53 protein-coding genes, 4 tRNA genes and 1 pseudogene (2 of these 58 cut by a window edge) are annotated in these 56952 nt (G+C 70.8%); 30 read left to right on the top strand and 28 right to left on the bottom strand.

The genetic code is table 11. The annotated features are described in order from the left end of the window. A protein-coding gene (gene hrpA / locus LX14_RS15895; RefSeq protein WP_253648308.1) for an ATP-dependent RNA helicase HrpA crosses the window boundary here: on the bottom strand, positions 1 to 3542 show its 5' portion. Its footprint begins 502 nt before the window's first position; 3542 of the gene's 4044 nt are visible here — the first part of the coding sequence; the start codon lies at positions 3540 to 3542; its stop codon lies beyond the left edge, outside the window. Positions 3543 to 3617: 75 nt separating this feature from the next. Here hrpA and LX14_RS15890 point away from each other — a divergent pair, with 75 nt between their 5' ends. After that, a complete protein-coding gene (locus LX14_RS15890; protein WP_253648307.1) occupies positions 3618 to 4853 on the top strand; it encodes an aminotransferase family protein in 1236 nt (411 codons plus the stop codon). An 18-nt stretch (positions 4854 to 4871) separates the two neighbouring features. Here the strand turns inward: LX14_RS15890 and LX14_RS15885 are convergent, their stop codons facing one another. Beyond that, complete coding sequence (locus tag LX14_RS15885) at positions 4872 to 7364, bottom strand: DEAD/DEAH box helicase (RefSeq protein WP_372505408.1); 2493 nt, start codon at positions 7362 to 7364, stop codon at positions 4872 to 4874. Continuing rightward, positions 7365 to 8357: a proteasome assembly chaperone family protein gene (locus tag LX14_RS15880; protein WP_253648306.1), complete on the bottom strand. Its 993-nt coding sequence runs from the start codon at positions 8355 to 8357 to the stop codon at positions 7365 to 7367. Between the two features lie 178 nt (positions 8358 to 8535). Here LX14_RS15880 and LX14_RS15875 point away from each other — a divergent pair, with 178 nt between their 5' ends. The 4 genes from LX14_RS15875 (at position 8536) to LX14_RS15860 (ending at position 12183) form a co-directional block, all read left to right on the top strand. Continuing rightward, a complete protein-coding gene (locus LX14_RS15875; protein WP_253648305.1) occupies positions 8536 to 9624 on the top strand; it encodes an S-(hydroxymethyl)mycothiol dehydrogenase in 1089 nt (362 codons plus the stop codon). Further along, positions 9621 to 10247 carry an MBL fold metallo-hydrolase gene (locus LX14_RS15870; protein WP_253648304.1) on the top strand — a complete coding sequence of 209 codons (627 nt, stop codon included), beginning with the start codon at positions 9621 to 9623 and terminating at the stop codon, positions 10245 to 10247. The genes LX14_RS15875 and LX14_RS15870 overlap by 4 nt, the downstream gene beginning before the upstream one ends. A gap of 65 nt (positions 10248 to 10312) precedes the next feature. Further along, entirely contained in the window at positions 10313 to 10993 is a 681-nt protein-coding gene (locus LX14_RS15865) for a DUF5642 family protein (protein ID WP_253648303.1), read from the top strand. Between the two features lie 131 nt (positions 10994 to 11124). After that, the gene (locus LX14_RS15860; protein ID WP_253648302.1) at positions 11125 to 12183 is read left to right on the top strand and encodes a DUF4192 domain-containing protein; all 1059 of its coding nucleotides are present in this window, start codon (positions 11125 to 11127) and stop codon (positions 12181 to 12183) included. Between the two features lie 27 nt (positions 12184 to 12210). Here the strand turns inward: LX14_RS15860 and galE are convergent, their stop codons facing one another. Next, on the bottom strand, positions 12211 to 13194 hold the full coding sequence (galE, locus tag LX14_RS15855) for a UDP-glucose 4-epimerase GalE (protein WP_253648301.1): 984 nt from the start codon (positions 13192 to 13194) through the stop codon (positions 12211 to 12213). Positions 13195 to 13198: 4 nt separating this feature from the next. Next, complete coding sequence (locus LX14_RS15850) at positions 13199 to 13882, bottom strand: iron-dependent transcriptional repressor DtxR (RefSeq protein WP_253648300.1); 684 nt, start codon at positions 13880 to 13882, stop codon at positions 13199 to 13201. 130 nt (positions 13883 to 14012) lie between these two features. Here LX14_RS15850 and LX14_RS15845 point away from each other — a divergent pair, with 130 nt between their 5' ends. Continuing rightward, on the top strand, positions 14013 to 15320 hold the full coding sequence (locus LX14_RS15845; protein WP_253648299.1) for an acetoin utilization protein AcuC: 1308 nt from the start codon (positions 14013 to 14015) through the stop codon (positions 15318 to 15320). Further along, positions 15280 to 18027, top strand: a pseudogene (locus LX14_RS15840) (bifunctional acetate--CoA ligase family protein/GNAT family N-acetyltransferase); the annotation flags it as partial. The gene LX14_RS15845 and the pseudogene LX14_RS15840, both read left to right, overlap by 41 nt. 10 nt (positions 18028 to 18037) lie before the next feature. Here the strand turns inward: LX14_RS15840 and LX14_RS15835 are convergent. From LX14_RS15835 to LX14_RS15825, 3 genes are all read right to left on the bottom strand, one after another. Continuing rightward, a complete protein-coding gene (locus tag LX14_RS15835) occupies positions 18038 to 19030 on the bottom strand; it encodes a sigma-70 family RNA polymerase sigma factor (RefSeq protein ID WP_253648298.1) in 993 nt (330 codons plus the stop codon). A gap of 162 nt (positions 19031 to 19192) precedes the next feature. Beyond that, positions 19193 to 20689 (bottom strand): DUF7782 domain-containing protein, encoded by a 1497-nt coding sequence (locus LX14_RS15830; RefSeq protein WP_253648297.1) that lies wholly within the window; start codon positions 20687 to 20689, stop codon positions 19193 to 19195. After that, positions 20686 to 21048 (bottom strand): DUF3099 domain-containing protein, encoded by a 363-nt coding sequence (locus tag LX14_RS15825; RefSeq protein WP_308214130.1) that lies wholly within the window; start codon positions 21046 to 21048, stop codon positions 20686 to 20688. The genes LX14_RS15830 and LX14_RS15825 overlap by 4 nt, the downstream gene beginning before the upstream one ends. 126 nt (positions 21049 to 21174) lie before the next feature. Between LX14_RS15825 and LX14_RS15820 the strand changes: the two genes are divergently transcribed. Continuing rightward, positions 21175 to 21408 carry a DUF3039 domain-containing protein gene (locus tag LX14_RS15820; protein WP_253648295.1) on the top strand — a complete coding sequence of 78 codons (234 nt, stop codon included), beginning with the start codon at positions 21175 to 21177 and terminating at the stop codon, positions 21406 to 21408. Between the two features lie 37 nt (positions 21409 to 21445). Here LX14_RS15820 and LX14_RS15815 read toward each other — a convergent pair whose 3' ends face one another. Then, positions 21446 to 22432 carry a YihY/virulence factor BrkB family protein gene (locus LX14_RS15815; protein ID WP_372505406.1) on the bottom strand — a complete coding sequence of 329 codons (987 nt, stop codon included), beginning with the start codon at positions 22430 to 22432 and terminating at the stop codon, positions 21446 to 21448. On the opposite strand from LX14_RS15815, the gene LX14_RS15810 reads away from it, so the two are divergent. Continuing rightward, entirely contained in the window at positions 22422 to 24371 is a 1950-nt protein-coding gene (locus LX14_RS15810; RefSeq protein WP_253648294.1) for a DEAD/DEAH box helicase, read from the top strand. The genes LX14_RS15815 and LX14_RS15810 overlap by 11 nt on opposite strands. Positions 24372 to 24418: 47 nt before the next feature. Here LX14_RS15810 and LX14_RS15805 read toward each other — a convergent pair whose 3' ends face one another. Continuing rightward, the gene (locus tag LX14_RS15805; protein ID WP_253648293.1) at positions 24419 to 24625 is read right to left on the bottom strand and encodes a DUF7455 domain-containing protein; all 207 of its coding nucleotides are present in this window, start codon (positions 24623 to 24625) and stop codon (positions 24419 to 24421) included. Positions 24626 to 24820: 195 nt separating this feature from the next. Here LX14_RS15805 and LX14_RS20995 point away from each other — a divergent pair, with 195 nt between their 5' ends. After that, positions 24821 to 26134 (top strand): DUF952 domain-containing protein, encoded by a 1314-nt coding sequence (locus LX14_RS20995; protein WP_308214129.1) that lies wholly within the window; start codon positions 24821 to 24823, stop codon positions 26132 to 26134. Positions 26135 to 26216: 82 nt separating this feature from the next. Continuing rightward, complete coding sequence (locus LX14_RS15790; protein WP_253648292.1) at positions 26217 to 26768, top strand: hypothetical protein; 552 nt, start codon at positions 26217 to 26219, stop codon at positions 26766 to 26768. 63 nt (positions 26769 to 26831) lie between these two features. On the opposite strand, the gene LX14_RS15785 is transcribed toward LX14_RS15790, so the two are convergent. Continuing rightward, complete coding sequence (locus LX14_RS15785; RefSeq protein ID WP_253648291.1) at positions 26832 to 28214, bottom strand: RNA polymerase sigma factor; 1383 nt, start codon at positions 28212 to 28214, stop codon at positions 26832 to 26834. Between the two features lie 155 nt (positions 28215 to 28369). After that, a complete protein-coding gene (ppgK, locus tag LX14_RS15780) occupies positions 28370 to 29149 on the bottom strand; it encodes a polyphosphate--glucose phosphotransferase (RefSeq protein WP_253648290.1) in 780 nt (259 codons plus the stop codon). A 135-nt stretch (positions 29150 to 29284) separates the two neighbouring features. On the opposite strand from ppgK, the gene LX14_RS15775 reads away from it, so the two are divergent. Then, entirely contained in the window at positions 29285 to 30142 is an 858-nt protein-coding gene (locus LX14_RS15775; RefSeq protein ID WP_253648289.1) for an inositol monophosphatase family protein, read from the top strand. Positions 30143 to 30172: 30 nt separating this feature from the next. Here LX14_RS15775 and cei read toward each other — a convergent pair whose 3' ends face one another. Next, the gene (gene cei / locus LX14_RS15770; protein WP_253648288.1) at positions 30173 to 30877 is read right to left on the bottom strand and encodes an envelope integrity protein Cei; all 705 of its coding nucleotides are present in this window, start codon (positions 30875 to 30877) and stop codon (positions 30173 to 30175) included. A 372-nt stretch (positions 30878 to 31249) separates the two neighbouring features. Here cei and LX14_RS15765 point away from each other — a divergent pair, with 372 nt between their 5' ends. Then, the gene (locus LX14_RS15765; protein ID WP_253648287.1) at positions 31250 to 31549 is read left to right on the top strand and encodes a DUF4193 domain-containing protein; all 300 of its coding nucleotides are present in this window, start codon (positions 31250 to 31252) and stop codon (positions 31547 to 31549) included. A 119-nt stretch (positions 31550 to 31668) separates the two neighbouring features. On the opposite strand, the gene LX14_RS15760 is transcribed toward LX14_RS15765, so the two are convergent. Then, positions 31669 to 32208 carry a DUF3093 domain-containing protein gene (locus LX14_RS15760; RefSeq protein ID WP_253648286.1) on the bottom strand — a complete coding sequence of 180 codons (540 nt, stop codon included), beginning with the start codon at positions 32206 to 32208 and terminating at the stop codon, positions 31669 to 31671. 116 nt (positions 32209 to 32324) lie between these two features. Here LX14_RS15760 and dut point away from each other — a divergent pair, with 116 nt between their 5' ends. Together dut and LX14_RS15750 are read left to right on the top strand one after the other, a co-directional pair. Beyond that, positions 32325 to 32819 carry a dUTP diphosphatase gene (gene dut, locus LX14_RS15755; RefSeq protein ID WP_253648285.1) on the top strand — a complete coding sequence of 165 codons (495 nt, stop codon included), beginning with the start codon at positions 32325 to 32327 and terminating at the stop codon, positions 32817 to 32819. Further along, entirely contained in the window at positions 32816 to 33673 is an 858-nt protein-coding gene (locus LX14_RS15750; protein WP_372505404.1) for a DUF3710 domain-containing protein, read from the top strand. Before dut ends, LX14_RS15750 begins: the two co-directional genes overlap by 4 nt. Here the strand turns inward: LX14_RS15750 and LX14_RS15745 are convergent. After that, positions 33661 to 34437, bottom strand: a complete 777-nt coding sequence (locus LX14_RS15745) for an alpha/beta hydrolase (protein ID WP_253648284.1) — start codon at positions 34435 to 34437, stop codon at positions 33661 to 33663. The two genes, LX14_RS15750 and LX14_RS15745, sit on opposite strands and share 13 nt — an antisense overlap. 186 nt (positions 34438 to 34623) lie before the next feature. On the opposite strand from LX14_RS15745, the gene LX14_RS15740 reads away from it, so the two are divergent. Both LX14_RS15740 and LX14_RS15735 read left to right on the top strand, forming a co-directional pair. After that, complete coding sequence (locus tag LX14_RS15740; protein ID WP_253648283.1) at positions 34624 to 34995, top strand: OB-fold nucleic acid binding domain-containing protein; 372 nt, start codon at positions 34624 to 34626, stop codon at positions 34993 to 34995. A 79-nt stretch (positions 34996 to 35074) separates the two neighbouring features. Then, on the top strand, positions 35075 to 35728 hold the full coding sequence (locus LX14_RS15735) for a DUF3159 domain-containing protein (RefSeq protein ID WP_253648568.1): 654 nt from the start codon (positions 35075 to 35077) through the stop codon (positions 35726 to 35728). Between the two features lie 22 nt (positions 35729 to 35750). Here the strand turns inward: LX14_RS15735 and LX14_RS15730 are convergent, their stop codons facing one another. Together LX14_RS15730 and LX14_RS15725 are read right to left on the bottom strand one after the other, a co-directional pair. Continuing rightward, entirely contained in the window at positions 35751 to 36407 is a 657-nt protein-coding gene (locus LX14_RS15730; RefSeq protein ID WP_253648282.1) for a potassium channel family protein, read from the bottom strand. Then, the gene (locus tag LX14_RS15725; RefSeq protein WP_253648281.1) at positions 36404 to 37069 is read right to left on the bottom strand and encodes a potassium channel family protein; all 666 of its coding nucleotides are present in this window, start codon (positions 37067 to 37069) and stop codon (positions 36404 to 36406) included. The genes LX14_RS15730 and LX14_RS15725 overlap by 4 nt, the downstream gene beginning before the upstream one ends. 124 nt (positions 37070 to 37193) lie before the next feature. On the opposite strand from LX14_RS15725, the gene LX14_RS15720 reads away from it, so the two are divergent. The 3 genes from LX14_RS15720 (at position 37194) to dxs (ending at position 42491) form a co-directional block, all read left to right on the top strand. Next, positions 37194 to 39248 carry an APC family permease gene (locus LX14_RS15720; RefSeq protein WP_253648280.1) on the top strand — a complete coding sequence of 685 codons (2055 nt, stop codon included), beginning with the start codon at positions 37194 to 37196 and terminating at the stop codon, positions 39246 to 39248. After that, positions 39245 to 40516 carry a class I SAM-dependent RNA methyltransferase gene (locus LX14_RS15715; protein WP_253648279.1) on the top strand — a complete coding sequence of 424 codons (1272 nt, stop codon included), beginning with the start codon at positions 39245 to 39247 and terminating at the stop codon, positions 40514 to 40516. Before LX14_RS15720 ends, LX14_RS15715 begins: the two co-directional genes overlap by 4 nt. A 61-nt stretch (positions 40517 to 40577) precedes the next feature. After that, a complete protein-coding gene (gene dxs, locus LX14_RS15710; protein ID WP_253648278.1) occupies positions 40578 to 42491 on the top strand; it encodes a 1-deoxy-D-xylulose-5-phosphate synthase in 1914 nt (637 codons plus the stop codon). Here the strand turns inward: dxs and LX14_RS15705 are convergent. Continuing rightward, positions 42478 to 42705: a VOC family protein gene (locus LX14_RS15705; protein WP_253648277.1), complete on the bottom strand. Its 228-nt coding sequence runs from the start codon at positions 42703 to 42705 to the stop codon at positions 42478 to 42480. The genes dxs and LX14_RS15705 overlap by 14 nt on opposite strands. A gap of 378 nt (positions 42706 to 43083) precedes the next feature. Between LX14_RS15705 and LX14_RS15700 the strand changes: the two genes are divergently transcribed. Further along, complete coding sequence (locus LX14_RS15700) at positions 43084 to 43551, top strand: SDR family NAD(P)-dependent oxidoreductase (RefSeq protein ID WP_253648276.1); 468 nt, start codon at positions 43084 to 43086, stop codon at positions 43549 to 43551. Then, entirely contained in the window at positions 43548 to 43823 is a 276-nt protein-coding gene (locus tag LX14_RS15695) for an SDR family oxidoreductase (protein ID WP_253648275.1), read from the top strand. Before LX14_RS15700 ends, LX14_RS15695 begins: the two co-directional genes overlap by 4 nt. On the opposite strand, the gene LX14_RS15690 is transcribed toward LX14_RS15695, so the two are convergent. Next, positions 43817 to 45157: an HRDC domain-containing protein gene (locus LX14_RS15690; RefSeq protein ID WP_253648274.1), complete on the bottom strand. Its 1341-nt coding sequence runs from the start codon at positions 45155 to 45157 to the stop codon at positions 43817 to 43819. The two genes, LX14_RS15695 and LX14_RS15690, sit on opposite strands and share 7 nt — an antisense overlap. A 7-nt stretch (positions 45158 to 45164) precedes the next feature. Beyond that, the gene (locus LX14_RS15685; RefSeq protein ID WP_253648273.1) at positions 45165 to 45776 is read right to left on the bottom strand and encodes a DUF3000 domain-containing protein; all 612 of its coding nucleotides are present in this window, start codon (positions 45774 to 45776) and stop codon (positions 45165 to 45167) included. 93 nt (positions 45777 to 45869) lie between these two features. On the opposite strand from LX14_RS15685, the gene hemE reads away from it, so the two are divergent. From hemE to hemQ, 3 genes are read left to right on the top strand one after another with little or no spacing between them, the layout of a single operon-like run. Continuing rightward, on the top strand, positions 45870 to 46928 hold the full coding sequence (gene hemE, locus LX14_RS15680; protein ID WP_253648272.1) for a uroporphyrinogen decarboxylase: 1059 nt from the start codon (positions 45870 to 45872) through the stop codon (positions 46926 to 46928). Then, positions 46925 to 48358 (top strand): protoporphyrinogen oxidase, encoded by a 1434-nt coding sequence (gene hemG / locus LX14_RS15675; protein ID WP_253648271.1) that lies wholly within the window; start codon positions 46925 to 46927, stop codon positions 48356 to 48358. Before hemE ends, hemG begins: the two co-directional genes overlap by 4 nt. After that, positions 48355 to 49050, top strand: coding sequence for a hydrogen peroxide-dependent heme synthase (gene hemQ / locus LX14_RS15670; RefSeq protein ID WP_253648270.1), 696 nt, complete (start codon positions 48355 to 48357; stop codon positions 49048 to 49050). The genes hemG and hemQ overlap by 4 nt, the downstream gene beginning before the upstream one ends. Before the next feature lie 13 nt (positions 49051 to 49063). Here hemQ and msrB read toward each other — a convergent pair whose 3' ends face one another. From msrB to LX14_RS15650, 4 genes are all read right to left on the bottom strand, one after another. Next, entirely contained in the window at positions 49064 to 49489 is a 426-nt protein-coding gene (msrB, locus tag LX14_RS15665) for a peptide-methionine (R)-S-oxide reductase MsrB (protein ID WP_253648269.1), read from the bottom strand. Beyond that, on the bottom strand, positions 49486 to 50673 hold the full coding sequence (locus LX14_RS15660) for a glycosyltransferase family 87 protein (protein WP_253648567.1): 1188 nt from the start codon (positions 50671 to 50673) through the stop codon (positions 49486 to 49488). Before LX14_RS15660 ends, msrB begins: the two co-directional genes overlap by 4 nt. A gap of 107 nt (positions 50674 to 50780) precedes the next feature. Further along, entirely contained in the window at positions 50781 to 52370 is a 1590-nt protein-coding gene (locus tag LX14_RS15655) for an alpha/beta hydrolase (protein WP_253648268.1), read from the bottom strand. 61 nt (positions 52371 to 52431) lie between these two features. Beyond that, positions 52432 to 53181, bottom strand: a complete 750-nt coding sequence (locus LX14_RS15650; RefSeq protein ID WP_253648267.1) for a pyrimidine reductase family protein — start codon at positions 53179 to 53181, stop codon at positions 52432 to 52434. Positions 53182 to 53201: 20 nt separating this feature from the next. Here LX14_RS15650 and zapE point away from each other — a divergent pair, with 20 nt between their 5' ends. Further along, positions 53202 to 54215, top strand: a complete 1014-nt coding sequence (zapE, locus tag LX14_RS15645; protein ID WP_253648266.1) for a cell division protein ZapE — start codon at positions 53202 to 53204, stop codon at positions 54213 to 54215. A 1-nt stretch (position 54216) separates the two neighbouring features. Here zapE and LX14_RS15640 read toward each other — a convergent pair whose 3' ends face one another. After that, a complete protein-coding gene (locus tag LX14_RS15640; protein WP_253648265.1) occupies positions 54217 to 54771 on the bottom strand; it encodes a GNAT family N-acetyltransferase in 555 nt (184 codons plus the stop codon). A gap of 204 nt (positions 54772 to 54975) precedes the next feature. On the opposite strand from LX14_RS15640, the gene LX14_RS20740 reads away from it, so the two are divergent. Next, positions 54976 to 55098, top strand: a complete 123-nt coding sequence (locus LX14_RS20740; protein ID WP_301283724.1) for a hypothetical protein — start codon at positions 54976 to 54978, stop codon at positions 55096 to 55098. A 359-nt stretch (positions 55099 to 55457) separates the two neighbouring features. Here the strand turns inward: LX14_RS20740 and LX14_RS15635 are convergent. The 3 genes from LX14_RS15635 to LX14_RS15625 all read right to left on the bottom strand — a co-directional run bounded on the left by LX14_RS15635 (position 55458) and on the right by LX14_RS15625 (position 55719). After that, positions 55458 to 55532 (bottom strand) — tRNA-Val (locus tag LX14_RS15635). 19 nt (positions 55533 to 55551) lie between these two features. After that, positions 55552 to 55625 (bottom strand) — tRNA-Cys (locus LX14_RS15630). Positions 55626 to 55646: 21 nt separating this feature from the next. After that, a tRNA-Gly gene (locus LX14_RS15625) sits at positions 55647 to 55719 on the bottom strand. A 200-nt stretch (positions 55720 to 55919) separates the two neighbouring features. On the opposite strand from LX14_RS15625, the gene LX14_RS15620 reads away from it, so the two are divergent. The 3 genes from LX14_RS15620 to thrS all read left to right on the top strand — a co-directional run. Next, a tRNA-Val gene (locus LX14_RS15620) sits at positions 55920 to 55994 on the top strand. A 95-nt stretch (positions 55995 to 56089) separates the two neighbouring features. After that, positions 56090 to 56557, top strand: coding sequence for a TIGR02611 family protein (locus tag LX14_RS15615; RefSeq protein WP_301283723.1), 468 nt, complete (start codon positions 56090 to 56092; stop codon positions 56555 to 56557). A 111-nt stretch (positions 56558 to 56668) separates the two neighbouring features. Beyond that, positions 56669 to 56952 carry the 5' portion of a threonine--tRNA ligase gene (gene thrS / locus LX14_RS15610; protein ID WP_253648263.1) on the top strand. 1771 nt of this gene lie beyond the right edge of the window, so the window shows 284 of its 2055 coding nt (coding positions 1-284); it begins with the start codon at positions 56669 to 56671; the stop codon falls past the right edge of the window.

The following is a 56952-nucleotide window of genomic DNA, read 5'->3' as shown; positions in this document are numbered from 1 at the left end:
TCACGCACACCGTCGACATCCCCGGCCAGTTCGGCGATCGCGGCGGCGGTGCAGTCGGCGAGCAGCGCGTCGGTGGTCGGGTAGGGGCTCTGCGACAACGCGAGTCGGGACGCGACGGGGAGCGCCGAGGTGGCGGACTGTTTGAGCGGTGGGATCGACAGCTGCAGCAACCGCAGGATCGCCCGACGCGTCACGGCCCGCGCCTGCGTTGCTGTGGTCTCCAGTCCCACCGACACCCCGCCGTCCACGACGCGCAGTGCCGGGTGACTGGTGACCCGCTGGCCGGCGACGACCTCGCTCACCTCGTCGGCGAGAGTCCCGATGGTCGAGGCCGTCCAGGTGGTGACGGCCGCAGTGGTGGGCGCGGACGTACGCCTCGACGGAGCGCCACCGCCGGCCGGCGCTCGGTTCGACGGTGGTCCGGCGAGCGCCGCGGTGAGACCGGCCAGCGAGTCGGCCTCCGCGACGATCTCGTCGGAGTCGTCGACGGCCGCATAGCGGACGACGAGGTGCGGGGGGAGTGCGGACGGGTCGAAGTCGTCGGAACCCACCGGGACACCGGTCAGGCGGGTGATCTCGCGGGCGAGACCCACGACCACGGGTTCGCGGCGCGGTGTCAGTGCCGACATCGCTCGGGGCCCGACGTCGGCGGCGGGGCCGAGTTGCCGCCGGATGCTCTTGGGCAGGGTGCGTACGAGCGCGACCGCGAGGTCGTCGCGCAGTCCCGGTACGAGCCAGTCGAACCCCGCCGGCCGGATACGCGGGAGCAGCGCGCGGGGGACGAGGACGGTGATGCCGTCGTGGGTGCTCCCCGGGGAGAAGCGGTAGACCAGCCGCAGCCGTGCCTCGCCCTGCTGCCACACGTCGGGGAACTCCGACGCGGACACCGTCGTGGTGTCGGCGACGTCCTCGGGGGTGAGGTCGAGCAGGGTGGGGTCGGTGCGACGCGCCTTCTTCCACCAGGTGTCGAAATGGGCACCCGAGACGACCTCGGCGGGGATGCGTGCGTCGTAGAAGTCGTACAACTGGTCGTCGGTGATGACGAGATCGCCTCGCCGCGCGCGGTCCTCGAGTTCGCGGGCCTCGTCGAGCAGGGCGCGGTTGCGCAGGAAGAACGGGTGGTTCGTCCGCCACTCGCCCTCGACGAGGGCATGCCGGAGGAACAACTCCCGTGACGCCACGGGATCGATGGCGCCGAAGGCGACGGCGCGACGGGCCACCAGGGGGACGCCGTAGAGCGTGACCCGCTCCCACGCCATCGCCGAACCCCGCTTGATCGACCAATGCGGTTCGCTGTACTGCCGTTTGACCAGATCCCCGGCGAGTCGCTCGGCCCACTCGGGTTCGATGCCGGCGACCGTCCGGGCGAACAGGCGGGAGGTCTCGACGACCTCGGCCGCCATCACGAACCGCGGCGGCTTGCGGGCCAGTCCCGACCCCGGGAAGACCACGAACTTCGTGCCGCGGGCCCCGGCGAACTCGCGGGTGTCGCCCTCGCGCACACCGATCTGCCCGAGCAGTCCAGCGAGCACCGACTGGTGGATCGCCGCGGGCGACGAGCCCTCCTGGTCGGCGGACATGCGCGTGACCGGCCACCCCTTGTCGGTGACGATCCGCTCGAGCTGGCCCACGAGGTCGCGCCATTCCCGGATCCGCAGGTAGTGCAGGAACTCGCGGGCGCATTCGCGGCGGAACCGGTTGCCCGACAGGGTCTGTCGTTGTTCCTCGATGTGGCGCCACAGTGCGAGGATCGAGAGGAAGTCCGACCCCGCGACGGTGAAGCGGGCGTGCATCTCGTCGGCGGCCTGGCGGTGCTCGGCGGGACGTTCGCGGACATCCGGGAGCGAGAGCGCCGCGACGATGACGAGCACCTCGGCCAGCGCTCCCTGCTCGTGTGCGGCGACCACCATCCGGGCCCATCGGGGTTCGATCGGGAGGTCGGCGATGTCGCGTCCGACCCGGGTCAGGGTGCGCGACTGCGCACCGCCGGCCAGTGCGCCGAGCTCCTCGAGAAGGCCCACGCCGTCCCGGATGGCGCGGGGATCCGGGGGGTCGACGAACGGGAAGCGTGCGACGTCGCCGAGGTCGAGGGCGGCCATGGTGAGGATGACCGAGGCGAGGTTGGTCCGCAGGATCTCCGGGTCGGTGAACGCCGGTCGGGCGTCGAAGTCCTCCTCGGAGTAGAGCCTGATGCAGATGCCGTCGGCGACGCGGCCGCATCGGCCGGCGCGCTGACGGGCCGATGCCTGCGAGATCGGTTCGACGGGGAGTCGTTGCACCTTGGTTCGGGTGGAGTACCGCGAGATGCGGGCGGTACCCGCGTCGATGACATAGCGGATGCCGGGGACCGTCAGCGAGGTCTCGGCGACGTTGGTGGACAACACGACCCGGCGACCCGAACTCGTCGAGAACACCCGGTTCTGTTCCGCCGTCGACAGGCGCGAGAACAGGGGGAGGATCTCCTCGTCGGGATGACTGCGGCGTAATGCGTCCGCGGTGTCCCGGATCTCGCGTTCGGTGGCGAGGAAGATCAGGACGTCGCCGGGTCCCTCCCGACGCAACTCGCTCAGCGCCGCGGCGATGCCCTGGATCTGGTCGAGGTCGACGTGATCGCCCTCGGGGTCGTCCGACGCGACGGACAGCGGCCGGTGGCGGATCTCGACCGGATAGGTGCGGCCGGACACCGAGATCACCGGGACCGGGGCGTCCGGCGTCGCGAAGTGGTCGGCGAAGCGTCCCGGATCGATCGTCGCCGAGGTGATGATGACCTTGAGGTCCGGTCGGCGGGGGAGCAGCTGCTTGAGGAAGCCCAGGATGAAGTCGATGTTGAGGCTCCGCTCGTGCGCCTCGTCGACGATGATCGTGTCGTAGGCGCGCAGGAGCCGGTCGCGCGACAGCTCGGCCAGCAGGATGCCGTCGGTCATGACCTTGACGAGCGTGTCCCGACCGGATCTGTCGTCGAAGCGGACGGCGAAACCGACCGCGCCGCCGAGCTCGGTCCCGGTCTCGTCGGCGATCCGTGCGGCGACCGAGCGCGCAGCGATGCGGCGCGGCTGCGTGTGACCGATGGCGCCGCGGACGCCGCGCCCGAGTTCGAGGCAGATCTTGGGCAGCTGTGTCGTCTTGCCCGACCCGGTCTCGCCCGCCACCACGACGACCTGATGGTCGGCGATGGCGGCCTTGATCTCGTCGCGGGCCGCGGACACCGGTAGCTCCGGCGGATACGACAGCGTCGGTACGGCGGCCCGCCGGGACTCGAGTCGCCCCCGGGCGCGGGCGATCTCCTGGCCCAGCCGATCACGGTCGGCATCAGTGCGGAGACGCTGCGCCCGGCGCTGGAGCCGATGGGCGTCGGCGATGGTCACCTCGTCGTCGGTGATCACGACGTCGTCGACCGAGACGGTCTCGCCGGCGACGGCGACGGCTCCCGGATCCCGGGCGGCCGCGGGGTCCCTCGCGACACCGTCGGGCCGGCGATTCCCCCCGGATCGTCTCCGACCGCGGCGGGGTCGCCGGGCGGGACGCGGGGACTCTTCGGGCATGGTGCGTCCAGGATATTCGGCCACCCCCCAGGTCCGACCGCACCGGGTCGTCGGGCTGCCGGGCATGATGGGCGCATGACGTCGACCCTCTGGCATGGTTTCGCCGACATGGGCGCGGTGAGCGAACACGGCCCGTTCGCCATCGCGAGCGGGTCGGGGGTGCACATCGTCGACACCGACGGTGTCGAGTACCTCGACGCGACCGCCGGTCTGTGGTTCACCAACGTCGGCCACGGACGCGCTGCCATCGCCGATGCCGTTGCGGCACAGCTCCGCACGCTTGCCCACGTGTCCGGTTTCGGTGACGTGATGCCCGCGGTGACCATCAATCTGGCCGACCGCCTCGGGGAGCTCGCACCCATCGCCGGCAGCAAGGTGTTCTTCACCTCGGGCGGCAGCGACTCCGTCGACTCGGCGGCGAAGCTGGCCCGTCGCTACTGGCACGAGATGGGCCGACCGGAGAAGACGGTGATCGTCGGCCGCACCAAGGCGTACCACGGCATGCACGTCGCCGGGACGGCGCTGTCGGGCCTGCCGCCGAACCGTGAGGGCTACGGGACGCTCATGTCCGACGCCGCCACGGTCGACTGGGACGACGCGAAGAGTCTGCTCGGTCTGATCGAGCGGGTGGGCGCCGATTCGATCGCAGCGTTCTTCTGCGAGCCGGTGATCGGGGCCGGTGGCATCTACCCGCCGCCCGAGGGGTACCTGCGTGAGGTGCGGGACATCTGCCGCGAGCACGACGTGCTGTTCGTCGCCGACGAGGTGGTGACCGGGTTCGGTCGGATCGGCGGATCGTGGTTCGCCTCGAGCCGTTTCGACCTGCAACCGGACATGATGACCACCGCGAAGGGGCTGACCTCGGGGTACGTGCCGATGGGCGCGCTGTTCGTCGCCCCGCACGTCGCGGAGCCGTTCTACAGCGGTGGCGTCTGGTGGCGCCACGGATACACCTACGGCGGGCACGCGGGTGCTGCGGCCGCCGCGATGGCCAACCTCGACATCGTCGAGTCGGAGGACCTCCTGGGTGCGGCGCTGCGCCTCCAGGACGACCTGCACACGGCGTTGGCGCCGTTGGCGGATCTGCCGGTGGTGACCGAGGTCCGCAGCGGTGTCGGCGCGGTGGCCGGGATCCAACTCGCCGACCCGGGCGCGGGCCCCGCGGCGGTCACCGCACTCCGACGCCACCGGGTCTCGACGCGCGTCGCGGGTGGTGGCGCGCTGCAGATCTCGCCTGCGCTCATCATGACCACCGAGCAGGTGGGGGAGATGAGTTCGCGCATCCACGCGGCGCTGTCGCAGATGGGCTGACCGCCCGCGACGGCGGGCTCAGCCCTCGACGACCTCGAGGTCGACCACGCGGGGCATGGCATCGGGCTCGTCGGCCGGGGGAGCCTCGACGTGGCCGACGAAGGCCCACCCGTGGTCGCCGGCGGGGTCGGCGAGTGTCTGACGGACCGTCCACGGGGTGGTGGACTCGTCGAGCGAGAACAACCGGGGGCTGCGGGCGTCGCCGGCCGTCCCGAGGTCGTCGTATTCGTCGAAGTAGTCGTCGAGGGCCGCGGGCCAGTCGACGTCGGGGTGGAGTCGACGCAGTGTGTCCTCGTCCTCGCGGGCGAACGCGGTGACGAGCGCGAACATCTGGTTGCGGATGTGCACGCGCCAGGCGCGCCGGTCCGGCCCCGGCGGTGACGGAGGGACCGCCGTCGGCGAGGTGGGGTCCGCCGACGTCAGCTGCTCCCACTCGTCGATCAGGCTGGAGTCGGTGCCGCGGACGACCTGCCCGAGCCACGAGACGATGTCGTCGAACTCCTCGGTGTGCCGGTCGGGCGGGACGCCGTGCCGCGCGATGCGGTAGACGTCGGTGAGGTATCGCAGCAGCACGCCCTCGCTGCGGGCGATCTTGAGGCGGGCCACGACGTCACCGAATCCGTCGGCGTGCTCGAGCATCTCGCGGACCACCGATTTGGGTGACGGCGGTGTACCGCCCACCCAGGGGTGGCCACGGAGGTAGATCTCGAAGGCGCCCTCGACGAGATCGGCCAGGGGTCTCGGCCAGGTGATCTCCTCGACCCGCTCCACGCGTTCCTCGTAGTCGAGTCCGTCGGCCTTCATCTGCGCGACCGCGGCACCCCGCGCCAGGTCCCGCTGCGCGCGCAGGACGGGGCGCGGGTCCTCGACGATGGACTCGACCACCGACAGCGCGTCGCGCGCGTAGTCGGGGTCGTCGACGTCGAGCAACTCGAGCGCGGCGATCGCGAACGACGACAACGGGTTCGACAGGGCGAAGTCCGGGGGGAGCTCCGTCGTCAGACGGACGGTCGCGCCCGTCTCGTCGGGGTCGGTCAGCTCGACGAGTCCGGCGGTGCGCAGACCCCGGTAGATGTCGATGGCGCGCAGGATGTGACGACGCTGGCGGACCCGGGGTTCGTGGTTGTCCTCCAGCAGATGTCGCATGGCGGGGAAACACGGGCCGGGTCGGGCGATGACGTCGACGACCATCGCCGTGCTGACCCGGAAATGCGACCGCAACGGCTCGGGCTGCGCGCCGATGAGGCGCTCGAACGTCGGTTCCCCCCAGGAGACGAATCCGTCGGGGGCCTTCTTGCGCTGGATCTTCTTGAGCTTCTTCGGGTCGTCGCCGGCCCGGGCGACGAGTCGCGCGTTCTCCACGTCGTGCTCGGGTGCCTGCGCGACGACGTATCCGCGGTCGTCGTATCCCGCGCGTCCCGCGCGGCCGGCGATCTGGTGGAACTCACGCGCCTGCAGGTGCCGCGTGCGGGTGCCGTCGTACTTGGTGAGGCCGGTGAACAGGACGGTGCGGATCGGCACGTTGATCCCGACGCCGAGCGTGTCGGTGCCGGCCACGACACGCAGGAGTCCCTGCTGGGCGAGTCGTTCGACAAGGCGCCGGTACCGGGGCAGCATCCCGGCGTGGTGGACCCCGATGCCCGCGCGCACCAGCTTCGACAACGTCGTCCCGAACCCCGAGGCGAACCGGAAGTCCCCGATCGCCGCGGCGATCGCATCCCGCCCGGCGCGGTCGACGAGTGTGGCGCTGAGCAGCGACTGGGCCCGCTCCACCGCCGACGCCTGCGTGAAGTGGACGACGTACACCGGCGCCCGGCCCGCCTCGATGAGGCCCTCGATGGTGTCGTGCACCGGCGTCGTCACATAGGAGAACTCCAGCGGCACAGGCCGTTGCGTGCCGGTGACCGCGGCCGTCCGGCGACCGGTCCGCCGCGTGATGTCGTCGACGAAGAAGTCGATCTCGCCGAGCGTGGCCGACATCAGCAGGAACTGCGCATGCGGCAGCTCGACGATCGGCACCTGCCACGCCCATCCCCGTTCGGGGTCGCCGTAGTAGTGGAACTCGTCCATCACCACGAGCCCGATGTCGGCGTCGGCGCCGTACCGCAGCGCCAGGTTCGCGACGATCTCGGCGGTCGCGCAGATGATCGGGGCCGACGAGTTCACCGTCGCGTCGCCGGTCATCATCCCGACGTTCTCGGCGCCGAACACGGCGCAGAGATCGAAGAACTTCTCGCTGACGAGCGCCTTGATGGGGGCGGTGTAGAACGTCCGCACCCCACGGCTCCGGGCGAAATGTGCTGCGCCGGTGGCCACCAACGACTTGCCCGACCCCGTCGGTGTGGACAGGATCACGTTCGATCCCGACACCAGCTCGAGCAGGGCCTCCTCCTGCGCGGGATACAGCGACAGCCCACGCCCCGACACCCAGTCGGCGAAGGTGTCGAAGGCGTGGTCGGGATCGTCCGACGGGCGCGTCAGGACGGCGGTGTCACCGGTCGGGGTCGTCACCTACTGCCGGTCGTCACCCGGGGAGTCGCCGTCGTCGGAGGGGTCCTCGGGACCGTTGTCGACGGGGTCGGTGCCCTCACCGGTCGCGGCGGCCTGGGCGAGGAACTTCTCGACCTCGGCACCCAACTCCTCACCGCTGGGCAGCGCCTCGTCGGAGGCGAGCAACGACGGGGCCTCCTCGGCCCGGGTCACCGCGTCGTACTGGGTCTCCAGGGCCGCGACCACGGCCTCCACCTCGGCGTTGCCGGACACCTCGGTGTCGATCTGGGTCCGCACCGTCGACGCCGCGTTCTCGAGGGCGCCGATCGGGAGGTCGAGGCCGGTGACGGTCGCGAGCGACTCGATCAGGGTCGCCGACGCAGCCGGGTACTTGGCCTGCGACAGGTAGTGCGGCACGTGCACCGACAGGCCGGCGGTCGTGTAGCCGTGCTGCGCCATCCGCAGCTCGACCAACATCGACGCGCTGCCGGGGATCTTCAGGGGACTGCCCCAGCGGGGGAGGTCACCCAGCATCTCCGGCGACGAACCGTGCGCGGTCACCGTCGGCGGCCGGGTGTGGGGGATGGCCATCGGGATGGCGTTGAGACCCACCACGGAGGACACGTTGAAGTGGTCGGACAGACGGCGGATGGCCTCGACGAAGTGGTTCCACCGCAGGTCGGGTTCCGCGCCTGCGAGGAGGAGGAACGGCCGCCCGGCGTTGTCGCGGACCGCGTGGATCGTCAGCGACGGCATCTCGACGTCGGTGAACTCCTGTCCCGAGAACGTCATCGTCGGCCGCCGCGAGCGGTAGTCGATGAGGTCGTCGGCGGAGAAGGTGGCGACCAACTCCGACTCGAGGCTGTCCCGGAGGTGTTCGGCCGCCAGGGCCACCGCGTGTCCGGCGTCGGCGAATCCCTCCAGGGCGTGCACCAGCACCGGCCCGTCGCCCTCGTCACCGCTCACGTGCGGCACCGGGAACTCCAACTCGTAGAGAGTCGACTCGTCGTCCATCAGCACACCTCCGTCGTCATCAGCGGTACAACGATCCCACCCGGGCTCCGTGTTCCTGGTGGGAGGTCGTCGCGTCGTCACGGGGCGTGACACGCCTCACCCGGGTCACGCACAGGCGTGGAAGGATCGTCGCATGCGCATGTTCGGTGCGTGACCCACGAGAGAGGACACACGGAGAATGCCGCAGCAGGTACGAGGTGTCGTGTCGATGTCGACGAAGGAGCCGACGCAGGTCGTCACCATCGTGATCCCGGATCCGGGACCGCGTGACGTCGTCGTCGCGGTGCAGGCATGCGGTGTCTGCCACACCGATCTGGCCTACCGCGACGGGGGCATCAACGACGAGTACCCGTTCCTGCTGGGCCACGAGGCGGCCGGCGTCGTCGAGGCGATCGGCGACGAGGTGACCCATGTCGACGTCGGCGATTTCGTGGTGCTCAACTGGCGTGCGGTGTGCGGTCAGTGTCGGGCGTGCAAGCGGGGGCGCCCCTGGTACTGCTTCGACACCCACAACGCGAGCGTCCCGATGACCCTGGAGGACGGGACCGCACTGACCCCCGCCCTGGGGATCGGTGCCTTCGCCGACAAGACCCTCGTCCACGAGGGCCAGTGCACCAAGGTCGCCCCGGATGCCGATCCCGCCGTGGCGGGTCTGCTGGGTTGCGGCGTGATGGCCGGGCTCGGGGCTGCGATGAACACCGGCGAGGTCGGGCGGGGTGACAGCGTCGCCGTCATCGGATGCGGTGGCGTGGGCGACGCGGCCATCGCCGGTGCTCGTCTCGCCGGCGCGTCCACGATCATCGCCGTCGACCGCGACGCCCGGAAGCTGGCGTGGGCGACCGACCTCGGCGCGACCCACACGATCGACGGGTCGCAGGTCGACGACGTCGTCGCCGCGATCCAGGAACTCACCGACGGCAACGGTGCCGACGTCGTGATCGACGCCGTCGGACGCCCGGAGACCTACGAGACGGCGTTCTACGCCCGCGACCTGGCGGGCACGGTCGTCCTCGTCGGCGTGCCGACACCCCAGATGCGCCTCGAGCTGCCCCTGGTCGACTTCTTCTCGCGGGGCGGTGCCCTGAAGTCGTCCTGGTACGGCGACTGTCTGCCCGAACGGGACTTCCCGATGCTGGTGGACCTGTACCAGCAGGGACGCCTCCCGTTGGAGAAGTTCGTGTCCGAGCGGATCTCGCTCGACGACGTCGAGTCCGCCTTCCACAAGATGGAGGGTGGCGAGGTGCTGCGCTCGGTGGTGATCCTGTGACCGCCCGCATCGACCACGTCGTCACCTCCGGCACGTTCGAGCTCGACGGCGGCAGTTGGGACGTCGACAACAACATCTGGATCGTCGGCGACGACTCCGAGGTCGTCATCGTGGACGCCGCCCACGATGCCGCGCCGATCGTCGAGGCCGTCGCCGGCCGGACCGTGCGGGCGATCGTCGCGACCCACGGTCACAACGACCACATCACCGTCGCCCCGGAACTGTCCGAGCGGTTCGACGCCCCGATCCTGCTGCATCCCGGTGACGACATGTTGTGGCGGCAGACCCACCCCGAGGTCGGCCACCGCGACATCACCGACGGTGAGCGCATCGCCGTCGCCGGCACCGAGCTCATCCTGATCAACACCCCGGGACACTCGCCCGGGTCGTGCTGCCTGTACGCGCCGGAACTCGGTGTCCTCTTCAGCGGCGACACGTTGTTCTCCGGCGGGCCCGGCGCGACCGGTCGGTCGTTCTCGAGCTTCCCGACGATCATCGAGTCCATCCGCGACAAGATCTTCACCCTCGACCCCGCCACCGAGGTCCGCACCGGGCACGGCGACTCGACGTCGGTGGGGACCGAGGCGCCGCACCTCGAGGAGTGGATCGCCCGGGGCGAGTAGGCCCCCCGTGTCGGGCGGGTGTCGGTCCCTGGGGTCCGGCGCCGGTGGTGGCAGAGTGCGCAGACGTGACCGCACCCCGCCGCCTCCGCGCCGTGCTCGTCGCCATCGTCGTGGCGTGTGCGGTCGGCGGCTGCACCCAGAGCGTCGACGGGGAACCCGTGGCCGCGTCGGGGTCCTCGGCAGCCGGCGACATCGACCGGCTGACGATCAGCCCCCGGGAGTTCCCCGCCGGGTACCCGGCGACCCGCCTGCCGTCCGCGCAGGCCGGCGAGGTCCTCGAGGACCTGTCGGGACGCCCGAACGGCGGATCGGTGACGCCGTCGGACTGCCTTCCCCCTGCTCTCGTGCAGGACTCGGCGCGCACCGTGGTGGTGACGGGACAGTCGACCTCCGGCGGCAACCTGACCGTGGTCGTGACACGGGCGCAGTCGCCCCTGGCCGACCTCGCCGACGCCGTCGCCCGGTGCGGGTCCTACTCCATGGACGTCGGCGCGGTCCGCTCCACCGTCACGGCGCAGGTGCTGCCGCCGTCGCCGATCGACTCCCAGGAGTCGCTCGCCTTCCGACGGACCTCGACGTCCGGGCGCGCGCCGGTGACGATCGCGCAGACCACCACCGTGCTGGCCGCCCAGAACGACGGCGTGCGCGTCTACGCCGCGTACGTCGCGTTCTCCGGTGCCCCGCTCGACGGTGCCGCGCTCGACGCCGTGTTCACCACGGCGGTGGCGCGCTCGCGCGGTCGCTAGGCCGGACACGATCCCTGCGTCCGTGATCCGGGCCGGGGAGATCTATTGAGGTGAACGATTCTGTGCACAGCCCGGCGCGACGACCGCCGGGCAGGCGGGGACGGTCGGCCCGGTGGGCGAGTGTTCGGCCCATGGACATCGACCACCACACCCTCACCCTCCGCGACCCCGGCGATCTCATCGCCGCGGTGCCGCCGATGCTCGGCTTCGTCCCGGCGCGCTCGCTCGTCGTCATATCCTTCAGCGGACCGGGCTCACGCCTGGGGATCACCATGCGCCACGACATCGTCCTCGACGACGACGGCGGGCCCGCGGCGGTGATGTGCGACGTCGTCGACCATCTCGTGACGGTCGCCGCCCGGGAGGGCGCGTCGAGTGTCGCCGTGATCGTCGTGGACGACCGCGCACCCGCCGACGACCCCCGATGGGAGGCATTGGTCGCCGACGTCGAGATGCGCTTGGGCGCCATCGATCTCGGTGCGGCGTTCGCGGTGCCGGAGATGCGGGCCGGGGCACGGTGGTACGCCGTCGGTCGCGGACGCGGCGCGTGGACGGGGTTGCTCCCGGACCCGGCCACGACACCGACCGCGCTCGCCCGCGCGGTCACCTCGGGTACAGCGGTGCGCCCCTCACGGGCTGCGATGGTCGCGGCGTTGGACCCGACGGCGCCCTGCACCGACGTCGACTGCCCCCACCACGACGTCCGCGACACGCCGGCGCGCAACGGCAGTCGCCGTGCCGACGCCGCGCGGTTGCGGTCGGTCCTGGTGATGCTCGACGGTCGGGTGCTCAGCTGTGCCGACACCGCGACCCTCGCCGCGGCCATCGCGGTGCCGCGGGTGCGGGACGCGCTGCTGGCGCTGTCGGCGTCGTCGCGCGCCGAGGAGGCCGGCGCCCTGTGGACCGATCTCACACGACGCTGTCGCGGACGGGCTCGCGCCGACGCCGCGACCCTGCTCGCGCACTGGTACTACACGCGCGGTGAGGGGACCTTCGCCGGTATCGCGCTGGACGCGGCGCTGACGGCGTTCCCCCCGCATTCGATGGCGGGTCTGCTCGACCAGTCGTTGCGTGCGGGCCTGCCGCCGTCGATGCTCACCGGCCTGCTGGTCACCTCGTGTGGGGTCGCCGACGATCTCGGGGTCCGGATGCCGCCCGTCGTGCCGGAGGCGCTGGATCCGGGCGCCTGACCCGGCCCCTCGCGGTCGTCGGGCGTGTCAGGTCCGTGCGGAGTGGGCGGAGTCCCCGAGGTCCCTGAGGAACTCCCAAGCGTCGGCGACGATGGTCGGCAGCGCCGTGTTCGTCGGCGACCACCCCAACTCGTCGATCGCCTTGTCGCTCGACGCGATCAGCACGGCGGGATCACCTGCACGGCGCGGCGCCTCCACGACGGGGATGTCGATGCCGGTCACCTCGCGACACGTCTCGATGACCTGACGGACCGAGAAGCCCGCACCGCTGCCGAGGTTGTAGACGGCGTGGCGCCCGGGGACGGCGGCGTCGAGGGCGAGAGCGTGGGCCTGGGCGAGATCGTGGACATGGATGTAGTCGCGGACCGCGGTCCCGTCGTCGGTGTGGTAGTCGGTGCCGAAGATCTTGACCGAATCCCGGTGTCCCAGTGCGGCTTGCAGCACGATCGGGATCAGGTGGGTCTCTACCCGACGGTTCTCCCCGGCCCCCGCGTAGGCGCCGGCGACGTTGAAGTAGCGCAGGCTGATCGCGGCCAGACCGTGGGCGACGGTGTAGGAGGTGATGGCGTGGTCGATCGCGAGCTTGGTCGCCCCGTAGGGGTTCGTGGGTCGCGTCGGGGACGACTCGAGGATCGGCACCGACTCGGGCTCACCGTAGGTCGCGGCGGTGGACGAGAAGACCAGTCGCGGGGTCTTCGCACGACGCATCGCCTCGAGCAGCGCCAGCGACTCGACGACGTTGCCATACCAGTACTTCTCGGGCACCTCCACGGACTCGCCGACCAGGGACTGCGCGGCGAAGTGCAGCACCCCCTCGACGTCACCGCCGGCGAGCACGTCGTCGGCGACGGCACTGATGTCGCCCTCGACGAACTCCGCTCCGGCGGGGACGGCGTCCCGGTTGCCGGTGGTGAGGTTGTCGACGACGACCACGTCGTGTCCGGCCTCCAGCATGACGCGGGCGCACACGCTGCCGACGTAGCCGGCACCGCCGGTGACGAGCAGTCTCACGGCGTCAGACCTTGTCGACCTGGACCGAGTGGGCCATCTCCGCCGACAACCGCAGACCCTCGTGGCCCGGGGTGTTGATGGTGACCGCACCGTGTTCGCTCGTGACCGTCACGCGGGCGTTGGGCACCACGCCGGCCTCGCGCAGCCGCGAGATCAGCTCGGGATCCTCCTGGGCGTGCTCGGACAGTCGTCGCACGATCACCGCCACGGGCTCACCCTCGGGGAGGTCGGACAGGCGCGTCACCGCGTCGCCGGGGACGGTGACCTCGACCCCGAGCAGCTCGAGGCCCGGGATGGGGTTGCCGTAGGGCGAGGTGGTCGGGTGGTCGAGGACCTCGAGGAGACGACGTTCGACGTTCTCGCTCATGACGTGCTCCCAGCGGCAGGCCTCGGCGTGGACGTCCTCCCACGGCATGCCGATGACGTCGACCAGGAGCCGTTCGGCCAGGCGGTGCTTGCGCATCACCGAGATCGCCAGGGAGCGACCACGATCGGTCAGTTCGAGCTGACGGTCACCGGCCACCCGCAGGAGGCCGTCGCGCTCCATCCGGGCCACGGTCTGCGAGACCGTCGGTCCGCTCTGCTCGAGGCGCTCGGCGATCCGTGCACGGAGGGGCACGATGCCCTCCTCCTCGAGGTCGTAGATGGTGCGCAGATACATCTCGGTGGTGTCCACCAGGTCGTTCACGATGCGATGTCCTCCGTCGCGGTCACGGCGCCGCGGCGGGAGGAGCGCGGCACGATCTCGCTCCACAGGGTACCTTCTGGCCCACCGCGAGGACGTCCACCGCGGGCCCCCGCGCCGTTACCCTGACGCCATGACCACCGGAGCCGACGCGCGGCCCGTCCCCGGCAGCCGTTCCTCCGACACCCTCGTGGTGTGGGGCGAGGAACTCCTGGGCTACCGGTGGAGTCCGTCGCACCCGATGAACCCGGTCCGGCTCGCGCTCACCGTCGGGCTGGCACGCGGCCTCGGCATCCTCGACGGCGTCGAGACGCTCGCCCCGACGGTGGCCGACGACCCCCTGCTGCACCTCGTGCACCGATCGGAGTACATCGCCGCAGTACGCGATGCGGGTGCGGCGGCCGCGGGTGATCCGCCACCGGGGTGGTCCCGCCAGGTGGCCGAGCGGATCTTCGGGCTCGGCACCGACGACAACCCCATCTTCGGGTCCATGCACGAGGCGGCCGCGCTGATCGTCGGCGGGACCGTCGCCGCCGCCGACGCGATCGCGCGGGGCGCCGCACGACGCGCGGTGAACATCGGTGGCGGCATGCACCATGCGTTCGCGGGGCGCGCGTCGGGGTTCTGCATCTACAACGACTGTGCGGTGGCGATCGCCCGACTGCTCGACGCCGGCTTCGACCGCATCGCCTACGTGGACATCGACGCGCATCACGGCGACGGCGTCCAGCGACGGTTCGCCGCCGACCCACGCGTGCTGACCGTGTCCGTGCACCAACACCCGGCCACGCTGTTCCCCGGCACCGGGTACCCCGAGGAGGTCGGCGAGGGTGCCGCGAGCGGGACGTCGGTGAACCTCGCGCTGCCCCCGGGGACCCCGGATCGTCTGTGGCTGCGCGCCTTCCACGCCGTGGTGCCGTCCGTCGTCGCCGACTTCGGACCCCAGGTGATCGTGTCGCAGTGCGGGGTGGACAGCCATCGCGCGGATCCCCTGACCGACCTGCACCTCACCGTCGACGGGCAGCGGGCGGCCATGCAGGCGATGCGCGACCTCGCCGACGAGCACTGCGACGGCAGATGGCTGGCTGTCGGCGGCGGGGGATACGGCGTCGTCGACGTCGTCCCGCGCAGTTGGACCCACCTGCTGGCCGTCGCCCTGGACCGCGACCTCGACCCCGCCACCCCGACACCCGAGCCGTGGCGGGAGTCGGCGGCTGTGGCCGCGGCGACGGTTGCCGCCGACTTCGCCACCGACGTCGCGGTGGACACGATGGGTGACGGTGGCTCGGTCGACTTCGACCGGTGGGAGGGCAACTGGGGTCAGCAGCCGCCGGACGGGATACCGGCCCACCTGCACCAGGCGACCGACGCGGCGATCCTCGCGACGCGGTCGGCGGTCTTCCCCCTGCGCGGACTGGACGCGGGTGATCCGCGTGACTGAGGACACCGACAGGACCACCGACCGCCCGATCGCGCGCACACGACAGGACAGCGGCGCGCCGTTCCCCCGGCACTGGACGGCCGACGTCCTCGCCTCCGACGGCGGCACCGTGCACCTGCGCCCGATCTCACCCTCCGACGGCGACCGTGTGGTCGCCTTCCACGCCGGTCTGTCCGAACGGACCCGGTACATGCGGTGGTTCGGGCCGTACCCGGAGATGTCGGCCCGCGACGTCGCGCACATGACCGGCGTGGACCACCACGACCGGGTGGCGCTCGTCGCACTGCTCGGCGGCCGCATCATCGCGGTCGGTATCTACGAGAGCCTCGCCGCGGCGGGTCGGCCGCAGGCGGCGGAGGTGGCGTTCGTCGTCGCCGACGACCACCAGGGGCGGGGACTGGGGACCGTCCTGCTCGAGCACCTCGCCGGCGCGGCCGCCGAGAACGGCTTCACCCTCTTCGAGGCGGAGGTGCTGGCCGAGAACCGCGCGATGCTGTCGGTGTTCCGCGACGCCGGGTACGCGCTGCACCGCAGCTTCGACGGGTCGACGGTGCACGTCGAGTTCGCGATCGACCCGACCGACGCGTTGCTGGCCGTCCGCAACGCCCGCGAACTGGGATCCGAGGCGCGCAGCGTCGCGAACCTGCTGCGACCGGACTCGGTGGCGATCATCGGGGCGTCGACCGACCCCCGCAAGGTGGGGAACGCGTTGTTGGCCAACGTGATCGCGGGCGGCTTCGTCGGCCCGGTGTACCCGGTCAACGCCGAGGCCCGCGCCGTGCGCGGGATCCGCAGTTACCCCTCGGTCCGGGACATCCCCGACCCGGTGGACCTCGCGATCGTGGCCGTCCCCGCCGACACCGTCGGCGACGTGCTGCAGGACTGCCTCGCCAAGGGAGTCAAGACGATGGTGGTGGTGTCCGCGGGGTTCGCCGAGGCGGGTCCCGCGGGCGAGATCACCCAGCGCACGCTGGTCCACGAGATCCGCGCGCACGGCATGCGGCTCGTCGGCCCGAACGCCCTGGGCGTCATCAACACCGACCCGGCCGTCGCCCTCAACGCCACCCTCGCCCCGCGCGTCCCCGGGCGCGGTCGGGTCGGCTTCTTCTGCCAGTCGGGCGCGTTGGGCATCGCGATCCTCGACACCGCCGCCCGTCGTCAACTGGGTCTGTCGACGTTCGTGTCCGCCGGCAACCGTGCCGACCTGTCGGGCAACGACCTCCTGCAGTACTGGGACGCCGACCCCGCGACCGACGTGATCCTGCTCTACCTCGAGAGTTTCGGTAACCCGAGCAAGTTCTCGCGGCTCGCGCGGCGGGTGTCGCGCAACAAGCCGATCGTCGCGGTGAAGTCCGGACGGACGGCGGTGGCGCCGTCGCAGATCCGGAGCGACTCGGGCATCGACGACGAGAGTGCGCGCGCCGTGCTCGAGCAGTCCGGTGTCATCCAGGTCGACACCATCGCTGACCTCTTCGACTGCGCCACGGTGTTCGCCCACCAGCCGTTGCCGGCGGGTCCGCGCGTCGCGGTCGTCGGGAACTCGACGGTCCTCGGGGTGCTGGCCGCCGACGCGGGGGAGCCGTTCGGCCTGACGGTGGTGGCACAGACCGATCTCGGCCCGGGTGCCTCGGTGGAGGAGTTCGGTGACGCGGTCCGCGCCGCCACCACCGACGCCGGGGTCGACGCCGTCATCGCCGTGTTCGTGCCACCGGTGGCCGTCGGTGTCGAGAGCTACGCGCGCGCCCTGGTGTCCGCGTCCCGCGACTGCGGGAAGACCGTCGTCTCGACGTTCCTCGGCGTCGAGGGCATCCCCGACGCGTTGACCGTCTACGACGGCGACGTGGCCGGGCGGGGGTCGGTCCCGTCATATCCCGGGCCCGAGCGCGCGGCGGCCGCGGTCGGTCGGGCGTGGCGGCACGCGCGGTGGCGTGCCCGTCCGGAGTCGCAGGTGGTGCGCCCCGACGGGCTCGACACCGACCGCGCCCGGACGATGGTCGCCGACCTGTGGGGCGAGGCGGTGTCCCACGGCGACACCGACCGGGCGCTCGACGAGGTCGCGTCGGCCGAACTGCTCGCCACCTACGGGATCGTGGTGGCGCCGTTCCGCTCGGTCGAGGGCATCGACGCCGCCGTCGCGGCGGCCGACGCGGTCGGGTACCCCGTGGCGGTGAAAGCGGTGTCGCCCGCGTGGCGTGGTCGTCTCGACGGCGAGGGCGCGCGGCTCGATCTCCCGGGGCCGGACGCCGTCCGCGCCGCGTTCGACGAGCTGGTCGCGGTGACGGGCGAGCACGCCCTGCACGTCCAGCGCATGGCCGCACGGGGCGTTCCCGTCGTCATCCGCGTCCGCGACGACGCGTCCCTGGGGTCACTCATCTCGTTCGGACTCGCGGGACCCACCTTCGAACTGCTCGGCGACCACGCCCATCGAGCCGTCCCGCTCACCGCCGCCGACGCGGAGGAACTCCTCGTCGCGCCGCGCGCGGCGCCGCTCCTGACGGGGTTCCGTGGGCAGGCGGCCGTCGACCGCGACGCGATCGGCGAGCTCCTGCTGCGGGTGTCGGCGCTCGCCGACGACCTGCCCGAGATCCGCGAGCTGGCTCTGGATCCGGTACTCGCCGCGCCCGACGGAGCGACGGTGCTCTCGGGTCGCATACGACTCGGCCCGGTGCCGTCGAGGACGGACACCGGGCCGAGAAGGCTGAGCTGATCTGTAGCGACTAGCTGGCGTAGGCGCGCAGGCGCTCGGCGCGATCGCCCTGACGCAGCTTCACCATCACCTCGCGCTCGATCTGACGGACCCGCTCCCGCGACAGACCGAACAGACGGCCGATCTGGTCGAGGGTGCGCGGCTGCCCGTCGTCGAGACCGAAGCGCAGCCGGATGACCTGCTGCTCCCGCTCGTCCAACGTCGACAACACGCTGCGGACGTCGGTGTGCAGCAGCCCCGCGATGACGGCGCTCTCCGCGGAGGTGGCCTCGGCGTCCTCGATGAAGTCGCCCAGCGGCGCCTCCTCGTCGGATCCGACCGGCATGTCCAGACTCACCGGGTCGCGGCTGTGGTCGAGCAGGTCGGCGATCTTCTCGGCGGGGATGCCGGACTCGGCGGCGAGCTCGTCGTCGGTCGCCTCACGACCCAGCTGCTGGTGCAGCTCACGCTTGATACGGGCCAACTTGTTGACCTGCTCCACGAGGTGGACGGGGAGCCGGATGGTGCGGCTCTGATCCGCCATGCCGCGCGTGATCGCCTGACGGATCCACCAGGTGGCGTAGGTCGAGAACTTGAATCCCTTGGCGTAGTCGAACTTCTCCATCGCACGGATCAGTCCGAGGTTGCCCTCCTGGATCAGGTCGAGCAGGGGCATGCCGCGACCGGTGTACCGCTTGGCCAACGACACCACCAGGCGCAGGTTCGCCTCCAGCAGGTGCGACCGCGCCGACTCGCCCTCACGGACGAGCTGCGCGAGGTCGCGCTTCTTGACGGCGGACAGACGCTTCTTGGTGGCCAGGACGTGCTTGGCGTAGAGGCCGACCTCGATCGCCTTGGCCAGCTCGACCTCCTGCTCTGCGTTCAACAGTGCTGTCCGGCCGATCCCGTTCAGGTAGACACGGACGAGATCGGCGGCGGGGCTCTGCGCGTCGAGGTCGGCATCGGTCATCTGCGGGCGAACGGTGTCAGCGGGCCTGGTGGTCGTGGCGGTGGTGCTGGGCATGTCGGCCTCCTCGCGAGCGTGGCGTCTTCACCCGGTACAACGGCATCCGGGGGCCGAATAGTTCCCGGAAAGGTTGTTCACTTTCTCGGACCGCGCCCCTCTGACCAGCCAGGATGCGAGACCCGGTCTGAGAACTTGCTGAGAGGCCGCCGACGACGCCCCTCAGCCCGGGATGAGCAGTCCGTGACGGACGAGGTCTGCGATCACCGCGGTGACCGCACCGGTGTCGATCTCCTCGCCGTGCGCGGCGCCGAGGATGTCCACCACGTCGGCGACGGCGAGCCCGTCGTGACGGAGTCCGGCGACCAGGGAGACCACCCGGTCGTCGACGTCATGGGACCACCGCGGACCCGAGGTGCGGACCAGTCGGGTGGCGACCTCCGACCACGAATCGTCGGGGTCGCCGGGAGTCCACACGCGGTGGAGTGCGACGTCGTCGGCCGCGGCGAGACGGGACGACATGAGGTCGGTCTCGCGGAGCCAGGCCGCCCGCCGCAGGTACGCGTCCGCCTCGTCGCCGAGGGGGTCGTCGAGAGCGTGGGAGAGCTCCTCGCACAGCAGATCGGTGGGCTCCCCGGTGGACCGGACGAAGACGAACCCGAAGCCGATCCCCGCCACGCCGGCCGCGTCGAGGTGATCGAGCCATCGATCGGCCATCGCCGCACCGGCGCCGGTGCGCGGGTCGTACCCGGCGTCACGGAGCCACGTGCCGACATACAGGGCGGGATCGGCGACGTCGCGTTGCACGACCCACGCGTCCACACCGTGATCGGGGATCCACGACGCGACGCGGTCGCGCCAGTCGCCGCCGGTGATCACCCAGGACGCGAGCATGCACGCGGTGCCGCCCTCAGCGAGGTGGTCGGGTGCACCGCGCACCATGATCTCGCTGGCACCGTCGAGGTCGAGACCGGAGTCCCGGTAGCTGTGCGTCACGGTCGGCGGTCCCACGACGAACGGGGGGTTGGCGACGACGCTGTCGAAGCGCTCACCGTCGACGGGGGAGAACCACGGTCCCTCCCGGAGGTCGTACCGGTCGGGACCGATGCGGTTGAGGGCCATGGTCGCGCGTGTCAACGCGAGAGAGCGGGCGGTGATGTCGGTGGCCGTCACGTGCTCGGCTGAGTCGAGCGCATGGACTGCCTGCACCCCGCACCCGGTGCCGACGTCGAGGGTGCGGCCGCGCGCGGGGATGTGCGCTCGCAGCAGCGACAGCGACGCGTGCCCGACGCCCAGGACGTGGTCCTCGGCGATGTCGACAGGGCGCATCGAGCCGTCGAGGTCGGACACCATCCATCGGGTGCCGTGCCCGGCGTCGAGGGGGCGCACGTCGACGGCGGCGCGGACGCCGTCGTCGTGGTTCTCCAGGAGTCCGACCGAGACCGCATGGTCGAGGTCGGTGATACCCAGGGCAGCCGACGCCTCCGAGCGGCCGACGGTGTCGTGCACGAGCATCATGCGGATCAGGACGCCGAGCTCGCCTGCATCCCGACAGGCCCGGCGGACCGGGACTGGTTCACCGCGACCGAGCGCGGCGTGGACGTCGTCCCCGAGCACGGTCAGGACACCGACGGCGTCGAAACCGTGCCGATCGAAGGCGTCACGGACAGCGGGGGCGACGTCGACGAGTCGGTCGACGTCGCCGGCGGGGTGTGTCACCGGTCGTGGTCGTACATCCGGTAGTCGCCCTCACCGAGCTCGCGGTGGTGCGTCGCGGCGATGGCGGGTGCGGTGTGCTCGCCCGACCACTTGTACTGACGGACCTCGCCCTTCTCCCGCGGCGGCCGGTCGTTGGCGATCAACACCGCGACCCACGGCAGGGGGATGGACAGGGCGATGACGGCGAGGGCCAACAGCCCGGACCCGGTGGCGCCGTAGACGATGCCGGCCAGGACGAGCGCCGGCACACGGAACGCCATCAGCGTGAGGTAGCGGCGCACCCGTGCTCGTTGCTGGTCCTCCTGAGAGGGCTGCGCCTGGGTGATCAGGATCGCTTCTCGTGCCTCTTCGTGTGCCACGTACTCCACTGTTGCACTTTCTGTTCACCAGCGCATCGTCGCCAGTAACACACCGGTGCGGGGAATGCTCGCCGGGGTCGACGGCGCGGTGCTCCGCACCCGCTCGCATCAGGCACAATGACACGCATGGGTACCCAGACGATCGAACGCCCCGACGTCGACACCGACGAGACGACCGACGACGACACGCCGAAGTTCTTCCACTACGTGAAGAAGAACAAGATCGCCGAGAGCGCCGTCATGGGCACCCACGTCGTCGCGCTGTGCGGGGAGACCTTCCCGGTGACCAAGTCGCCGAAGCCCGGATCACCGGTGTGCCCGAAGTGCAAGAAGATCTACGAGAAGATGAAGAAGGACTGAGCCACGGTCCCGACCGTTCGCGCTCGGCCGTCCGCCCTCACTCGTCGCGATCCGAGCGCGGCGGTCGCCGTATCGGCCCCGTCTGCAGCTTCTTGGGCACCGCGCGCAGCTGATCGGTGATGTCCGTCGTCTGCTGGGTCACCCATCCGCGGACCTGCTCGATGTGCGTCGGGCCGGAGGTCGGCCAGATCGACTGGATGGCCGCGTTGAACTGGGCTCCGATGACGATGGCGAAGCCGAGGAAAAATGTGAACAGCAGGAACGCGATCGGTGTCGCCAACGCCCCGTAGGAGTACCCGGTCTTGGTGATGGACCCGAGGTAGATGCGCAGTCCGGCGCTGCTGAACCAGAACACGACCGCGGCGAGCACCGCGCCCGCGACGAGCCGATGCCACGGCAGGGGTTTCGGGAGCGAGATCCGGTACAGGGTCGTCAGGCCGAGGATCAGCAGTACGGCCACCGCCGGGTAGTACCCGATGCGGATGATCTGTGAGCTCACCGGTTGCCACGACTCGGGGGCGACGTCGGACGCATACGTCGGACCCAGTGCGACCAACGGCAGGATGAAGGTCGCGACGATCAGGAACCCGATATAGAGGTTCAACGCGAAGATCCGTTGCCACACCGCATTGCGCACGTGGTGTTGGTCGTGGGCCTTGTTGATCGAGTCGACGAAGCTCGACATCGCCGACGACCCCGACCACAGCGACAGCACGAACCCCAGCGATATCAACTCACCGCGGCCGCGGGCGAGGACGTCGTTGACCGTCGGCGTGATGATCTCGGCGACGACGTTGTCGCTGAACGTGCGTCCGGCGAAACTGATGATGCGGGTGCGGATCATGTCGGTGGTGCCCGGTCCGAACCAGTCGCCCACGTAGCCGATGCTGCCCAGGACCCCGAGCAGCAGCGGCGGCAGCGACAGCGTCTGCCAGAACGCGGCCTGCGCCGACATGCCGAAGATCGAGTCGTCCCAGGCCTTGACGATCGTGCGCCACACCAGGCGGGGCAGCGTGCGTACCACGGGGGGACCCGCCGTCGACGACGTCGTCGTGACGGATGGCCCGGCGGTGGTGTGGTCGATGGAGGCGATGGGCCCATCGTCCCCGATGACCGCCGCGCTTCGTCGGACGCCCCGCGGGGAGTGTCGGGCGGGACTGTCCGGCCGGGTACCATCGACCGCGGTCGTCAGCGGGAGACGCGGCGGGTGGGAGCGTCTCCCAATCATCACCGACAGACACGCAGGAGCTTCGATTTCGCAGAGCAGGGTCTTCGACACCGGCGGGTCGCTGCGAACCTGGCAGCGTCGCGCCCTGACCAAGTACCTCGCCGGCAAGCCGCGTGACTTCCTCGCCGTGGCCACGCCCGGCGCGGGCAAGACGACGTTCGGTCTCCGGATCGCGTGCGAGCTCCTCCTGGACCGGACCGTCGACACGGTCACCATCGTCGCGCCGACCGAACACCTGAAATACCAATGGGCGCAGGCGGCCTCGAAGATGGGGCTGTCGTTGGACCCCCGGTTCAGCAACACCACCGGTGTGACCAGTGCCGACTTCGACGGTGTCGTCGTCACCTACGCCCAGGTCGCCGCGCATCCCGCCCGCCACCGTGTGCGGACCGAGAACCGGCGCACGCTGGTCATCCTCGACGAGATCCACCACGGCGGCGACGCGAAGACGTGGGGCGACGCGATCCGCGAGGCCTTCTCCGACGCGACTCGGCGGCTCGCGCTCACCGGGACGCCGTTCCGCTCCGACGACTCGCAGATCCCGTTCGTCACCTACGAGCCCGACGGCACCGGGGCTCTCCGGTCCAAGGCCGATCACAGCTACGGCTACTCCGACGCGCTCGCCGACGGCGTCGTGCGCCCGGTGGTGTTCCTGGCGTACTCGGGCGAGGCCAGCTGGCGGAACAACGCGGGGGAGGAGTTCACGGCCCGCCTCGGTGAGCCACTCTCGGCCGAGCACACGGCGCGCGCGTGGCGCACCGCGCTCGACCCCCACGGTGACTGGATCGCCGCGGTCCTGCGCGCGGCGGACACCCGTCTGGGCCAGCTGCGCGCCTCCGGTGTCCCGGATGCCGGGGGTCTCGTCATCGCCGGCGACCAGAAGACCGCCCGCGACTACGCCGAACTGCTGGAGGCGATCTCGGGCAGCGCCCCGTCGGTCGTCCTCTCCGACGACCCGACGTCGTCGTCGAGGATCGCGGAGTTCGCCGAGTCCGACGCACGGTGGATGGTCGCGGTGCGCATGGTGTCCGAGGGTGTCGACGTACCGCGGTTGGCGGTCGGTGTCTACGCCACGAGCGCGTCCACCCCGCTGTACTTCGCGCAGGCCATCGGCCGTTTCGTCCGCTCCCGGCGTGCGGGGGAGACCGCGAGTGTGTTCCTGCCGTCGGTGCCGGTGTTGCTCCGGCTGGCAAGCGAACTCGAGGCCCAGCGCGACCATGTGCTCGGCAAGCCGCACCGTGAGTCCACCGGCCTCGACGACGAGCTGATCGCGGCGGCGAACAAGCAGCAGGACGAGCCCGGGGACGACGACCCGGCGTTCGTCTCGCTGCATGCCGACGCCGAGCTGGACCAGGTCATCTTCGACGGCTCGTCCTTCGGGACGGCGACGTTCGCCGGTACCGACGAGGAGCAGGACTACCTCGGTCTCCCCGGTCTGCTCAACGCCAGTCAGATGCGCGACCTGCTGCGCACGCGACAGTCCGAGCAGATCGCGACGCGCTCGGCGCCCGCGGCGGAGGAGGCGCCCGCCCGGTCGGACGCGACCACGGGTGCCGCGCTGACCGCACTGCGCAAGGAGCTCAACAGCCTCGTCGCCATGCACCATCACCGCACGGGCAAGCCTCACGGCGTGGTCCACAACGAACTGCGGTCCACCTTGGGCGGCCCACCCACGGCCATGGCGTCGGCGGAGCAGCTGCGGGAACGGATCAGTGCCCTACGACAGTGGCGGTGACCGTGCTGAGCACGATCACCGCCACCGGTCGGGACTGAGGAGTTCGCTCAGACGAGTTCCTCCGAGTCCGCGGTGACCGTGGCGCCGAGATCGGCGAGACGGGCCTCGTGCTCGTTGTAGTGATGACGGCAGAAGAAGAGTTCTCCACCGGCGGGGAGCGTCGCACGCACGCGTGCGGCGGCGCTGCACCGGTCACAGCGATCGGCGGCAGTGAGGGGCATCGAGATCGTGGGGGTGCTGATGACGTCTGACATGATTCCTCCGTCCCGGGCCAGCGCGAGCGCTTCCCTTCGCGAACTCCTCCACCTGGACTGGCGGGGTGGTTCCACTCTCTCAGACGTTCGGGGAGTTCGTATTGTTCCCGGGCACGCCACGCGGACACGTCATTCACCCGTAACACGCATCACCACACCCCCACACCGAGCGCACGACGGCCCCGGGTGGCATCGGTGACGAGCCCCGCCGCGGCACCCCGGTGGGTCCGGCGGGCCCCGGTGTGGCCGGCCTTCGTCGTCGGGGCTGTCGCGCAGTACGTCGGGGCGGCCGTCGCCGTCGGGGTGTTCCCTCGGGCCGACCCGGCGACCGTCGGGTGGCTACGGACCCTGTTCGGCGGGCTCGCGGTCGTGCTCGTCGCGCGACCGTCCTGGGTGTTCGCCGACCGCCGACGGACCGCACGGGCGGCGGTGTTCGGGCTGGTGACGCTGGCGATGAACATCGCCTTCTACCAGGCGATCTCCCGCGTCGACCTCGGCGTGGCCGTCGCCGTCGAGTTCGTCGGACCTGTCGTCGTCGCCGCACTCGGCACCCGGGGCGCACGGGGATCGGCCGCTCTCGTGTCGGTGATCGTGGGTGTGGTGCTGGTCTCGGGAGCCCTCGACGGTGAGGTGACGGTGGGGGTGCTCTGGGCCGTCGCGGCGGGTGGGTTGTGGGGCGGCTACATCGTCCTCGGCGCGCGGGTCTCGTCGACGCACGCGGGTCGCGACGGCCGGTGGCGTCGCGGTGTCGAGGACCTCGGCGTCGGGCTGACCGCCGCGGGCATCGCGGCCGCACCGGTCGTCCTCACTGTGAGTGCTGTCACGGGCGCGTCGTGGCCGTCGCCGGCCGTCGTCGGCCTCTGCGTGGTGGTCGGGGTGCTGTCGAGCGCCACGCCCTACGTGCTCGACCAGATCGTGCTGGTCCGCATCGGTCGTGCCCGGTTCGCGCTGCTGCTCGCGCTGCTCCCGCTGACGGCGGCGGTCGTGGGTGCCGTGGCACTGCGGCAGGCACCGTCGGTCGCCGAGCTGATCGGCATGGCGGCCGTGGTCGTCGCGATCGTCGTGGCGCCGCGCGAGGTGTCGGCGGGTGGAAGCACTCCGTCACGGCACGGCGGTGTGGCACCGTGGAGTGCGATGCCGTCGCAGACGAACACGCCGCCCGGGCCCCTGGTCCATCTCTGCCCGAAGTCGACGTGGCTCGCAGCGCACACGCACGGCCGGTTGGAACCGGAGTCGTTGCGCGAACTCGGGTTCGTCCACCTGTCGGCGCTGTCGCAGGTGCACGTCCCGGCGAACGCACTGTTCGCCGGGCGCGAGGACATCGTCCTGCTCGAGATCGACCCGGAGCGGGTCCCCGCCGAGATCCGCTGGGAGGACGGCGACCCACCCCATCCCGACGGGTGGCAGTTCCCTCACCTCTACGGCCCGCTGCCGGTCACCGCCATCACGCAGGTCCACGTGTACCTCCCCGACGCCGACGGGACGTTCGGGCCGCGCACCGCGTTCTGACCGAGCGATCTCATCCATCCGTCCGGTCACGTTCATCCCTCCGGTCGATGCGTACGGACGTCCGGTGCGACAGGGTCGACCCATGGACATCTCGCCGGTACTCGTCGCCATCGTCGCGTGTGAGATCGGGTTCTGGGTCGTGCTCGTCGCGGGACTCGCCATCCGGTACGGACTGCGGCGGCAGACCCTCTCGACGTGGGTCCTGCGGCTCGTCCCGGTCGTCGACCTCGCGCTCCTCGCGGCCGTCGCCGCGGACATCGCCGGGGGTGCGGAGGTGGGGCAGGTGCATCGTCTCGCCGGCATCTACCTCGGCGTGACCGTGGCGTTCGGACACAGCATCATCGCGTGGGCCGACGTCCGTGCCGCACACCGCTTCGCGGGAGGCCCGCCCCCAGAGCCCGCGGCGAAGGGGCGTGCGGCCCTGGGGGCCGAGGTCAGGTCGTTTCTGCGCTGGCTGGTCGCCGCGGCTGTCGCGCTCGTCGCCACCGGGGTGCTCGCGGTGACCGTCGCGGACGCCGAGCAGGCCGCGGCGCTGTGGGGCATCGTCGGCCCACTCGGGATCGTCACCGTCATCTGGGCGGTCACCGGACCGGTGTGGGCGCTCGCCACCCCGGCACGCACCGCGCGGTCCTGACACGACAGACGACGGCCGCCCCGGGGATCCCGGGACGGCCGTCGTCGATTCGTGCGGTGGCGCTCAGTCGAGGTAGTCGCGCAGGACCTGCGAGCGCGACGGGTGGCGCAGCTTCGACATCGTCTTCGACTCGATCTGACGGATGCGCTCCCGCGTCACGCCGTAGACCTGGCCGATCTCGTCGAGGGTGCGCGGCTGGCCGTCGGTGAGACCGAAGCGCAGACGGACGACGCCCGCCTCACGCTCGGACAACGTCTCGAGCACCGACTGCAGCTGATCCTGCAGCAGGGTGAACGACACGGCGTCGACGGCGACGACGGCCTCGGAGTCCTCGATGAAGTCACCGAGCTGGCTGTCGCCCTCGTCGCCGATGGTCTGGTCGAGCGAGATGGGCTCCCGGGCGTACTGCTGGATCTCCAGCACCTTCTCCGGGGTGATGTCCATCTCCTTGGCGAGCTCCTCCGGGGTGGGCTCGCGGCCCAGGTCCTGCAGGAGTTCGCGCTGGATACGGCCGAGCTTGTTGATGACCTCGACCATGTGCACCGGGATGCGGATGGTGCGGGCCTGGTCGGCCATGGCGCGGGTGATCGCCTGACGGATCCACCAGGTGGCGTACGTCGAGAACTTGTAGCCCTTGGTGTAGTCGAACTTCTCGACCGCGCGGATCAGACCGAGGTTGCCCTCCTGGATGAGGTCCAGGAACGCCATGCCGCGACCGGTGTAGCGCTTGGCCAGCGACACGACGAGGCGCAGGTTCGCCTCGAGCAGGTGGTTCTTCGCGCGGTTGCCGTCGCGGGAGATCCACGACAGGTCGCGACGCTGCGCGACAGTCAGCTTCTCGCCGGCGTCGGCGATGCGCTTCATCCGCTCGGTGGCGAACAGACCGGCCTCGATGCGCTTGGCGAGCTCGACCTCCTCCTCGGCGTTGAGGAGGGCGACCTTGCCGATCTGCTTGAGGTAGGCGCGGACCGAGTCGGCCGAGGCGGTGAGCTCGGCGTCCTTGCGGGCCTGCCGCAGGGCCTCGGACTCGTCCTCGTCCCAGACGAAGTCGCCGGACTTCTTGTCCTCCTCCGTCGGCTCCTCGATCTCCTCGTCACCGGCCTTGGCCGGACGGGTCACCTTGGCGGTCGTCTCGGCGTCGGCGTCGGCCTCGACGTCGTCGACCACGATCTCCTCGGTGCCCTCGTCGTCGGCGGTGACCGCGTCGGGGCCGTCGATCTCGTCGATCGAGGCGGTGTTCTCGTCGGCGTCGTCGGCCGACGGTGCGGCGGATGTGGCCGCTGCCTTGCGCGGGGCCTTCTTGGCCGCGGACTTGGCGGGGGCCTTCTTCGCCGGGGCTTTCTTCGCCGCCGTCTTGCGCGCCACCTTCTTCGCGGCGCGCGGAGCGGTCACCTCGGCGGACTCATCTGCCTCGGTGTCCTGCTGACGGGTTTTGGTGGCTGCCACGTACGACCTTTCGAGACGTCGTCCAAAGGGCGCAACACCGAAGTCGTCCTCGGCGGCGCGGGGTCTGTGTGCGGCCGGCGTACAGGCCGACCCGAGTCATTGTAGGCGATCCGGACGCCATCACCCGACTCACGCCGAGCGCCCCCTCGGTGGGTTCAGGGCCGGAGACCGGCGGTGACCGCCATCGCGGCCCCGACGATACCCGCGGTGTTCTGCAGGGTCGCGGGTACGACCGGGGTGCGGGTGGTCAGGTGCGGGACCCACTTGTCGGCCTTACGGCTGATCCCGCCGCCCACGATGAACAGGTCGGGCCAGAAGAGGTTCTCGTAGGCGGTGAGGACCGTCGACACGTGCCCGGCCCATTTCTCGTAGGACATCTCCTTGTCGTCCTTCACCTTCGACGACGCCTGGTGCTCGGCCTCCTTGCCGCCGACCTCCATGTGGCCGAGCTCGGTGTTCGGCACAAGGTTGCCGTGGAAGAGGACGGCGGACCCGATCCCGGTCCCGAAGGTGAGCAGGATGACGAGCCCGGAGCGGTCGCGCCCGGCGCCGTAGGCGTCCTCGGCCATGCCGGCGGCGTCGGCGTCGTTGAGGACGCAGAAGGTGCGGTCGCCGAGAGCTCGGGTGAGAAGGTCGTACGGGTCCGTCCCGATCCAGCCCTTGTCGATGTTCGCCGCGGTGCGCACGATGCCGCCGGACACCACGCTGGGGAGCGTGATCCCGACCGGGCCGGTCCATCCGAAGTGGTCGACCACCTCGCGGATGCCGCCCGCCACGGCCTCCGGTGTCGACGGCTGCGGCGTGAGCACCTTGTGGCGGTCGCCGACGAGTTCGCCGGTGGTGAGGTCGACGACACCGCCCTTGATGCCGGACCCACCCACGTCGACGCCGAACGCACGGGCGGGGACGGAGTCGGCGGGGGAGTCGGTGGCCATGGTCTCTCCTGGATCTGTGCGGGACAACGGAGTCCGTCGGTCACTGCGGTTCGGTGGCAAGGCTAGTCACGGGTGCGGTCGCTGTCCCGCGGTCCACGGCCGAGGCGCGCCGACGGCGGGTGGGTGTGCTGACATGTGGGGGTGACGACTGCCCAGGAGCTGTCCGAGATCGCCGTCCGCGTGGCCCGTCTGGCCGCCGATCACGTCCGGACCCGACGTGCCGAGCTCATCGACGGCCTGTCGGCGCCGCTGCGCGCCGACGCGGTCACGACCAAGAGCACACCGACCGACCCGGTGACCGTGGTGGACACCGAGGCCGAGGCCCTCGTGCGGGGCGAACTGGCGCGCCTGCGACCGCACGACGCGGTCCTCGGGGAGGAGGACGGAGGCTCGGTGGAGATCCCCGAGGGCGTGCGCTGGGTGGTCGACCCCATCGACGGCACGGTGAACTTCCTCTACGGCGTCCCCGCGTACGCGATCTCGATCGGGGCCCAGATCGACGGGGAGTCGGTGGCCGGCGCGGTCGTCGACGTCTCCCGGGGCGTCGTCTACTCCGCGGCGCGAGGGGGTGGGGCGTGGCTGGATCCGGGGGACGGGACCGATCCGGTCCGGCTGCGGGCCACGGCGGCGTCGTCGGTGTCCCTGGCCCTGGTGGCCACCGGTTTCGGCTACGACCCGGCGCGGCGCGCGGCGCAGGGGGCGCTGGTCGCCGCCCTGCTCCCACGGGTGCGTGACATCCGTCGGGTGGGGTCGGCGGCGTTGGATCTGTGCATGGTGGCGGCGGGGATGGTCGACGCGCACATCGAGCACGGTCTCAACCCCTGGGACTGGGCGGCCGGGTCACTGATCGCGTCCGAGGCCGGGGCCGTCGTGCGCACCCCCGGCCCGACGACACGGGGTGCCGACGGGTTCCCGACCGTCGCCGTCGCACCGGGGATCGCCGAGGAGTTCCTCGCACTGCTCTCCGAGATCGGCGCGCTCGACCCGCTGTGACCGTGCGGTGGGCCGACGAGGGGGATCCCCTCAGCAGGCCCCGTTGTGGACGGCGCGGACCAGCGACTGGTCGGCACCGGTGGCCGCGCCACCGGTGCGGCCGCCGGCCTCGGTCGACCGCAGCGACTCCAGGACCGCCTGGGCGTCCTGACTCTGCTCGCGACTCGTGAACTGCCGTCCGAGGGCCAGGTCGACCACCGTGCCCGAGCGGCCGTCGTCGACGAGCTCGGCGCAGGGGACCGCCACCCAGACCGCCGCTGCCGCCGCGCGGCTGCCCGGACCGAAGCGGATCTGACCCACGCAGTCGAGGTTCTGGTCGGCGTAGAGCGTGTCGTCGGCGTACGGGGTGTCGGTGGCCGGGGTGAAGCCCTGCCCGGTGAGGTCGTCGAGGACGCTGCGTGCCTCCCCCCGCTTCGCCGAGGCGTTGAGGACACGCACCTGGAACGAGGCGAGGGCGGCCGGCGGTACGTCGGTCATCTGGCTCGCCTGCACCGTGGTCCGCGGGGCGGCCGAGGCCGGTGCACCCGAGGCCGAGGGCGCCGTGGAGGCGGTGGTCGGGGGGTTGCAGGTCGACGCGACCGCGTCGGACGAGCCCTTGCTCAAGGCACTCACCCAGACGATGAGCCCGAGCACGAGCAGCACCACGGCGGTGACGACGAACGGGATCCACCGGCGCCGACGGAACGGACGACCGTGGTCGTCGGTGGGATACCCCAGGGTGATCTGCGAAACCACGCTCGCCGGACTCCTTCTCGCAGGTGGGCCGCGTCGCCCGAGGGGGCGTGCGGCGCGGGTCACACAGTAGACGTCCCGGGGGTCGACCACGCCGCGACAAGCGGGTGTTGACCCCGATCGCCGGGTGGGCTACTGTCTGCCCGCCTCGCGAAGTGGAGAAAGTGGACGATCTGTTCGACACAGTGGTGGACGTCACACAAGACGACGCCTGCGATGGCAACAAATTCGACAGACGTGTCGTTTCCGAAGGAGCCGCTGCGCTCAGCGGAGACGCGACTCGAAGCAGCTGAGTCGACGACACCTCGGCACCCCATCCACCGCGAACCCCGCGTGGGAGAGGTGTCAGTCGAAGGGATGGAGTGAAGGCGCACCATGGCTACTGATTACGACGCTCCTCGCCGCACCGAGACCGAGGACATCGGCGAGGACTCGCTCGAGGAACTGAAGGCTCGGCGGAGCGAGGCCCAGGCCGCGTCCGTCGACGTCGACGACAGCGACACCGCGGAGTCGTTCGAACTCCCCGGCGCCGACCTCTCCGGCGAAGAACTGTCCGTACGGGTCGTCCCGAAGCAGGCAGACGAGTTCACGTGCACGAGTTGCTTTCTCGTGTACCACCGCAGCCGCCTGGCCCGTGAGAACGGTTCCTCGCTGATCTGTGTCGACTGCGCATAGGACGACCTCCCCGGTGGTCACATCCGTGACCACCGGCCGACACCACGACGGCGCCGCCCCCATCCGGGGCGGCGCCGTCGTCGTGTGTCGGGTGGGTCGGGCGGACGGTGTCCGGTGACCTATGCAGACGGGGTCCGCGGTTCCGGTGGCTCCTGTGAGGCATCGGTGAACCCGAGTGCCGCGATGAGCTCGCCCGGGCGGCGGGTGCTCACCAACCAGTACGGCGTGGGGTCGTCGGGGTCGTCGAGGACGATCAACACCATCGTCTTCACCCATGCGCGGTGCATGAGATAGGCGGCCGGGTCGAGCTGACGGCCCAGGGCCGCGCTCTTGGCCGTCTCCGGGATCGACGCCGTGCGGGCGATCACCGAGGCCGGCAGGTGGGCCTTGTTCGCCCACAGCTCGCCGTCGGCGGCCACGCGCACCTGGACGCGTCCCATCGACCAGATGAGCCAGGCCGCCAGGGCGGCCACCAGTGGGTAGGCGATGAACGACACCGTCGCGTGTCGCGCGGCGAGCTGGATCTCGTACCCCAGCACGCCGGTGACCACGAGGCCGGCGCCCCACCACCACAGCGGGACGGTCAGGCGTTCGCTGAACCGGTCGCCCGCCTGCGACGGCGTCGCCGCCGGGGGAGGGGTGGCGTGCTGGTCACTCATGGGTCGTGCCGCAGATCATCGGTCCTCGTCGATCGTCTCGTCGTCGGTGACACGCGGGCGTGCCAGGGGCCCAGGGTGTCCCGGATCGGCCGACGGCGCCAGCGTAGTCTTCCAGCGTGGCAGTCGACGCGCAGGTCAGCACGGTTGCGTTCCGCCGGCTCGATCGGGGACTTCCTCCGCCGCGACGCGCCCACGAGGGTGACGCGGGGGTGGATCTGTACAGCGCTATCGCCACGACGATCGCCCCCGGGGAGCGGCAGGTGGTGCCCACCGGCATCGCCATCGCCCTCCCGGTCGGCACCGTGGGGCTCATCCATCCCCGGTCGGGGCTGGCGGCGCGTGCGGGCCTGTCGATCGTGAACACACCCGGCACCGTCGACGCGGGGTACCGCGGCGAGATCAAGGTGTGTCTGATCAACCTCGACCCGCGTGACCCGATCGCGATCGACCGCGGCGACCGGATCGCGCAACTGCTGGTGCAGCGGGTGGAGTTACCGGAGTTCGACGAGGTCGACTCCCTGGACGAGACGAGCCGGGGTGCGGGCGGGTACGGGTCGAGCGGTGGCCACGGTCTGCTCGACAGCCAGCACGAGCGGAGAGGTGACCAGTGAGCGACAAGACATCACGCTCGGACGGACCGACCATCGGTGACGGCGCGGGTCCGTACGACATCGAGGAACTCGGCGGCGGACTCGACCTCGACAACTCCCACCTCGATCTCGGGTCGGTGTTGGTGCCGGTCGTCGAGGGGGGACAGGTCACGGTCGAGATGACCGCGGATCACCAGCCGCAGGCCGTGTACCTCGTGACGCCGCACGGACGGATCAGCGTCGCCGCGTTCGCCGCACCCCGGTCGCCGGGGCTGTGGGCCGAGGTCGTCACCGAGCTGGTCGAGTCGCTGCGCGCCGACGGCGCGACCGCGACCACCGAGTCGGGGCACTGGGGTCGCGAGGTGCTCGGGACCGTCCCGGGCGCGGTCCATCGCTTCATCGGCGCCGACGGCCCGCGGTGGATGGTCCGGTGTGTCGCCAGCGCGCCGCCGGAGACCGCCGACGACCTCGCCCACGTCGCGCGTGCGGTGCTCAGCGAGACCGTCGTCCGACGTGGCGGCGATCCGTTCCCTCCACGCGAGGCGTTGCCCGTGGTGTTGCCGGCCGTGCTGGCCGAGCAGGTCGCCGCGGCGCAGGAGCAGATGGCGCAGGACGGTGCGTTCACACAGAACGGCATGGTCGATCCCGGTACGACGGACGCCCCCGCGCCCGTCGAGTCCGCGGCGCCCGAGGGCGCGGTGGGCCAGTCGGCGCGCGCCCAGGTGGTCGGCGAGGACGGTGCGCCGGTCGTCGACGATCCGACCGACACGATCGACCCGGCCCCCGAGACCGACGAACCCGCCGAGGAGCCCTCGGGCAAGCGCCGGTCGTCGGGTTCGGCCATGCAACGCCTGCGGCGTCGTCAGGGTCGCTGACCGCGCCTGTTCTCCGCTCGCCCCGACGCGGTCGTGAGCCCGACGAGCACGTCCAGCGCGGTACGGCTGATCGTCCCCGGATCGGCGGCCCACTCCTCGAAGGAGATGGTCCCCATCGAGCCGGTGTGCACCTGACGCGCCCACTCCTGTGCGACCGCGGCGGGATGTACGGGATCGTCGGCGATCGCGATCAGGGCTGTCGGGGCCGCGAGTCGCGCGAGGTCCTCGGACGACGGGATGACCGTGGTCGCGGCCTCCCGCAGGTGGGCGGTCAGATGAGGTCCCAGCGCAGTCCACGACCGGGTCAACTCGTCCGCCAACCACGGCGGTGCGCCTGCCCGCAGCGCTGCGAGCGCGGCGTCGAGGCCCTCGTCCTCCAGGAGCGCCACCGTGGTGAGTGCCGCCGCGGCGGCGGGCGCCGGGGACGCGGCCGACCCTCCTGCCGCCCAGGGCGGGGCGGCGGCGACCACCGCAGCACAATCCGTTCCGGCGCGGGCACCCCAGTGCACCGCGACGCACCCACCGATGGAGACGCCGGCGGCGATCACCGGCCCTGACCGGGCCGCGGCGTCCAGTGCCTCGAGACAGGTGGCGACGATGCCCGCCGGGCCCGGGTCCACGGCCACCAGCGGGACCCCCAGGGCGTCGGCGAGAGGGCCGAAGGCGCGTCGCGCGTAGTGCCCGTCGGACCCCGCCCCGGGCATCGCCACCAGCGTCGATACGGTGAGGTCGAGGGTGCGGTCGGGAGGCGTTCGGGGGCTCACCCGACGATGCTCCCCCGCAGGTGGTGCGCCCGTGTCACGGGGTCTACCCTGGGGTTCCGGTGACGGCAGATCGTCGTCGCCGACGCGTCCCGACGAGCCCTCTCGCCGAGACCCGAGAAGGGTGATGATGATCCGTGGCCGGAGGCCCGCAATGATCGTTCCCGTCCTGTCGTCCGAGGTGCTCTCATGACCGCGGCCGGCTATCTGAAGCGGCTGGGCAAGCGTCTCACCGCCGATCTCGAGGAACTCGACGCCGAGCAGATCTCCGAACAGTCCCAGGCGACAGGCGCGCAGCGCGCGTGTGACTGTGGTCAGGGCGAGGAGGTCAGCATGCTCGGGGAACTCCGCTCGGTGCAGACCTGTTCCAAGGCCGCGAAGACCGGCGTCGTCGCCGAGTTCTTCGACGGCACCGACGTCGTGGTCCTCAAGTGGATCGGCCGCAACCGCATCCCGGGCATCGAACCCGGCCGGAAGCTGACCGTGCGCGGACGCCTCGGTGTGAAGGACGGCGTGAAGGTCGTCTACAACCCCTACTACGAGCTGCTCGGTGACGACTGACGGCTCGCAGCCGGACGGTGGTGCCGACACGCGCGCCGTCGACGAGGTCGACCCACCGGTACCCACCCTCCTCGAGCAGATGGGCGGCCCCTGGGGCCTGATCTACTCGACCGTGCCGATCGTGGTGTTCGTCGCGGTCAACGCACTCTCGTCGCTCATGCCCGCGATCGTCGCCGCGATCGGTGTGTCGGTGGCGATCGCCGTCCTGCGCATCGCGCGTCGGGAGCCGGTACAGCCCGCGGTGTCCGGGTTCTTCGGCGTCGCCATCTGCGCCTTCATCGCCTATCGCACGGGCGATGCCAAGGGCTTCTTCCTGTTCGGCATCTGGAGCACCCTCGTCTACGCCGGCGCCTTCGTCCTGTCGATCCTGGTGCGCTGGCCGCTCGTCGGCGTGATCTGGAACGTCGTGAACGCCAACGGGACCGACTGGCGCAAGGATCGGCGCACCCTGCTCGCCTACGACCTCGCGACCGCCGTGTGGGCGGTGCTCTTCGGGGTCCGCTACCTCGTGCAGTCGTTCCTCTACGACTCCGACCAGACCGGGTGGCTCGCCGCGGCGCGGATCGGGATGGGGTGGCCCCTCACCGCGGTGGCGGCACTGGCGACCGTGCTGCTCGTTCGCTGGGCCGAGCGCACCACCGACGACCCCGACGATGCCGCCGACCCGGGTGTGTCCTCCGACGACGACGCCCGTGGCGCCGTCGAGACCGACGGGCCGCCCCCGCGTCGCTGACGCGACCGCGCGAGCGGGCCGGTCAGGACCGCAGGATCGACTGCAGCTCGTCCTCCACGTCGGCGGGGGCGATGAACACCAGCTCGTCGCCGCCCTCCACGGGATCGTCGGCCTGGGGGACGATCACCCGCCCACCGCGCAGGATCGCGACCAGCGCGGCGTCGCGGGGGAGTTCCAGTTTGCGGACCGGCTTGCCGGCGAACGAGGTGTCCTGCGGCAGCGTGATCTCCACCAGGTTCGCCTGTCCCTGACGGAACGTCATCAGCCGGACCAGGTCTCCGACCGAGACGGCCTCCTCCACGAGCGACGCGAGGATGCGCGGGGTGGAGACGGCGACGTCCACGCCCCAGTCCTCACCGAACAGCCATTCGTTGCGCGGGTCGTTCACCCGGGCGACGACACGCCCGACCGCGAACTCGGTCTTCGCCAGAAGGGCGACGACGAGGTTCGCCTTGTCGTCACCGGTGGCCGCGACCACCACGTCGAAGGTCTGCAGATGCGCCTGCTCGAGGTTGTCGAGCTCGCATGCGTCGGCGTGGACCCACGTCGCGCCGACCACCGCGTCCTCGTCGATGTTCTCGCGACGGCGCTCGAGCAGGACCACCTCGTGCTCACCGGCGATCAACTCGCGCGCGATGGATCGGCCGACCGCTCCGGCACCGGCGATGGCGACCTTCATTCCGATTCCTCCCGGGGGGCGCCCGCGATGGCGAACGCCTCGTCGCGATGGTCGCGCAGCACCGCGACGTAGACGGTGTCGTCCTGTTGGAGCACGGTCCGCGGCTCGGGCAGCAGGGAGGTGCCGACGCGGCTGATGAACGCGATCCGCGCGCCGGTCTCCTCCTGGAACACCTTCGCCGTCTGTCCGATCCAGCTCTCGTGCACCGTGATCTGGGTGACCAGCACCGACCCCGACGGGTCCCGCCAGGCGGTGGCGGCGTCACCCACGCCCAGCGCGGCGACGAACCGCTGCGTGGTCCACGGCACCGTGGCGACGGTGGGGATCCCGAGCCGCTCGTACACGGCGGCCCGCTTCGCGTCGTAGATGCGGGCGACGACGCGCTCGACGCCGAACGTCTCCCGCGCGACGCGCGCGGCGATGATGTTGGAGTTGTCGCCCGAGGACACCGCGGCGAACGCGTCGGCCTCGGCGATGCCGGCCGCCTCGAGGACGTCGCGGTCGAAGCCGACACCACGGACCGTCGTCCCCGAGAACGACGGGCTCAGTCGTCGGAAGGCGGACTCCTCGCGGTCGACGACGGCGACCGTGTGGCCCTTGTTGTCGAGTGCCTGCGCGAGAGACGACCCCACGCGGCCGCATCCCATGATCACTACCCGCACCGTGTGTGTGCTCCCATCCGGGGTGACGAATCGCGTCGATGCGCGGGGGTCGACCTCCCGCTGCTGTGAGCCGAACGCTACCGCCCGCCATCGCGCGCTGTGCGGCCACGTCTAAGGTTGCCTCGTGTCCACGGTGTCCACCGTCTCGGTCGCGGCCAAGCGCCTGCTGCTGGGTCGTCCGTTCCGTAGCGACAAGCTCGGGCACACCCTGTTGCCCAAGCGGATCGCGCTGCCCGTGTTCGCCTCCGACGCGATGTCGTCGGTCGCCTACGCGCCGCAGGAGATCTTCCTCGTGCTGTCCGTCGCCGGGATGTCGGCCTACGCCTACACGCCCTGGATCGGTCTCGCCGTCGCGATCGTGATGGCGGTGGTGGTGGCGAGCTACCGGCAGAACGTGCACGCCTACCCCTCCGGTGGTGGTGACTACGAGGTGGCAACGGTCAATCTCGGCCCGAAGGCCGGGCTCACCGTCGGCAGCGCGCTCCTCGTCGACTACGTCCTGACGGTGGCGGTGTCGATCTCGTCGGCCGCGGAGAACATCGGCTCGGCGATCCCGTTCGTGGAACAGCACCGGGTGTTGTTCTGTGTGGTGGCGATCGTCCTGCTCACCAGCGTCAACCTGCGCGGCATCCGCGAGTCGGGCACGGCCTTCGCCATCCCCACCTACGCGTTCATCGCCGGCATGGTGGTGATGCTGGTCTGGGGTTTCGTGCAGGTGTTCGCCCTCGGCGACAGCATCCGGTCGGAGACCGCCGACTTCGGCGTGAAGGCCGAGAACAACCATCTGGTCGGCATCGCGTTCGTGTTCCTCATCGCGCGCGCCTTCTCGTCGGGCTGCGCGGCGCTCACCGGTGTCGAGGCCATCAGCAACGGCGTCCCGGCGTTCCAGAAGCCGAAGTCCCGTAACGCCGCGACCACGTTGCTCCTCCTGGGCAGCATCGCGATCGTGCTGCTCATGGGCATCATCGTGCTCGCGCGGGAGGTCGGCGCGAAGTACGTGGAGAACCCGGCGGCGGATCTCGTGGGGGCGCCCGCGGGGTACCAGCAGAAGTCCCTGGTCGCGCAACTCGCCCACGCCGTGTTCTCCGGCTTCACGCCCGGTTTCTACTTCGTCACCATCGTCACGGCACTCATCCTCGTGCTCGCCGCGAACACCGCGTTCAACGGCTTCCCCGTGCTGGGATCGGTGCTGGCGCAGGACCGGTACCTGCCGCGTCAGCTGCACACCCGCGGCGACCGGCTCGCGTTCAGCAACGGCATCCTGTTCCTCGCCTTCGCCGCGATCGCGTTCGTGGTCGCGTTCGGCGCCCAGGTCACCGCGCTGATCCAGCTGTACATCGTCGGCGTGTTCGTCTCGTTCACGCTCTCCCAGATCGGCATGGTCCGGCACTGGACACGTCACCTGCGGTCCGAGTCCGACCCGCAGGCCCGTAGCCGGATGCAGCGCTCGCGGGTCGTGAACTCGGTGGGTCTGCTGATGACCGGGACGGTGCTGATCATCGTGCTGATCACGAAGTTCCTCGCGGGGGCGTGGATCGCGATCGTCGCGATGGTCGCGATCTTCGTGCTCATGCAGCTGATCCACCGTCACTACGCATCGGTGCAGCACGAGCTCGACATCAGCGACGAGGACGTCGTGCTGCCGAGCCGGACGCACTCGGTGGTGCTCGTCTCCAAGATCCACCTGCCGACCAAACGTGCCCTCGCCTACGCCCGCGCCACCCGGCCGGACACGCTCGAGGCGATCACCGTCAACGTCGACGACCGCGACACCCGCCGGCTCGTCGCCGAGTGGGAGGCCAGCGAGCTGACCGTTCCCCTGAAGGTCATCGCCTCGCCGTATCGCGAGGTGACGCGTCCGGTCATCGACTACGTCCGGCGCATCCGACGGGAGTCGCCCCGTGACGTCATCACCGTGTTCATCCCGGAGTACGTCGTCGGTCACTGGTGGGAGCAGATCCTGCACAACCAGTCCGCGCTCCGGCTGAAGGGCAGGCTCCTGTTCGAGCCGAACGTCATGGTCACCTCGGTCCCGTGGCAGCTGTCCTCGTCGGATCGCCGCAAGGACCGGGATCGCGACTACATGGCGCCCGGAGACACCCGCCGCGGCATGGTGGGCACCGGGGACATACCGCCGGCCGCGGTGGCGTCCACCGACCGCGACCGCCGGCCGTCGTGACCGCACCGGGGATCGGGGACACCGTCGAACTCGACGGGCTGCGGGCCGGCAACGGTGGCGTCATGGTCGGACGTCACGACGGTCGTGTGGTGTTCGTCCGCGGCGCACTGCCCGACGAACGCGTGGTCGCGCGGATCACCGACGACCGGCGCTCGTCGTATCTGTCCGCCACGGTCGAGGAGATCCTCGAGTCGTCGGACCATCGCGTCCCGGACCGCTGTGCCGCCGCGACGGCGGGGGCGGGGTGCTGCGACCTCTCCCACGCCGACGACGCAGGCGCCCGGGCGGTCAAGAACCAGGTGATCGCCGATCTGCTGGGGCGCATCGGCGGATTCGACGAGTCGGTGTCCTCGACGGTCGAGATGCGCACCCTGACCCCGACCAGCGCGTATCGCACCCGCGTCCGGATGCCGGCCGCCGCCGACGGTGCCGCGGGCAACCATGTGCGGTCCGGGGACGGTGTGGTGACCGGCGCGCGGTGCGCCCAACCCGTGCCCGAGATCCTCGACGCCGTCGGAGGTCGGGCGTGGACTCCCGGTGCCGAGGTCGTCGCGGTCCGCGGCGACGACGGAGTGGTCCACCTCGCCGAGCGTGCCCCCGACACCCGCACGCCCCGCCACTCCCGCTCGACCCGATCGCGTGCGCAGCGATCGCGGGCCAGGCAGTCGAGGACGTCGGTCACCCCCGTCGAGGGTGGTGGTGTCGTCCATCGTCGGGTCGGAGGGCGGCAGTGGTCGGTCCCGGTCACGGGCTTCTGGCAGGCGCACGTCGACGGCGCCGCCGGGTACAGCGCGCTCGTCGCCGAGATGGCCGCGGCCCACGCCCCCGACGCGCGGACTGCGTGGGACCTGTACGGCGGCGTCGGGGTGTTCGCGGGGACGCTGTGCGATGTCCTGCCCTCTCTGGAGCACGTGACCGTTGTCGAGTCCGACGCCGAGGCCGTCGCCGCGGCGCGTGTCACGTTCGCCGACGACCACCGGGTCGCCGCCTACCGCGGCCCCGTCGCCGGGGCGGTGCGGGCGCTGCCCTCGCCCGACGTCGTCGTCGCGGACCCGCCGCGATCGGGGCTCGGAGCCGAGATCGTCGACGCGATCGCCGCGGCGCGCCCGTCCGTCATCGTCCATGTGGGCTGCGACCCGGCCGCGGCGGCCCGCGACCTCGGGCTGTTCAGCCGCCGTGGATACGTCCCGGCCCGGATCGTCGCGGTCGACGCTTTCGGTCTGACGCATCACGTCGAGGTCGTCGCGGCCCTCGTTTCCGTAGACTGATCGGACCATGGTGGTGTGCCGTGGCCGGTTCGGCCGGGGTGCGGAAGGGAGCGTCGGGCGCATGGGCGTGTTGGAACGAGTGGGGCGACCGCGGGATCTGCGGACCCTCACGACCGACGAACTCGACGAGCTCGCCGCCGAGATCCGGGCGTTCCTCATCGCGAAGGTGTCCGCCGTCGGCGGTCATCTCGGCCCCAACCTCGGCGTCGTCGAACTGACCCTCGCGGTGCACCGGGTGTTCGACTCCCCGCACGACGCGGTCATCTTCGACACCGGCCATCAGTCCTACGTGCACAAGATCGTCACCGGTCGTCGTGAGGGCTTCGACACGCTGCGCCAGCGCGGTGGCCTCACCGGGTACCAGGAGCGGGCCGAGAGCGAACACGACTGGGTGGAGTCGTCGCACGCCTCGGCCGCTCTGTCCTATGCGGACGGTCTGAGCAAGGCGTTCGAACTCGACGATCTCGACCGACACGTGGTGGCCATCGTCGGTGACGGAGCACTCACCGGTGGCATGTGCTGGGAGGCGCTGAACAACATCACCGCCGGTGATCGTCCCGTCGTCGTGGTCGTCAACGACAACGGGCGGTCGTATGCGCCGACCATCGGCGGCTTCGCGAAGAACCTCGCCGCCCTGCGCTTGCAGCCGGGCTACGAGAAGGTGCTCGACGAGGCCCGCAAGATGCTGACCGGCGTCCCTGTCGTGGGCTCCCTGGCCTACGCCGTCCTGCACAGCATGAAGAGCGGGGTCAAGGACTTCCTCGCCCCCCAGGCGATGTTCACCGACCTCGGCATCAAGTACGTCGGTCCGGTCGACGGCCACGACCGCGCCGCGATGGAGAGCGCGCTGTCGCATGCGAAGGCGTTCGGTGGCCCGGTCATCGTGCACGCGGTGACCCGCAAGGGCATGGGGTACGCACCGGCCGAGAACGACGAGGCCGACCAGATGCACGGCATCGGGATCATCGACCCTCGCACCGGCCGCGCGACGAGCGTGCCGCCGCAGGACTGGAGTTCGGTGTTCTCGGCGTCCCTGGTCGAGGCCGCGGCGCGGCGTGACGACATCGTCGCCGTGGTGGCGGCGATGGCCGGCCCCACGGGGCTCGCACCGTTCGCCGAACGGTTCCCGGACCGCATCTTCGACGTGGGCATCGCCGAGCAGCACGCATTGACCTCCGCGGCGGGGCTCGCCCTGGGAGGCAAGCATCCCGTCGTGGCGATCTACTCGACCTTCCTCAACCGTGCTTTCGATCAGCTGCTCATGGACGTCGCGTTGCTGAAGCAACCGGTGACCCTCGTGCTCGACCGGGCCGGCGTGACCGGACCCGACGGGCCCAGCCACCACGGCATGTGGGACCTGTCGCTGATGGCCCTCGTCCCCGGGATGCGGGTCGCGGCCCCCCGTGACGCCGTGCGTCTGCGCGAGGAGCTCGGTGAGGCGCTCGACACCGACACCGGTCCGACGGCTCTGCGCTACTCCAAGGGCGCTGTGCCCGAGGACATCCGCGCCGTCGAACGCCTCGACGACGGTGTCGACGTCCTGCACCGGTCACCCGGGACCGATCCGGCCGACGTGCTCATCGTGGGTGTCGGTGCGTTCTGCACGCTCGCGGTCGACACCGCCGAACGTCTCGCCAAGCAGGGCGTCCGTGCGACCGTCGTGGACCCGCGCTGGGTGCTGCCCGTTCCCGACAGCATCGTCGACCTTGCCCGCGTGCATCGGCTCGTCGTGACCGTCGAGGACTCGGGGATCCAGGGTGGAGTCGGATCGGCAGTCGCCCGTCGTCTGCAGGCGGAGAACGTCGACGTCGTCCTGCAGCAGCGCGGTATCCCTCAGGAGTTCCTCGCGCACGCCTCCCGCGGGGAGATCCTCTCCGAGATCGGGCTCACCGCACAGGATCTCGCGCGCGGGATCACCTCGACCGTGGCGACGATGCAGTCGGTGCCCATCACCGACGACGTCACCGCTCGCTGACTCCTGATTCCCCGCTGGGGATGGTCCTGCGTCCGATCGGCGCCTGGAATCTGATGAGGTAACCGTCGGGATCGGCGACGAGAAACTGTTCGACGCCGACTTCGGTGTGGTCATCGGTTCGGTACCACTTCGTTTCCGGCGACATGAACAGCCCATAGGACTTGTCGCCGAGGGCGGCGAGGATGGGGTGGAGTCGTGGCACACCGATCTGCAAGTTGATGCCCCGTCCAGTGGCACCTCGAGCGGTCCGGTGACCCAGTTCCGACCGACTCCGCGTTGCTCGAGCATGAGGCAGGCCGAGCCGAGCGAGATGCATGCGAAGCCCTCGTCGGGGCGCTCATAGTCGACCTGGAAGCCGCAGAGCCCGCAATAGAATTCGAGGCTGTTCTGCGTGTCACTCACCAGGAGTTCAGGCACCAGAGAGGGCCCGACCACAGACGCGTCCACGCGCTGATCCTGGCAGATCGTCCAGATGGCGCAACCCGTCGTCACTGGATTTCCTCTCGGATACCGCAGCGCGCGAACAGGACATGCTCGATCGACCCACTGTCGCCCGGCTGCGCTGACCGTGGAGTTCTCGTACTGTCGAACGATGGTCGTCGCAGGACGCTTCACCAACAAACACATCGTCATCACGGGCGTCACCAGCGGTATCGGCAGAGCCGGCGCTCTTCGGTTGGCGTCTGAGGGCGCACGTCTGACCCTGACCGGGACGAACCCGGCTCGCATCGCTGCCCTGCGTGACGACATCCCCGAAGCTGCCGTGGTGCTCAACGACTCCGCGTCCCGCGACAGCGGTGTCGAGTTGGCGCGCGTGATCGACGGAGGCGTGGACGGTTTGTGGCTGAACGCCGGCCGCGCGACGGTGGCCGCGGTCGACCAGATCGCCGTGGAGGACTTCGACAGTCTCGTCGCGACGAATGTGCGTGGGCCGTTCCTCCAGTTGGCCGCAATCGCTCCGATGCTCGATGACGGTGCAGCCGTGCTCGTCACCTCGTCGACCTCGCCTATGAAGCAGCGGCCGGCACGTCGCTGTACTCCGCGACGAAGGCCGCGATGATCGCCGCCGCGCAGTGCTGGGCGACCGAACTCGCGCCGCGCCACATCCGCGTGAACGCAATCGTCCCCGGTGCGACAGCGACCGACTTCCGGCATTTCATGACGACAGAAACCCGTTCGGCCTTCGAGAGTGGCGTCCTCGCGCAGGTTCCGCTCGGCCGTACCGCATCACCCGACGAGGTCGCCGCGCTCGCCGCGTTCCTGATGTCCGACGAGGCCGGCTACATCACAGGCAGCCAACACGTTGTCGACGGCGGTCTCCTGCGTCACTGACCGTCGACGTCGACGTCGACGTCGGCGTCAACCGGCCCGGCTGCTGCCACGGTCAACGCCTCCGCGAGCACCGGTGCGCAGAGTTCTGCCTGCCACGGACGCGCGCCCGCGGCCACAAGACGTGTCGTGACCTCGTCTTCTGTGGTCGGTTCGACACCGTCCCAACAGATCTGACGCAACAGGTCGGGTTGGAGAAGGTTCTCCACCGGTGTCAGCACCCGGTCGGACAGGGCGGCCATCGCCGGCCGAGCCGCACCGATCCGGGCTGCGGCATCGGGATTGCGGTTGGCCCACCGGTTGACCGCCGGCAGTCCCGTGGTGGGCGCCGACCGGGGCGGGAGCTCGGAATCGGGCAGCCGTCGAGCACGGTCGAGGGCGTCGAACCATCGTCGTACCGACCGTCGTTGACGATGTCCGCCGAACACCGGCAGGGCGACGAGTTCTTCCACGGATGCGGGGCCCTTCGTGGCCGCGGCGACGATGGCCGAGTCCGGCAGGACACGTCCCGGGGCGACGTCACGCTGGGCGGCGAGCTCCTCACGCGTCGTCCACAGTTCCCGGACCGCGGCGAGCGTCCGAGGCGCCTTCACGGTGTGCAGTCCCGACGTGCGTCGCCACCGGTCGACGCGGGGTGGGGGCTCCGGCTTGGTGCGGACGTGGTCGAATTCCTGTTCCGCCCAGGCGGTCTTGCCGGCCTCGTCGAGGGCAGTCGCGACGGCGTCGCGCAGCTCCACGAGCACCTCGACGTCCAGCGCGGCGTAGTTGAGCCAGTCGTCGGGCAGGGGTCGCTTCGACCAGTCCGCGGCCCCGTGCCCCTTGGCCAGGCCGAGGCCGAGGAAGTGGGCGACCATCGCCGCGAGGTTGACCCGGGGCACCCCGAGCAGTCGCCCGGCGAGTTCGGTGTCGAACAGGTCGGCGCACACGAAACCGAGCTCACGCAGACACGGCAGGTCCTGATCGGCGGCATGCAGCACCCACTGTGGACCGTCGAGCACCTCGATCAGGGGGCCCAGGGCATCGGGGTTGTCGATGGGGTCGATCAGGAACGAGCCGGACCCGCGGCGCCGGATCTGGATGAGATAGGCGCGGTTGGAGTAGCGGAAGCCCGACGCACGTTCGGTGTCGAGTGCGATCGGACCCTCGCCGTCGGCCAAACGCGCTGCGGCGTCCGCGAACTCGCTGGGGTACGACAGGACCGGCGGGACGCCCTCGGCAGGGGAGTCGAGGGGGGTGACGACGGGCTCGTCGGTGACGTCCGGCTCGGTGGCGTCCGAGTCGGGGGCGTCCGGCTCGACGGGATCGGTCCCGGGATCGTCGGTGGTGGGGTGTGTCATCCGCGTCTCAGGTGACGTGGTCGCCGACACCGAGCGAGGTGACTCCGCTCGGCGGCAGACCGGCGGCCAGCGACAGGACGTCGCAGAACGCCTCGACGTGGGCGGCGAGATCGACACTCAGCGCTGTCCACGACGCGCGCAGCTCCAACTGGTGTGCCCTCGGAGGTCCTGCGATGTCCCCGTAGCGGACCGACGTGGTCGAGGTCACCGTGCCGCCGAGTGCGGTCACGCTGGCGTCGGACAACGGGTCGGCTGCGAGCGCGTCCACCAACCAACTCCACGCCACCTCGGGCAGCAGGGGGTCGGTGGCCAGTGCGGCCTCGACCTCGGCCTGGATGAAGGCGACGAGGCGCATCGTCCCGTTCCAGGCGTCCTGTCCCTCGGGGTCGTACAGGAGGATCAACCGGCCGAAGGCGGAGCCGTCGGAGTCGGTGGGGATGGGCGCGGAGTCGGGGTCGATGGTGCGGACCTCCGCCCCGATGGCGTGGCTGAAGGGCGCGAGTCGCTGGGGCGGACGAATGCTGCCGACCTCGATGTCGGGGCGTATACGCGCAGCGTGCATCGAGTCGACCGCGCAACGGAAATCGTCGGGCTCCGTGCGAGCCCCGGATGAGGTCACCCGAGAACGGTAGGCCGAACGCGGGCCCGGACGCAGGAGGCGCGCCGTCGGGTGCGCGGAGGCGACGACCGGCCGTGGGACGATGACACCGTGATGACGCAGCAGACGCCGGGCCACGTGCGCCGCATGCCCCTGATCGCGGCCGCGACCGGTGGGACGCCGTCGCGCCGACCCATCTGGTTCATGCGGCAGGCAGGCCGGTCGTTGCCCGAGTACCGCGCCATCCGCGCGAACCGGGGGATGCTCGAGTCCTGCTTCGACGCGGAGCTGGTCGCGGAGATCACCCTGCAGCCGGTGCGCAGGCACGGTGTCGACGCGGCGATCCTGTTCTCCGACATCGTCGTGCCCCTGCGCGCCGCCGGCATCGACCTCGACATCGTCTCCGGGACGGGACCGGTCATCGCCTCGCCTGTGCGCGACCGCGCCGCCGTCGACGCGCTGCCCCGCCTGATGCCGGCCGAGGTGGGCTCGATCGCGAAGGGCATCGAGGGGATCCTCGCCGAACTCCCCGACTCCACGGCCCTCATCGGGTTCGCGGGCGCGCCGTTCACCTTGGCGTCCTACCTGGTGGAGGGCGGTCCCAGCCGCACCTACGAGCGCACCAAGGCGCTGATGCACGGGGACACCCCGACCTGGGAGCGTCTCGTCGCGGCACTCGCCGACATCACCATCGCCTTCCTGCGGGTCCAGCTCGACGCCGGCGTCCATGCCGTGCAGCTGTTCGACTCGTGGGCCGGCGCGTTGTCGCTCGCCGACTACCGCAGGTTCGTCGCACCGCAGACCCGTCGTGTGCTGGCCGAGGTCGCCGACTACGGCCGCCCCCGCATCCACTTCGGGGTCGGCACCGGGGAGCTGCTGCACGAGATGGGTGCGGTCGGGGCCGACGTGGTCGGCGTGGACTGGCGCATCCCCCTCGACGACGCCGCCCGCCGCATCGGTCCGGGCAAGGCGATCCAGGGCAACATCGACCCGTCGATCCTGTCCGCGCCGTGGGAGGTCGTCGAGGCCGAGGTCCGTCGTGTCCTCGCCGAGGGCGATGCAGCCGTGGCCGCCGGCGCGGTCGGTCACGTCGTGAACCTCGGACACGGCGTCCTGCCGAACACCGACCCCGACGTGCTCACGCGCATCGTCGAGCTGGTCCACTCGGCGTGACCGCGCACGGCGGACCGGGGGCAACGCACCGCGTCGCCGTCGTGGGCGCCGGGGTGTCGGGACTCGTCACCGCGCTGGCGGTGCGCGACGCGCTCGGAGCCGACTGCCGGATCGACGTGTTCGAGGGGTCGTCGCGGCCCGGTGGACTCCTGACGTCTCGCACGGTCGCGGGTCTCGACGTCGACGCCGGCGCGGAGTCGTTCATCGTGCGCCGTCCTGAGGCTGTCGCCCTGATCGACAGGCTGGGGCTGTCGGGCCATGTCGTGACACCGACCGGACGGCGACCGGCGGTTCTCGCCCGCGGGCGGCTGCAGCCACTCCCGCGACCCACCGTCATGGGCATCCCCGCCGCGGCCGCTGCGGTCTCCGACGTCGCGGACGCCGACGCCCTCGAGCGGATGGCGACCGAGCCCGACAGGCCGTTCGAGTGGACCCCCGGCGGCGACGTGGCGATCGGGGCGTTGGTCGGCGACCGTTTCGGTCGATCGGTTGTGGACCGCAGCGTCGACCCGATGCTGTCGGGGGTCTACTCCGCCCGCGCCGACGACATCGGGCTCCGGGCGGCGCTGCCGCAGATCGCGGCTCGGCTCGACGCCGGTGCGACGAGTCTGACCGAGGCGGTCGGCGCTGTGCTGCCGCCGACGTCGGGGGCGCCGGTCTTCGGGGCGCTCGACACCGGGTACCGCACGCTGGTCGACGCGCTTGTCGACGCCGCGGGCGTCGAGCCCACCTATGACGACCCCGTCGCGGCGGTCACCGCCGACGGCGACCGGTGGACGGTGGAGCACGGGAACGGGTCCGTGACGGTCCACGACGCCGTGGTCCTGGCCGTGCCCGCCCCCGCAGCTGCGCGTCTGCTCGCGAGCGCGGCACCCGTCGCGGCGACCGCGCTACGCGAGGTGGAGGTCGCCGGGTCGGCGCTCGTGGTGATGGCGCTGGCGGAATCGGTGCGCCTGCCGGACAACTCGGGGGTCCTCGTCGCCACCGGTGAGGCGACCACAGCGAAGGCCATCACGCTGTCGTCGCAGAAATGGCCGCACCTGAGCGGCGGTCCACAGCTGGTGCGCGTGTCGTTCGGCCGTCTCGGCGATCCGGTGGACGACATGTCCGACGACGACCTCACCGCCGCGGCGGTCGCCGACCTCGGTCTGGTGTCCGACCTCGGCGGCGGCGTCGCACCGGGTCGCGGTGATGTCCTCGACGCGGTCGTCCAGCGCTGGCCGGTCGGACTCCCGCGCTACGCGCCGGGTCACGGCGATCTCGTCGCGCGGGTCGACGCCGCGCTGCCGCGGGGCCTGGCGACCAGCGGGGCCAGCTACGGGGGAGTGGGTGTGCCCGCGTGCATCGCCCGCGCCCGCGTCGCCACCGATCGCATCGTCGCCGATCTCACGCTCACCGGCGGATCGTCCGATGGCACGATGGAGCGATGACCCGCCTCGACTACAGCACGCTCAACTCGACCGTGCGCTACCTCATGTTCTCGGTGTTCTCGGTGCGGCCGGGTGAGCTCCCCGCCGACCGCGCCGACGTCATCGCCGAGACCCGCGAATTCGTCGAGAAGCTCGAGACCACCGGCGTCGTGGTGCGCGGGCTCTACGACGTCGCGGGTATGCGCGCCGACGCGGACTTCATGATCTGGTGGCACGCCGAGCGCATCGAGGACCTGCAGCGCGCCTACGCCGACTTCCGTCGTACGACCACACTCGGTCGTGCCTGCACCGCCGTGTGGAGCAACGCCGCGCTGCACCGACCGGCGGAGTTCAACAAGAGCCATGTACCGGCGTTCCTCGCCGGCGAGGAGGCGGGCGCCTACATCTGCGTCTACCCGTTCGTCCGCAGCTACGAGTGGTACCTGCTGCCCGACGCCGAGCGCCGGAAGATGCTCGCCGACCACGGCATGGCGGCGCGCGAGTACAAGGACGTGCGCGCCAACACCGTGGCGTCGTTCGCCCTCGGTGACTACGAGTGGCTGCTGGCGTTCGAGGCGCCGGAACTGCACCGCATCGTCGACCTCATGCGTGACCTGCGGGCCACCGAGGCGCGCATGCACGTGCGCGAGGAGACCCCGTTCTTCACGGGCCCCCGCGTCGAGGTCGACCAGCTCGTCGCCGCGCTGCCCTGACGATCGCGGGCGGTCAGGCCTCTTCGAGGCGCATCGAGATGCTGTTGATGCAGTAGCGCAGGTCGGTGGGGGTGTCGTAGCCCTCGCCGGCGAAGACGTGGCCCAGGTGGCTGCCGCAGTTCGCACACAGCACCTCGGTGCGCGACATGCCCATCGACCGGTCCTCGTGCTCGATGATCGCGTCGCCGGCGAGGGGGCTGAAGAACGACGGCCACCCGCAGTGGGAGTCGAATTTCTGCTCGCTGCGGAACAGCTCGGCGTCGCAGGCGCGGCAGCGGTAGACGCCGACGGTCTTTGTGTCGGTGTACTCACCGACGAACGGCGCCTCCGTGCCCGCCTGCCGCAGCACCCGGTACTCGTCCGGGGTCAGCTGCGCGCGCCATTCCTCATCGGTCTTCTGGACGGGGGGAGTGGTGCTGCTGGTGCGATCGACGCTCATGCATCCACGGTAGCGCGCGACGACTCCCTCTCGTCCGCGTCGCGCCCTCCCCGCAGGTCGAGCCAGCGGAAGAGCAACACGCAGAAGATGGTGATCAGCAACAGTGACCACCCCCAGGTCACCTTGTTGTATTCGAGGGAGCGGCCGAACGCGGCCCAGCGGTTGGAGAGGAACGAGTCGAACGTCATGCATCCGACCACGCCCAACCACGCGGGCCAGGCGCGCATCACCGACCCGGGGCGGACGACGGTCATCAGCAGCGGGAACAGCAGCATCGAGTAGTAGCCCTGGCCGAGGGAGGACACCAGGAACGATGCGACGAGCAGCACGCCGGTGGACGTCGTCGCCCAGAGGAGCTCGTCGGTGTGGCGGTACTGCGTGTACAGGAACCACAGGCAGAACACGGCCATGAGCACGAACGCGATGCGCAGGACGTACAGCAGCCACGGCTGGACGCCGAAGTAGGCGCCGTTGCCGGCGATCGAGCTGTTGTAGTAGTCCCGCGCCTCCCCGAGGTACGGCACGGTCCGCTTGATGAACTGCACCGGATCGGTCGACAGCGGCCACGCGAGCACGGTGAGGACCAGGGGGATCCCGACGGCCCCGGCGAACACCCGCCAGCGCCGCGTCAGCAGGGGCAGCAGCAACAGCGGGGCGAGAACGGGTTTGACCGCGAGGGTGAGGCCGATGGGCACCCCGGCCCACCAGTCCCGTCGCCTCAGCATCAACAGCAGGAACGCGACCTCGCCGAGCAGGACGAACGAGTTGAAGTTCGTGAAGATCAGTGTGTGCGCGACGGTCTCGGTGCAGAAGAAGAAGAACAGGACGACGGGCAACGCGACCGACCGGCCGTCGAAACCGAACATCCGCACGAGCAGGTACGCCGACGCGATCAGCGCCACGACCGAGACGGCGATGAACAGCCATCGGGCACGTTCGGGGTCGATGTAGGCGATCGGTGACATGAGCAGGGTCCCCGACGGTGGGTACAGATAGTGCGGGTCGACGGTGTCATAGTTCTCGCCGTAGACCGCCCGGCCGTTCAGGAAGGCGAGCGCCGCGTCGTAGACGGGCCGGAAGTCGTCGGTGCGGTCGCCGTTGACGCCCATGATCATGGACCGCTGCAGGATGACCACGACGGTGATCGGCCAGAGGACGAGGGCCACGATCCGCTCGATGGGCATCGCGGGGAACAGACGGGAATCCCTCCGCGGGGTGAGGTCTGGCGGCACCCGCGAACCGTACTACGTGGTGGCACCCGGATCGGCGAGGCACCGGTGGCGTCGGGACATCAGGACGGACAGGCCCCGGACGGGGGGATGTCGCCCGACCGCGCGTAGCGGTCGACGATGTCGGCGGCGCAGTCGGAGTGGGCGGTGACGCCGTAGCCCGGCCCGTCCCGCGTGATGGTCGACGACTTCCCGCCCGCGGTCAGGATGACCGGTGCGATGGCCCCGGCCCCGGTGCCGCCGTTGATGGTGTCCAGGCCGCTGGTGAGGATCAACACCGGCACGTCGAAGCCCGTCGGACGCGGAGCGGCGGGTCCCGCGGGCCACCCCGAGCACCGCAGCAGCGACAGCGCCGTGTCGGTGCCGGTGTAGGGGTATCGGGGTCCCCACGCCTGCTCGAGGGTCGTGACGTCGTTGCGGGCGACCCCGTTGCTGGTGTCGTTGCAGCGCGACAGCAACTGGCCGTCGGTGCCGCGCAGCGCCCGCGCCCGCGCCGCGGCGGCGGTCAGGGCGGGGGAGTCGCCGCCGGCGAGGAGGCCGGCGACCCGGGTGATCGTCGAGGCGCGATCGCTGGTGGTCAGGGCCAGCTCCGTCGTGAGCGCGGCCAGGACGTCGCTGTCGGAGAGGTCGCCGAGCCGGCCGTCGGCGCCCTGCTGCACCAGGGACCGGATGGCCGCGCCGGGGTCGGCGCCCAGCGCACATCCCTGGGACGCGCAGTCGGAGGCGAAGGTCGCGACGGCGGCATCGGTCCCGGCAGCGACCTGCTGCGCACGATCACGCGCGGAGGAACCGTAGGCGGCGGGGGTGTCCAGGACGAGGCGCGCGACGCGGTCGCGGTAGAGGCCGGCGTAGGCGAGCGCCACGTCGGCACCCGAGCCGACGCCGACGATGCCGACCCGGTCCACGCCCCACAGTCGGCGCAGCGCCTCGAGGTCGCCGGCGGCGTTGGTGGCGGTGTAGGCGACCTGGTGAGGGCTCAGCGTGTCGTTGCAGGCGTCGGCGCCCTCGGCGGCGGTGGCGGCCAGGCGGTCCGATCGCGCGGGGGTGGCCCGCGTGGCCGGTGTCAGGCCGTTGTCGAGTATCACCGACCGTTCGATGCGCGTCAGACAGTCGACGGCGGAGCTGGCGCCGGTCCCGCGCCGGTCGACGGCGACGAGCGGGTGATCGGCCAGCACCGCACGACCGGACCCGGCCGCCATGAGCAGCCCGGCGACGGACGACGGGAGGTCGGTGCCGGAGGTGAGCACCAGCGGCGCGGCGGTCGCCGGCGTCGTCGTCATGCGGACCCGCACGGCCGACACGTCGACCGAGTCCCGTGTCTCGACGCCCGGGGTGATCGTCGCCTCGAAGGACGCGCAGTCCAGGCGGACGTCTGCGGCAGGGTTCGGCAGACCCAGTCGCGACGCCAGGTCGGTGGCACAGGGCCGCCAGGCGAGGTCGTTGCGTGGAGCGGCGAGCTCGGGTGGTCGGGGTGTGCTCGACGCGGGGGCGCCGATGCCGCCGCCGTCGTCGACGACCAGCGGGGGGCCGGTGTCGGGGCCGACCGCGCATCCCGCGGCGACCACACCGACCGTCACGGCGGCGACAGCGACGACGAGACCGCGTCGCAGCCTGCGCGATCCGGTGGTCCGCGGCGTCGGGGTCGGGCGCATGTCGGCGAGCGTAGTCATCGGCGTGCGGTCGACCGTGGAACCGTCGCCGTGGCCGGTGATCTCAGCGCTCGCCGCCGGACCGTGACCACCGGGTGAAGAGGAACCCGTCGTCGTCGGCCAGCACGTGATCGCGGGTCATCGTCCTGGGGTCGATCTCGTCGTCGCTGTGCGCGATGCGGCCTGCGCCGCCGGCCAGCATGGTCGGGCCGATGGTGAGACACAGCTCGTCGACCAGATCGGCCGCGGCGAGGCGTCCGAGCAGCCCGGGGCCGCCTTCGCTGAGCACCCGCCACCGTCCGCGGGAGGCCAGGTGGGCGAGGGCACGGGTGAGGTCGACCGAATCGGTGCCGCAGTCGACGAGCGTGGCACCGGCCTCGGTCAACCGACGCCGACGGTCGTCCGGCGCCGACGAGCACGTCAACACGGTGGTCTGCGGTGCGGTGACCGCGGGCGAGTCCTCGCGCAGGCTCAGTGAACCGGACACGATCGCCAGGGTCGGCGCGGTGGGGTCGTCGGGGTCGGCGTCGATGGCGCCGTAGTCCTCGCCGGTGACCGTGCCCGACCCGACGAGGACCACATCGCACAACGCGCGCAGGACGTCGAAGACCGTCTTGTCCCCGTCGCCACCGAGCCCCGCGGAGGCCCCGTCCTGGCTCGCGGCGCCGTCGAGCGAGGTCACCATGTTGACCCGCACGTGGCACCGCGGGTCCGGGTGGTCGGGCTCGGGGTAGGCGTACAGCCGTCTCAGCTCGGCGTCGTCGACTGTGACCTGGGTCGCCTTCTGGACGAGGTACATCCGTTCATTGTCCATGTCGTCGCTACTGTCAGCGGATGACCGCACGTCTGATCGACCGTTCTCCGCAGGTGCCCCCGGAGGCGCTGGTGGACCAGATGGTGCCGCCGCCGATGTTCGACGACGTCAGCTTCGACTCCTACATCCCGGACCCCGACGAGCCGTCACAGGCGGCGGCGGTGGAGGCCGGTCGCGAGTTCGTCGACCGCGCGCAGAAGGCGCGGGCGGGGAAGAAGAGCCTGTTCGGCAAGAAGACGCCGGGTCAGGGCGTCGGTCTTTACCTCGACGGCGGGTTCGGTGTCGGCAAGACCCACCTCCTGGCCTCGATCTACCACCAGATGCCCGAGCCGAAGGCGTTCGCCACGTTCGTCGAGCTGACCCACGTCGTCGGGGCGCTCGGCTTCACCGCGTCGGTGGAGCGGCTGTCGCAGCACAGCGTCATCTGCATCGACGAGTTCGAGCTCGACGACCCCGGCGACACGATGCTGGTGTCCCGTCTGCTGACCGAGCTCACGGCGAAGGGCGTGTCCATCGCCGCGACGTCGAACACGCTGCCGGGCCAGCTGGGGGAGGGGCGCTTCGCGGCACAGGACTTCCTGCGGGAGATCCGCAAGCTCGCCGGCGTCTTCGACGCCGTCCGCGTCGACGGTCCCGACTACCGGCACCGCGACCTGCCGCCGGCCCCGGACCCACACTCCGACGCCGAGCTCGCCGAGTTGGCCGAACGCACCGAGGGCGCCACGCTCGACGAGTTCGACGCGCTGTGCAAGCACCTCGGGACGCTGCACCCGTCGAAGTACAAGGCGCTCGTCGAGGGCGTCACGCTCGCCTGCGTCTCGGGTGTCCACGCCGCACCGGACCAGACCGTCGCGTTGCGACTCGTCGTCCTCGCCGACCGCCTCTACGACGCGAACATCCCCCTGATGGTGTCCGGGGGCAAGCTCGACGAGCTGTTCACCGAGGAGATGCTGGCCGGCGGCTACCGCAAGAAGTACCTGCGTGCCACGTCGCGCCTTCTCGCGCTGTCGCGGTTCGCCGAGTCGTCGAACTGAGTCAGAGTTCGCGGAGCATGACGTAGTCCCGCTCCTCGATCCCGCCGAGCCAGAACGACTTCCGGCCGACGGCGACGAAACCGCACTTGCCGTAGAACCGCTGTGCCCGCATGTTGACGTCGCTCACGCCCAACCACACGGCGACGCTGCCACGATCGGCCGCGGCCTGCAGTGACCGCGCCACGAGGGCGTGGGATGTGCCTGAGCCGTGGGCGGATTCGAGGACGTAGACCTTCGACAGTTCGGAGACCGGCCGCGGGGTGACGGCCTCGCGCACCTCGTCGTCGGTGGGCTCGCCGTGGACGATCAGCGTGTACCCGACGATCGCGCCACCCGCGTCGCGACCGATGAGGAGATCACGGTCGTCGGCGACGATGTGCTCGCGGAAGTGTGCCGGTGTCAGGTTCGCCGCGATGAAGGCGTCCGTGGACTCCGAGGTCGTCCCCGGCGGGCACGCCAGCGGGAACGTCGCCGCCGCGACGGCTGCGACAGCCTCGGCGAGGTCGGGGTCGGTCACGGTCTCGACCGTCGGAGCGGGTGTCGTCACGCCGGTCATCACAGCACAGGACACGTCGGATCCACCGCGCTGGTTCACCCGAGCAGCTCGCGCCGACCTGCTCATGCTGTGGCTGTCAGGAGGGGTGGATGAACCAGTCGCGACCGGACTCAACTTTGATGAAACGAATCAATGCTTTGCGCTGTGACATTTACCGTCGCGGTGCGGACGCCGTGCGGCGTCCCGTTCGGGAAAGGATCGATCATGGGCTCTCTGGAGAACATCAACGCACTGCTCACGCTGCTCAACAGTCTCGGCGGCGCGCCGAGCGCCGGCGTCGGCGGACTCGGTCTCGGCCAGCTGCTGACCGGCCTGTTCGGCGGCTGACGCGCGACTCGGCGCGCATCGCCCCCGGTGGAGTAGCCGGGGGCGATGCGCGTTTCCCAGCCCGGCGGCGCGACCGAACCACTCGCAACGTGTGAAAAGTTTGACGAAACGGACAGTGAGTTCGTTATCTGACATTTACGGTCGCGGAGACGGGCGCATCGACGCGTCCGATTCGGGAAAGGATCGATCATGGGCTCGCTGGACCTCAACACATTGCTCGGACTGCTTCAGCTGGGAAGCTCGGGCGGCGACGGTGGTGCGACCGGCGGCCTGGGAGGCCTGCTGGGGGGACTCCTCGGCTGACGACGCACAGACGACGAAGCCCCCGGAGCTCAGGCTCCGGGGGCGTCGTCGTGTTCTGGTGCGCGATACTGGGATTGAACCAGTGACCTCTTCCGTGTCAGGGAAGCGCTCTCCCACTGAGCTAATCGCGCGGGTATTGAGTTGACAGTCTGGAGGCGGCGACGGGAATCGAACCCGTGTGCACGGCTTTGCAGGCCGTTGCCTCACCACTCGGCCACACCGCCACGGTGAAAATTCTTCCTCCGAGCGGATGACGGGATTCGAACCCGCGACCCTCACCTTGGCAAGGTGATGCGCTACCAGCTGCGCTACATCCGCGTGCCCCGCGTCGCCTTGTGGGCTTCGCGGTGCGAAGACGAACACTATCGGAGGTTCCGAACGCCTACAAATCGCCTGGTGGAAGACGTTTCGCAATCGCTGCGGTCGCGTCGGGTCGCCCGTGGCGGGTAGGTGAGGGGCAGTGAATCACCGTGATAGTGTTCTGCTCCGGTCGCAGGCGTTCATCGTCTCCGGCGCGCGGTCCCGTGGCTCAGTGGAAGAGCGTCCCGTTCACACCGGGGAGGTCGCTGGTTCGAACCCAGCCGGGACCACCACCATCTCGAACGCCCCCGACTTTCGGCGGTGTGGCCCCGGGTGTCCGATTCCGTAGGCTGTTCCTCGACCCAGCCGCCGATGCGAGGACGCCGTGATGACCGACCAGACCGACGCCACGGCGACGCGTCCCCGCGATCGGGACCCCGTCGACGAGCACGGGAGCCTCCTGCCCGAGGGTTTGCAGCGACGTCGTCAGAAGCTGGCGCAACGGCCCGCGCTCGATCTCGCCTACCGCATCGGTGTCGGGGTCGTGGGCACCGCCGTGCTCATCGTGGGGATCATCGCGATCCCGTACCCCGGCCCGGGGTGGCTGATCGTGTTCGCCGGCCTCGGCATCCTTGCCACGGAGTTCACCTGGGCCAACCGTCTCCTCCGCTTCGCTCGCGCGAAGTACGACGCCTTCGCCGAGTGGTTGAAGGTGCAGCACTGGTCGGTCCAGGCGCTGTTCGGGCTGCTCACGTTCGCGATCGTCCTCGCGACCCTGTGGCTCCTCGGCGCGCTGAAGCTGGCCGGCGGATGGGTCGGCCTCGACTGGTCCTGGCTCGCCAGCCCCATCTTCTGACGCGCCCTCACGTCGACGGCGCGTAGGCGCCGCGTCCCGGGCCGATACGATCTACCCGGCCGTCACCCATGTCGGATGCGGCCGTCCCGAGAACCCCGAGGAGTCACCGTCGTGCCCGAGAACGTCCTGCCCGTATCCGTCCGCGTGCCGGCCGGGACCACGGCAGGTACCGCGCTGCGGGACGCGGGCGCCTCCAACAAGGGCCCCGACGCGGTCGTCGTCGTGCGGGACGCCGACGGGGCCCTCCGCGACCTGTCGTGGTCGCCGGAGACCGACACCGACGTCGAGCCGGTGATCGCCGCCAGCGAGGCCGGTCGCAGCGTCATCCGCCATTCCGCGGCCCACGTGCTGGCCCAGGCCGTGCAGGAGCTCTTCCCGGACGCCAAGCTCGGCAT

The sequence above is a fragment of the Williamsia deligens genome (assembly GCF_024171765.1).
Classification (GTDB): Bacteria; Actinomycetota; Actinomycetes; order Mycobacteriales; family Mycobacteriaceae; genus Williamsia_A; species Williamsia_A deligens.
The sequence above is the reverse complement of the archived record's forward strand: the minus strand, read 5'-3'. Positions and strand labels throughout refer to the sequence as shown.

Bases quoted from the DNA above. Each gene is read 5' to 3' on its own strand.
- LX14_RS15735 (WP_253648568.1), top strand. From the start codon at position 35,075: ATGGGCGGCCCCTGGGGCCTGATCTACTCGACCGTGCCGATCGTGGTG.
- LX14_RS15655 (WP_253648268.1), bottom strand. From the start codon at position 52,370: ATGCGCCCGACCCCGACGCCGCGGACCACCGGATCGCGCAGGCTGCGA.
- LX14_RS15650 (WP_253648267.1), bottom strand. From the start codon at position 53,181: ATGGACAATGAACGGATGTACCTCGTCCAGAAGGCGACCCAGGTCACA.
- LX14_RS15730 (WP_253648282.1), bottom strand. From the start codon at position 36,407: ATGAAGGTCGCCATCGCCGGTGCCGGAGCGGTCGGCCGATCCATCGCG.
- LX14_RS15695 (WP_253648275.1), top strand. From the start codon at position 43,548: ATGATCGCCGCCGCGCAGTGCTGGGCGACCGAACTCGCGCCGCGCCAC.
- LX14_RS15700 (WP_253648276.1), top strand. From the start codon at position 43,084: ATGGTCGTCGCAGGACGCTTCACCAACAAACACATCGTCATCACGGGC.
- LX14_RS15835 (WP_253648298.1), bottom strand. From the start codon at position 19,030: ATGCCCAGCACCACCGCCACGACCACCAGGCCCGCTGACACCGTTCGC.
- LX14_RS15890 (WP_253648307.1), top strand. From the start codon at position 3,618: ATGACGTCGACCCTCTGGCATGGTTTCGCCGACATGGGCGCGGTGAGC.
- msrB (WP_253648269.1), bottom strand. From the start codon at position 49,489: ATGAGCGTCGATCGCACCAGCAGCACCACTCCCCCCGTCCAGAAGACC.
- LX14_RS15845 (WP_253648299.1), top strand. From the start codon at position 14,013: ATGACCACCGGAGCCGACGCGCGGCCCGTCCCCGGCAGCCGTTCCTCC.
- LX14_RS15805 (WP_253648293.1), bottom strand. From the start codon at position 24,625: ATGTCAGACGTCATCAGCACCCCCACGATCTCGATGCCCCTCACTGCC.
- LX14_RS15875 (WP_253648305.1), top strand. From the start codon at position 8,536: ATGCCGCAGCAGGTACGAGGTGTCGTGTCGATGTCGACGAAGGAGCCG.
- LX14_RS15860 (WP_253648302.1), top strand. From the start codon at position 11,125: ATGGACATCGACCACCACACCCTCACCCTCCGCGACCCCGGCGATCTC.
- ppgK (WP_253648290.1), bottom strand. From the start codon at position 29,149: ATGGCCACCGACTCCCCCGCCGACTCCGTCCCCGCCCGTGCGTTCGGC.
- LX14_RS15880 (WP_253648306.1), bottom strand. From the start codon at position 8,357: ATGGACGACGAGTCGACTCTCTACGAGTTGGAGTTCCCGGTGCCGCAC.
- LX14_RS15740 (WP_253648283.1), top strand. From the start codon at position 34,624: ATGACCGCGGCCGGCTATCTGAAGCGGCTGGGCAAGCGTCTCACCGCC.
- LX14_RS15640 (WP_253648265.1), bottom strand. From the start codon at position 54,771: ATGACCGGCGTGACGACACCCGCTCCGACGGTCGAGACCGTGACCGAC.
- LX14_RS15660 (WP_253648567.1), bottom strand. From the start codon at position 50,673: ATGCCCATCGAGCGGATCGTGGCCCTCGTCCTCTGGCCGATCACCGTC.
- LX14_RS15760 (WP_253648286.1), bottom strand. From the start codon at position 32,208: ATGAGTGACCAGCACGCCACCCCTCCCCCGGCGGCGACGCCGTCGCAG.
- LX14_RS15820 (WP_253648295.1), top strand. From the start codon at position 21,175: ATGGGTACCCAGACGATCGAACGCCCCGACGTCGACACCGACGAGACG.
- LX14_RS15615 (WP_301283723.1), top strand. From the start codon at position 56,090: ATGACCGACCAGACCGACGCCACGGCGACGCGTCCCCGCGATCGGGAC.
- hemE (WP_253648272.1), top strand. From the start codon at position 45,870: ATGACGCAGCAGACGCCGGGCCACGTGCGCCGCATGCCCCTGATCGCG.
- dxs (WP_253648278.1), top strand. From the start codon at position 40,578: ATGGGCGTGTTGGAACGAGTGGGGCGACCGCGGGATCTGCGGACCCTC.
- LX14_RS20740 (WP_301283724.1), top strand. From the start codon at position 54,976: ATGGGCTCTCTGGAGAACATCAACGCACTGCTCACGCTGCTCAACAGT.
- LX14_RS15765 (WP_253648287.1), top strand. From the start codon at position 31,250: ATGGCTACTGATTACGACGCTCCTCGCCGCACCGAGACCGAGGACATC.
- LX14_RS15790 (WP_253648292.1), top strand. From the start codon at position 26,217: ATGGACATCTCGCCGGTACTCGTCGCCATCGTCGCGTGTGAGATCGGG.
- LX14_RS15690 (WP_253648274.1), bottom strand. From the start codon at position 45,157: ATGACACACCCCACCACCGACGATCCCGGGACCGATCCCGTCGAGCCG.
- zapE (WP_253648266.1), top strand. From the start codon at position 53,202: ATGACCGCACGTCTGATCGACCGTTCTCCGCAGGTGCCCCCGGAGGCG.
- hemQ (WP_253648270.1), top strand. From the start codon at position 48,355: ATGACCCGCCTCGACTACAGCACGCTCAACTCGACCGTGCGCTACCTC.